The following is a 57,518-nucleotide window of genomic DNA, read 5'->3' as shown; positions in this document are numbered from 1 at the left end:
GAGCGATACGCGCGCGGCGCGAACCGTTGAGCAAGGTCGGATTACGCCGCTCCTTCTTGGTCATCGAGCCGATGATGGCGATCATGCGCGGCACTTCCTTGTTACCGGCCACTTGCTGCTTGAGATGCTCGGGGATCTGCCCCATGCCCGGCAACTTGTCCATCAGCCCCGACAAACCGCCCATGTTCTGCATCTGCTCAAGCTGGTCGCGCATGTCGTTGAGGTCGAACTTCTTGCCCTTGGCGACTTTCTCCGCCAGCTTCTGTGCCTTGTCCTTGTCGACCTGCTGCTCGACCTGCTCGACCAGCGACAGCACGTCGCCCATGTCCAGGATGCGGCTGGCCAGACGGTCGGGATGGAACACATCCAGCCCATCGGGTTTTTCGCCGACGCCGATGAACTTGATCGGCCTGCCGGTGATGTAACGCACGCTCAGTGCGGCACCGCCGCGCGCATCGCCATCGGTTTTGGTCAACACCACACCCGTGAGCGGCAACGCTTCGCTGAATGCCTTGGCGGTGTTGGCTGCGTCCTGGCCGGTCATGGCATCCACCACGAACAGGGTTTCGGCCGGGGTGATCGCGGCATGCAGCGCCTTGATTTCGGCCATCATGGCTTCGTCAATCGCCAGACGGCCGGCGGTATCGACCAGCAGCACGTCAACGAAGGACTTGCGCGCATCGGCGATGGCGGCACGCACGATATCCACCGGCTGCTGCGAGGATTCGGACGGGAAGAACAACACGCCGACCTGCTCGGCCAGGGTCTTGAGCTGTTCGATCGCGGCAGGCCGATACACGTCGGCGCTGACCACCATCACTTTCTTCTTGCGCTTTTCCTTCAAATGCTTGGCCAGCTTGCCGACCGTGGTGGTCTTACCCGCACCCTGCAAGCCCGCCATCAACACGATGGCTGGTGCCGGCACGTTGAGGTTGAGGTCGCTGGCGGCCGACCCCATCACCGCGGTCAACTCGTCACGCACCACTTTGATCAGCGCCTGGCCCGGAGTCAGGCTCTTGAGCACTTCCTGACCGACCGCGCGCACCTTGATGCGCTCGATCAGCGCCTGCACCACCGGCAGCGCAACGTCGGCCTCGAGCAGGGCAATGCGCACTTCGCGCGTGGCTTCGCGGATGTTCTCCTCGGTCAGGCGGCCACGCCCGCGCAGGCGCTGCATGGTGCCGGAGAGACGCTGGGTAAGAGATTCGAACATGCGGGCGGGTCGCGAACGGGAAACGGCTGCCGATTATAGCCCTGTGCACCGGCGACTCCCGTGGCGCGGCGGCCACCGCTATCACCAGGGGCGGCGCGATATGCGAAACTGAGGCGATGCTTCTCCTCTTCGTTGCCACACTCTCCTACCTGACCGCGACCGGCCTGCTCGTCGCTACAGTCGTGCGCGACCGGGTGGAGCGCAGCCGCGCATGGCTGTGGCCGGCATTGCCGGCGGTGGTTCTGCATGCCGCGTACCACGTGCAGGTAGCACTGCATACCGCCGGTGGCCCGGACATGCACTTCTTCGCCGCACTGTCACTGGTGAGCCTGGGCATGGCGTTGATGACCACACTGGTCGGCGCCAGTGGGCGCATGGCGGCGCTCGGCGTGGTGGTCTTTCCTCTATCGGCATCCTTGTTACTGGCCTACCACGGCTATGGGCACGCGCCAGCGCCACTGCTGGATTGGCGACTGCAACTGCACGCCTGGCTGGCGTTGCTGGCCTACGCCACGCTGGGCATCGCCGCACTGCTGGCGGCGATGCTGTGGCTGCAGGAACGCGCGCTGCGGCGTCGCGACTTCCATCCTTGGTTGCGCGCGCTGCCGCCGCTGACCGCACTGGAAACCCTGTTGTTCCGCACGATCGTGGTCGGCTTCATCCTGCTCAGCCTGACCCTGTTGACCGGGGTGCTGTTCGTGCAGGATTTCCTGGCGCAACGGCTCGTGCAAAAGACCGTGCTCAGCGTGTTGTCGTGGATCGTGTTCGGCGCACTGCTGTTCGGTCGCTGGCGCTACGGCTGGCGCGGAGTCAAGGCGGTGCATTGGACCTTGGTGGCGATGCTATTGCTGCTGCTGTCGTTCTTCGGCAGCAAGTTCGTGATCGAAGTGCTGCTGGGCCACGTGCAGTAAGCGTTGCGCGCCGCCGAACAAGCGCGGCAATGCAGGCGTGTTGGTGCGCGCGCGCAAGCCGCGACACCGACACCGTGCAAATCAGCAGGGACGGCATGCACTGCGACGGCAACCGCACTAGATCGTCGTCGCAATGGCTGCTCACCGCGCGGACGCGCGGCCTCACTCGACCAGTGCCGCCTCCACCGCCGCCCAGTCGGCACCAGCACCGACCTCGGCAAAGTGATATCGGATGCGATGCCGATAGGTCTGCCCAGGGCGCAGAATCGTGTCGGGGAACCCAGGCTGGTTCGGTGCATCCGGATAGCCCTGTGGTTCCAGACAAATACCGCGTCCCAGGTGAGGATGCTGCTGGTCCAGCCCCTGTCCTTCGTACAGTTGCAGCGCCGGCATCGGACTGTCCAGACGCATCGCCACGCCACTGTGCGGCGAGTACAGCAGTGCGGTGTAGTCGCGCGCCTGCGCCAGCACCAGGCAATGGTCGTAACCGCCGCTCAGACGCAGTTGCGGATCGGCGGCGATCTCCTTGTCGGCAATGGCATGCGCCGTGCGGAAATCGAACGGCGTGCCGGCAACGCCAGCGATCTCGCCACGCGGCAGCATGCCCGCATCGCACACAGGCAAGTAGCCCTCGGTAGGTACGCGCAGCCACTGCGCCGCTGCGGCCACGGCGGGATCGCCAGCCAGGTTGAAATACGGATGATGGGTGAGGTTGAGCGGCGTGGGCGCATCGGTCTGCGCAACGAACTCCAACTCCAGACAATGCTCGTGCACACGCACCCCCGCTTCCACCCGCACCGTCCCGGGATAACCTTCCTCCCCGGCTGGCGAGTCGTAACGCAGTTGTAGTTCGCTCGTGGACTGCGCCACGACCGTCCACACCCGTCGCCCGAAACCCAGTGCGCCGCCGTGCAAATGGTTCGCCCCCTCGTTGGCAGCAAGCGTGTAACGCTGGCCATCGAGCGTGAACGCCGAACCGGCAATGCGATTGCCGAAACGCCCCACCAGCACGCCCAGATACGCTGGATCGTGCAGATACGCCTGCAAGGTCGGCAGCCCCAGCACCAGTTCGACGGGGCCGCGTGCGGTGTCCAGGCGCAAGCTGCGCAGCAGACCGCCGTAGGTCAGCAGTTCGGCACGCAGGCCTTGCCCACTGTCCAGGACCAGGCGATGAATGGCGGTGCCGTCGGGAAGATGGCCGAAAATCGATGACATGCAGACTCCAGGTTCGCCGGCACACGCGCCAGCGTGGCGTGCAGCATACCCAGGGCGGGCACGTGGCGGCCATCGCCACACAGCATCGCAGCGACGCGCAACAGCACTGACGGCGACACACCGCAGCGCAGCATTGCAATCTAGTTATACGCGAACCGATTTAAAGCATTGGTCGCCGCCTCATACGGTCCTCTATGCTCGATCCGCCGTGGACAGCGGCACCGCCCATCGCACGGTAAGGCGAACGCGAATGCAACGCAGCACGCTGCACCGGTGACGCCAGCGCGTGGCGTGCTTGCAACGCGCGGGGTTCAAACGTGTGCGCTGCGCGATGGGTATGGCGTCGGCAACACGCTGGCGCACGCCGCTGTCCGCTGTCTACGCGCCACCCTTCCCCCGCGCGATACCGCGCTGGCCAGCATAAGGAGATTCCGATGCACTCGATCCGTTCGCTGCACCACCTCGCCACGCATTGGCGGCCCCGCTTGTCACTGGCCGCCCTGGCGGCACTGACGCTGAGCACCGGACTGGCACAGGCCGGCGCGGTCCAAGTGCATGGCACGCTGGCCGCAGACCATCCAGGCGCGACCGTCTCGCGCAACCTGTTCGGCCAGTTCGCCGAACACTTGGGCAACGGCATCTATGGCGGGGTGTGGGTCGGACCGGAATCGAAGATTCCCAATACCCACGGCTATCGCAACGACGTGCTGACCGCGCTGAAGGCACTGGACGTCCCCACCATCCGCTGGCCTGGCGGCTGCTTTGCCGACGAATACCACTGGCGCGACGGCATCGGCCCGCGCAAGCAGCGCCCGACCAGCGTCAACACCCATTGGGGCGGCGTCGAAGAACCCAACAGCTTTGGCACGCACGAATTCATGGACTTCACCGAACTGCTCGGCACCCAGGCCTACGTGGCCGGTAACGTCGGCGATGCGGCGCCGGCCGAAATGGCGCAGTGGGTGGAATACATGACCGCACCGACGCACTCGACCTTGGCCGAATTGCGCCGCCACAATGGCCGCGATACGCCGTGGAAGTTGCCATTCTTCGGCGTCGGCAACGAGCTGTGGGGCTGCGGCGGCAACATGCGCGCCGAGTACGCAGCGGACGTGTTCCGTCGCTACCAGACCTTCGTCAAGTCGCCGGCCGACCAGAAAATCCTCAAGATCGCGCCAGGTCCGAGCGACAACGACTACCACTGGACCGAAGTGATGATGCGCGAGGCCAGCAAATACATGGACGGCCTGAGCATGCACTACTACACCATCCCCGGCGGCTGGCCGCCGCGCGCCTCGTCCACCACCTTCGACGAGACGGCATGGATCGAGACGCTGTCGCGCACGCTGACGATGGACGAACTGATCGCCAAACACAGCGCGATCATGGACAAGTACGACCCGGACAAAAAGATCGCGCTGGTGGTCGACGAATGGGGCACCTGGTACAAGGGCCTGCCAGACGTGAATCCAGGCTTCCTGCGGCAGCAGAACACGCTGCGCGACGCACTGGTGGCCTCGCTCAATCTGGACATCTTCGTCGCCCATGCCGACCGCGTGCGCATGGCCAATATCGCGCAGATGATCAACGTGCTGCAGGCGATGATCCTGACCGATGGCGACAAGATGCTGCTGACGCCCACCTACCATGTGTTTGCGATGTACAAGCCATACCAGGATGCGACCGCATTGCCGCTGCATTTGCAGACGCCCGACTACAAGCACGGCAGCTACACGGTGCCAGCGGTGCATGGTTCAGCGGTGCGCGCCAAGAACGGACACGTCTACGTGGCGCTGACCAATCTGGATCCCAACCACAGTGCCGATGTGGCGATCCGACTTGAAGGCGTGCAGACACACCACGTCGGCGGCCGTATTCTGAGCGCACCGGCGATGACGTCGCTCAACAGTTTCGCGCAACCGCAAGCGGTACAGCCCGCCGCCTTCGCTGGCGCCAACGTGCACGGGGACACGCTGCAGGTGACGCTGCCAGCCAAGGCCATCGTGATGCTGGAATTGCAGTAATCGCCTGTTGCGGCAGCGCCATGCGCTGCCGCAGTCGTGCGACGAGACGATGCGCAAAATAGCGCCGCCTCAGTTGTAGAGTCTGCTCGCGACAATGGCGGCGACACGACGCAAGCACCATGGATGGTCGCGCAAAATCGGCAGACCTGGCAGGCCGCGATCACAGCGGCGCTGGGGAAGCGTGGATTTCCTCACACTGCGCTCCTATCATCCGCGCAGCCATTCAGGACCCACGCCATCGTGACCACCCCGCAGTTGTCGGTGTATTTCTTTCTGCAAGCCGCCGCCATCCTGCTGGCGTGCCGGCTGGTCGGCATGCTCGCCAAACGTCTGGGCCAACCACAGGTGGTCGGCGAGATGATCGCCGGTGTCGCCCTGGGACCGTCGCTGTTCGGCGCGGCGCTGCCGGGGCTGCAGCAGGCGCTGTTCCCCAAGCAGACACTGGATACGCTGTACGTGGCCGCGCAGTTCGGCGTGGGTCTGTATATGTTTCTGGTCGGCACCGATTTTCGCGGCACGCATTTCCGCGCGCGCTACCGCAGCGCGATGCACGTATCGCTGGCCGGCATCGCCGTGCCATTCGCGCTAGGCTTCCTGCTGGTGCCATGGTTGCTGCATATACCAGCCTTGTTCTCGGCCAAGGCCAAAGGACTGGACGCATCGCTGTTCCTAGGCGCGGCGATTGCCATCACCGCATTCCCGATGTTGGCGCGGATCATCCACGAGCGCGGCCTCACCGACAGCTCGCTCGGCACCCTAGCGCTGACCGCCGGCGCGATCGACGATGCGGCGGCTTGGTGCATCCTCGCCATCGTGTTGGCGAGTTTTGGCGGCAGTTGGGGCAGCGCCTATCTGGCGATCGGCGGCGGGGTGGGCTATGCGGTATTCATGATGTTCTTGGGCCGCCATGGCTTGCGGCGGCTGGCCGACCATGTGCATCCCGACCGGCCGTTGAGCGCCAGCGTGCTGGCGGTGGTGCTGATGCTGTTCTGCCTGAGCGCCTGGGCGATGGACGCCATCGGCATCCACGCGGTGTTCGGCGGTTTCCTGCTCGGCGCCTGCCTGCCCAAGGGCGCGCTGACCGAAAAATTACGCGCGCAACTGCAGCCGTTCGTGGTGGTGTTCCTGCTCCCGATGTTCTTCACCTTCTCCGGACTCAAGACGCAACTCAGCGTACTGATGGATCCGCCACTCCTGCTGGCCGGCGTGGCGATCCTGCTGGCGTCGTTCCTGGGCAAGGGCATCGCCTGCTGGGCCGCCGCACGCGCCAGCGGCGAGAACAACCGCGACGCCATGGCCATCGGCGCACTGATGAACGCGCGCGGGCTGATGGAGCTGATCATCATCAACATCGGCCTGCAAGCCGGGGTCATCGAGCAAGGACTGTTCTCGATCCTGGTCCTGATGGCGATTGCTTCCACGCTGATGGCTACGCCGCTGTTCAACTGGGCGATGCGTCGTGGCAGCACGCACACCCCGACATCGACCGTGGCCGGCAACAACATCTAGCAATACACGCTCAACCCTCTGCCGCAGCACCCGGCACATGCCGGGTCAACAAGCGCTGCAACAAGCAGAACAGCAACAGCAGCGCGCCGATCACGATCCGTGTCCACCACGAGCTGAGCGTCCCGTCGAACACGATCAAGGTTTGGATCGCCCCCAGCATCAGCACACCGAACAGCGTACCAATCACGTAGCCGCTGCCACCGGCGAGCAGCGTGCCGCCGATCACCACGGCGGCAATCGCATCCAGTTCCAGTCCAGAGGCATGCAGGCTGTAACCGGACAGCATGTAGAACGTGCACACCACCCCGGCCAACGCAGAACAAAAACCGCTGAAGGCATACACCCGGACCTGAGTGGCGTCCACCGGCAACCCCATCAGCCGCGCCGAGGTCTCGCTGCCGCCCAACGCATACACGCAACGACCGAAGCGCGTGCAATGCGCCAACCACATGCCCAGCGCCACCGTCGCCAGCGCGATCAACGCGCCGACCGACAGCGAGGCACCAGCCGCAACCGGCACGCGCGTTTGGGCGATCGCCCGGTACAGCGTATTGGTGATCGGAATGGAATCGACGCTGACCAGATAGCTGGCGCCACGCGCCAGGAACATGCCCGCCAGCGTGACCACGAACGGCTGCAAACGGTAACGCTGGATCAGCACGCCCATGCCAGCGCCGAAGGCAGTGCCAATCAACAACACCAGTGGGATCACCGCCAACGGCGACCAACCGTGACGTTCGACCAGCGACGCCGACACCACCGTGGTGAACGCCAGCACCGCGCCCACCGACAAATCGATGCCGCCACTGAGGATCACCAGGCTCATGCCGACCGCGACAATGCACAGGAAGGCATTGTCGATCAGCAGATTGGCCAGGACCTGCGGCGACAGAAAGCCATCGTAGAGCACGCCACCGACGCCAAGCATCGCCACGAACAGGACCACGGTGATCGCCAACGGCAGACGCGCGCCATGCAGCCACGCTGCGACGCTGCGCATGCCATCCTGCATGCCTTGCACGGCAGCGCGCGGTGCGGGCGCGCTCATCGCGCCTCCCCCGCAGACGGTCGCCGTACCCAAGCGCGCACGCTGGCGCGGAACCGTGGCGATTGCAGCAGCATCACCGCGAATACCAGCAGCGCCTTGATCAACATAGTGACCTGCGCCGGCACGCCAAGCGCATAGATGGTGGCGGTCAGGGTCTGGATGATCAGCGCGCCGATCACGCTCCCCGCGAGGCTGAAGCGACCACCGTCGAGCAAGGTACCGCCAAGCGTCACCGCGAGAATCGCGTCGAGTTCCATCAATTGCCCAGCATTGTTGGCATCGGCACTCTTGACGTTGGAACTGATCAACACTCCGGCCAGGCCCGCGCTGAACGCGCAGAACACGTACAACAGCACGGCAATCAGCCGCGCCCTGACCCCGGCCACGCGCGCCGCGCGCGGATTGTGGCCGATGGCACGCACGAACAAGCCCAACGCCGTGCGTCCAAGCAACCACTGCAAAATCAGGAAAACCACCGCGACCACGAACAGCGCGAACGGCAACCCGAACAAAAATCCATTACCGAAATAAAAGTAAGGCGCATAGTAGATGGTCAAAATTTGTCCATCGCCGATCAACTGGGCGATGCCGCGTCCGGCCACCATCAGGATCAACGTGGCGATGATCGGCTGCATGCCGATCTTGACCACCAGCAGCCCGTTGCACAGCCCACACAACGCCGCGACCAGCAGCGGTGCCAGCAACACGACCCAGAGCGGAAAACGACTGTGTTCGCCGCCACCGATGGTCCAGGCCGCCACCATCGCGGCAATCGCCACCACCGCACCGACCGAGATATCCAGCCCACGCACCGCGATGACCAAGGTCATGCCCAACGCCACCAGCGCCAACGGCGCGGCACGGTTGCCGATATCGATCAAGGTGCCGTACAGATGTCCATCGCGCCATTGCAACGACAGGAAACCCGGATTCCACACGCCATTGCCGAGCAGCAACAAGGCCAGCGTGGCCAGCGGCCAGAACAACGGATGCGCGCGCAACTGCGCCAGCCATCGCCATAGGTGTGCAACGGATACGCTGTGCGTGTTCATGCCACCGTACTCCCCGCGATCAGATCGAACACCGCGCGCTCGCCGCAGCCACCCGGCAGTTCGCCGACCAGGCGGCGCTCGCGCAGCACCGCGATACGGTCGGCGATGCGCGCAATCTCCGCGACCTCGGCGGAAATGAACACCACCGCCATGCCCTCGCGCGCCAGCGCCAGAATGCGGGTCATGATGTCCTGCTTGGCCGCGATGTCGATCCCACGCGTGGGCTCGTCCAGGATCAACACACGCGGCTGCGTCGCCAGCCAGCGCGCCAGCACCACTTTTTGCTGATTGCCGCCGGACAACAAGCCCACCGGCGTTTCCACGCTGGCGGTCTTGATCGCCAACGCATCGACGAAGCGCTCGGCGATGCGCCGCTGTTCCGCCGGGGCCAGAAAACGACGCAGCCCCCGACGTGCCTGCAGCGCCAACACGATGTTCTCGCGCACCGATAGCTCAGCGACGATGCCATCGGTCTTGCGCTCTTCCGGACACAATGCAAAACCATGAGCAATCGCATCGGGCGGACCGCGCAGCGCCACCGCACGGCCATCGATGAGCACGCGGCCGCACTCGGCGCGATCCAGGCCAAACAGCAGCCGGGCCAGTTCGGTGCGGCCAGCGCCCAGCAGACCGGCCAAGCCCAGTACCTGCCCACGGTGCACGTGCAGATCGGTCGGATGCAGGTGGCCGCGCCGGCCCAGTCCCTGCAACTGCACCAGCGCAGGCCCCTGCTCGGTCAGCGGCGCCGCGACCGCCTCCGCCGCAGCCGCCGCTGGATCGAGCGCGCGCCCGACCATCGCCGCGATCAGTTGCGGCGCGGGCAGCTCCACCGGGGTGTATTCGCCAACCAGACGACCATTGCGCAAAACGCTGATGCGGTCGGACACCGCATAGACCTGATCGAGAAAATGGGTGACGAACAGAATCGCCATACCTTGCGCGCGCAGCCCACGCATCACCCGGAATAAATCGGCGACCTCGCCTTCGTCGAGGCTGGAGGTCGGTTCGTCGAGAATCAACACCCGCGCCGAGACGCTCACCGCGCGCGCGATCGCCACCATCTGCTGCACCGCCACCGGATACGTGGACAACGCCCGGCGCACGTCGATGGCAACACCCAATCGCTGCAGGCAAGCCTGCGCATCGCGCTCGACCCGGCGCCAATCGATCCGCCGCAGCCAGCCCTTCATTGGATAGCGGCCGGCGAACAGATTCTCCGCCACCGACAGGTTCGGGCACAGATTCACTTCCTGGTACACGGTGCTGATGCCCAAGCGCTGCGCCTGCAACGGCGAGGCCGGCACAATCGCCACGCCATCGAGCGCGATACGCCCCGCGTCGGCGGCAACCACCCCGGTCAACAACTTAATCAGAGTCGATTTACCAGCGCCGTTCTGGCCCATCAGCGCATGGATCTCGCCGCCGCGCAGGCGCAACGCCACATCCTCCAGCGCAGCGACGCCGGCATAGGCTTTGCTCAAGCCCTGCGCCTCCAGCACGAGCGGATTCATGCGCGCGTCCGTCAGTATTTGCGCTTGGGCAGTTCGGCCGCGGCCTGCGCCTGGGTGTACACCGCCTCCTGGACCACGATGCGCTTGGGCAGCGGCTTACCAGCCTTGATGTCGCGTATCGCCTGCACCAATTGCGGACCAAGCAGCGGATTGCACTCCACGGTGACGTTGAGCTTGCCGGCCTGCATGGCTTCGAACGCGCCCTTCACCCCATCGATGGAGATCACCAGGATGTCCCTGCCGGGCTTCAATCCCGCCTCTTCGATGGCCTGGATCGCACCGATCGCCATGTCGTCGTTATGTGCGTACACCACGTCGATGTGGCGGCCTTCGGCTTTCAGGAATGCTTCCATCACTTCCTTGCCCTTGGCCCGGGTGAAGTCGCCACTTTGCGAGCGCACCACCTGGAAGCGCGGATTACCGGCGATGATTTCCTTGAAACCGCGCATGCGGTCAATCGCCGGCGCCGACCCCACCGTGCCCTGCAATTCAACGATGCGCACGGGCTGATTGCCATCCTTCAGCGGCGACTGTTGCAGCAACCAGCGTGCGGCCTTGCGCCCTTCCTCGACGAAGTCCGAGCCGATCAGGGTGACGTACAAATTATCGTCGGATACCTTCACCGCACGGTCGGTGAGCACCACCGGAATGTTGGCGGCCTTGGCCTCGCGCAGCACGGTCTCCCAACCCGATTCCACCACCGGCGAAAACGCGATCACGTCCACGTGTTGAGCGATGAACGAGCGCAGCGCCTTGATCTGATTTTCCTGCTTCTGCTGCGCATCGGAGAACTTCAACTTCATTCCGGCATCAGCGATGGCCTGCTTGATCGAGGCAGTGTTGGCGGTGCGCCATTCGCTCTCGGCACCCACCTGACTGAAGCCGACCGTGACCTGACCCGATGCCTTGCCCGCCTCCTTGCCGCCACCGGAGCATCCAGCCAGCGCCAATCCCAGCACTGCCAGCATCCCCAACATCGCCGCACGCATTCCCGAGTTCTGCATAGCCCTTCCTCACTTGGTTGGCGCGCGGATAACGCATGCGGCATTCGCACCGCAGCGGCCGCCTGGCCTTCCAGGTCGGCGCGCGCATGGGATCGATCTCTACAACACGCGCACGCCACCTAGGTCGAATCCAGCGGGCACCCGCTGCAGCGGATTGACCAACGCTGCGCCCAAGGCCGGCAGTTCGATCTCGAAACGATCACCCGGCTGCGCCTGCACACCGTCGGCGAAACTGAGCGTGGCCGTGCCGAAAAAGTGCAGATGCACATCGCCCGGCACACGGTGCGCGGCGTACTTGAAATGGTGGTATTCGAGATTGGCCAGCGAATGGCACATATTGGCTTCGCCGGTGACGAACGGTTTTTCCCAGATCACCGTCTCGCCACGACGGATACGGCTGCTACCGCGCAGGTCGCGCGGCAACTCGCCACTGCGCAGTTCCGGCCCCACCGCGCAGGCGCGCAACTTGGAATGGGCCAGATACAGATAGTTCTGCCGCTCGGTGACGTGATCGGAAAATTCATTGCCCAGCGCAAAGCCCAGCCGATACGGCACCCCATCGGCAGCGATCACGTACAAGCCGACCAATTCCGGCTCCTCACCGCCATCCAGGGCGAAATCCGGCGACGGCAGCGCCGCGCCAGGAGCCACCAGAATGCTGCCATCGCCCTTGTAAAACCACTCCGGCTGCGCGCCGGGGCGGCCATCGCGCGGGATGCCCCCTTCCACGCCAAGCTGGAAGATTTTCATCGAATCGGTGAGCGTGCCGGCATGTGCCTGCTGCTGCAGATTCTGGTGCATGGCATCACGGGTGGCGGCACTGCCCAGATGGGTCAGGCCAGTACCGGTGACGCGGCAGTGCGCCGGGTCTGGATGGGTCAACGGCGACAAGACCCGGCCATTGGCCAGCAACTCGGCGTAATCCAGCACACGCTCGCTACGCAGGCCCATGGCTTGCTCATCCAGACTGCAACCAGCAGCCAGCGCCGCATTGGCCAGGGCGTAGGTCGAGGCGACCTCGCGCAGCACTCGCACCTGGGTGCCTTCGGCTTCAACCACGCCTACAGCGGTCACGCCGGAGGCCTCGCGCAACTGGATCAATCGCATGAATCGGTCGCCTGTGGAAATACGGGGGAAACCTCGCGCGGCGCAGCACGCACACCACGCGAGGTGCGCGGTCATTCTGGCCGGATGACCTATATGCAACAAATATCGGTTTTGGCTTAACTTATACGAACATTCGTATACTTCACTGCATCATGTCTGCCACCACGCCCTGGTTCGTCCGCGCCCGCCTCAAGACCCGGCAACTGATGCTGCTGCTGGCCATCGACGAAGCAGGCAACATCCATCGTGCCGCCGAGACATTGAACATGTCGCAACCGGCCGCCTCCAAGCTGTTGAAGGATCTGGAGGACATGCTGGCCGTCAGCCTGTTCGACCGCCTGCCGCGCGGGATGCGCGCGACCTGGTACGGGGAGACGTTGATCCGCCACGCGCGCATCGCCCTGGCCAGCCTCAACGAGGCCGGCGCCGAGATCGAAGCGCTGAGAGCCGGCTATGCCGGCAACGTCAGCGTCGGTGCGATCGCCGGTCCGGCGATGAGCCTGCTGCCCACGGCACTGGCCCAGGTCGGCGCGCAACATCCGTTACTGCGCGTGGCATTGCGCGTGGACGGCAGCGACGTGCTGCTGGAACAACTGACGCAGAACAAGCTCGACATCGTGGTCGCGCGGCTGTTAGCACGTCACGACAAGCGTCACCTGCACTATCAGGCGCTGGCCGAGGAGCACATCTGCGCCATCGTCCGTCCCGGGCATCCGCTGCTGGCAGGCCCACCACCGTCGCTACGTGAACTGGCCGATGCCGCCTGGATCGTGCCACCGGACGGCAGCGTGTTGCGCCACCGCTTCGAGCTGATGTTCCAGAACGCCGGGCTGGAAGCGCCCAAACGCGTACTGGAAACCTCCGCGCTGGCGGTGCTGCCGCAATTACTGCGGCACAGCGATCATGTCGCAGTCGTGCCGGTGGACATCGCCCGACATTTCGCCGACCACGGCAGCGTGGCACTCGTGCCGGTGGAGCTATCCTGCCGCATGGATGCGTTCGGCATCATCACCCGCAGGGACTGGCTGCTCTCACCCGGCGCGCGGATCATGCTGCAAGCCCTGCAGGAGGCCGCCGCCAGCGTGTATGGCGCGAGCATGCCAGACACCGAGCCGCTCCCCCACGGATGACACCCGCGCCGCTACGCAAGGACGATGCACAGCTCCAGCGCATCCCTGCGCGCTTGCTATCGCAGCGCAGTTCGTCGCCGCAAACGCACACATTCAAGAACCCGCCACGGCACTGAGATTCTGTCGCACTGGCGTCCCTGCGACGACAACCGTGGTCAGTCGAACTCGCACCTGCGCACGCAGGGTGTAAGCATCACGTCCAACCGGCATCCACCACGAACTCCTGCGCGGTGATCGCACGCGCCTCGTCGGAGGCAAGAAACAGCGCCATGCGCGCAATGTCTTCCGGCATCACTTTATCGGGCAAACACTGGTTGCGGGCCAGCTCACGCTCGCCGGCCTCGTCCAGCCACAGCGTGACCTGGCGTTCGGTCATCACCCAACCAGGCGTGAGCACGTTGATGCGGATCCGCGCCGCACCCAGTTCGCGCGCCAGTCCACGGGTGAGCCCATTCACCGACGACTTGGCCGTGGCATAGACGACATAACCACCGGTCTTGGTCTGCCAACCAGTGGAGCCGAGGTTGACGATGGCACCGCCACCGAGCCGACGCATGCCCGGCACCACCGCCTGGATGGCGAAGAACGCGGCACGCTGGTTGATCGCCACACAACGCTCCCAGTAGGCCGGAGTCACCGCGTCCAGGGCGTGGCGGTCGTCACTGCCCACGTTGTTGAGCAGCACATGGAAATCGCCCAGCTCGGCCGCCGCCTCGCCGATTGCCGCTTGCAACGCCACCACGTCGGTGACGTCGCAACGGCGCCACCACGGCTTCACCAAGCCTGCGCCAGCCAGACGTTCGACCAATGCCGCGCTGGCCTCGGCGGCGACATCGACGAACGCCACCTGCGCGCCCTGCACAGCGAAGGCTTCGACCAGCGCCGCGCCAATACCCGAGCCACCGCCGGTGATGAACACCCGACGCCCGCGCAAACTGCCGTACATTGCCTGACCACTGGAAGAAGACGCTGCATTTGCCGAATTGTCCATGCCGTTTTGCTCTGGGTGGAGTGGGATTCCCGCATGCAAAAACAAATATCGCTAAACAGATATTTGTTATTTTTCATGTATCAATATGCCCGCTAGCATCGCTTGCGTAAAGCATCCGGGGGCGGCTTGCGCACAGGCGTGACCCCGGCGACCCGGACACGAGGAACGCCAGCATGAGCTCATCCAGCAAACCACCGCGCCGCAGCCAGGCGTGGTTCGGACGCGAAGGCAAGCAAGGCTTCTACTACCGCAGTTGGCTCAAAAGCGCTGGCCACCCGCACGACATGTTCGATGGCCGCCCGGTGATCGGCATCTGCAATACCTGGTCGGAACTGACGCCGTGCAACGGCCATTTGCGCGAACTAGCCGAACACGTCAAACGCGGCGTCTACGAGGCCGGTGGATTTCCGCTGGAATTCCCGGTGATGTCGCTGGGCGAGACGCAGATGCGGCCGACCGCGATGCTGTTCCGTAACCTGGCCAGCATGGATGTGGAGGAATCGATCCGCGCCAATCCCCTCGATGGCGTGGTGCTGTTGATGGGCTGCGACAAGACCACACCGTCACTGCTGATGGGAGCGGCCAGCGTCGACCTGCCGACTATCGGCGTATCCGGTGGCCCCTCGCTGTCGGGCAACTGGCGCGGACAGCCGCTGGGCTCGGGCACCGGGGTGATCCAGATGTCGGAGATGGTGCGCGCCGGCACCCTGGCGCAGGAGGAGTTCGTCGAAGCCGAAGCCTGCATGCAGCGCTCCAAAGGCAGCTGCATGACCATGGGCACCGCGTCGACCATGGCCAGCATGGTCGAAGCACTGGGCATGTCGCTGCCAGAAAACGCCGCCATCCCGGCCGTGGATGCGCGCCGCGCGCGGCTGGCACGGCTCAGTGGCCGGCGCATCGTGCAGATGGTGGAAGAAGACCTGTGCATGTCGCAGATCCTGACCCGACAGGCATTCGCCAACGCGATCAAGGTCAACGCCGCCATCGGCGGCTCCACCAATGCCGTGCTCCACCTGCTTGCCCTCGCCGGTCGCATCGGCGTGCCGCTGAGCCTGGACGACTGGGACCAATTGGGCTCTCGCCTGCCGTGCCTGGTCAATTTGAAGCCATCGGGCGACTATCTGATGGAAGATTTCTACTACGCAGGCGGATTGCCGGCAGTGATGCGCGAACTCGGCAACGAACTGGACCTGGAGGCGCGCACCGTCAACGGCCGCACCCTGGGCGAGAACGTGGCGCAGGCAACGTGCTGGAACCGCGCGGTGATCCACGCCATCGACACGCCATTCCGCGAGCAGGCCGGCATCGCCGTACTGCGCGGCAATCTGGCCCCGGACGGCGCGGTCATCAAACCCTCCGCCGCTTCATCGCATCTGTTGCGGCACCGTGGCCGCGCGGTGGTGTTCGAAAGCATCGAAGACATGAAGGCGCGCATCGACGACGAAGCGCTGGACATCGACGCCGACAGCATCATGGTGTTGAAAAATTGCGGCCCGCGCGGCTACCCCGGCATGGCCGAGGTCGGCAACATGCCGCTGCCGCCGAAACTGCTGCGCGCCGGCATCACCGACATGGTGCGCATCTCCGACGCACGCATGAGCGGCACCGCCTACGGCACCGTGGTTCTGCATGCCTCACCCGAGGCCGCCACCGGCGGCACGTTGGCGCTGGTGCGCGACGGCGACATCATCGAACTCGACGTCCCCGGCCGCTCGCTGCACCTGGAAGTGAGCGACGAGGAACTGCTGCGCCGACGCAGCGAATGGACCCCGTTGCCCGCCCCGATGCGCGGCTGGAGCAAGCTGTACGTGGAGCACGTGCAACAAGCACATCTGGGTGCGGACCTGGATTTTCTGGTCGGCGGCAGCGGCGCGGAGGTCGCGCGCGATTCGCATTAAGCCGCTGGACTCCCCAATCCAACGAGTGGTTCTGGCTGCGCCTGCAACGTGTCGCTGTGCGCTGCTGACGGCAACATCGAGCGGCGCAGCCCACCACGTACAATCTAATGCAACTGCGCGTCACCGCAGCAGCATCAGTTCAGCGGGCGTCCCTACGCCATTGCCCCACCACAGCCTGCTCGACATCTGCGATTTTCTGCCGCTGGCTTAGCCCGCACTGGCTTGAACAGCGCTGGCTTGAGCCGCGCAAGGCAGCATGTCCTTCAAGAAATTGACCGACGCCGCCGCCACCACACCAGCAAGCTGCGATTTGTACGGCGAGCCGATGGCATGGGCAGCGGCAGCGAACGGCTGTGCGCGTTTGTGCTGCGGGGGCGTGCCCAGTGCATCGAACATGGACAACATCGCAGGCACGGATGCCGTGCGATCTTCCGCTCCAGTCGCATCACGGTAGTAGCCCAGGAACACCGGGCATTTCACCCTGGACCAAGGCGGACAGGCCGCGTTCCCGCTCAGCGTCTCGCGCAGCGCGTTGAAGCCATCGGGATGTATCCACTGCGACCAGTAGGCTTGGACGGCGGGCGAACGCTCTCCGGGCACCTGCCACGGCTCGGTCGCCGCGCACAACTGGTCCAATAACGCAGGGTCGACGGCCTGCACAGCGGGCGACCATGCAACGACGGCACCAACATCCGCAGGCCGCGTGGCGGCAAGCCAGAGCCCCAGCGTGGCACCGAGCGAGGAACCAATGATCGCAACGACATCGCCCATCGCGCAGGCCCGATCCAAAGCCTCCAGCGCCGAGGCCTCCAGGCCTCCACGGCTAAGCCCTTGCATCGCGTTTGGTGTCGCTTCGCCGTGACCCGGCCAGCGGTGGACATACAGATTGGCTACGAGCGCCTGCGCCATCTGCTCCGGCAGATCGCCGGCATCGCCGGGACTGGCCGAAAACCCATGAAGATAGAGCAGCACGAACGGTGTGCGAACGCCGCGCGTCAAGCACCATTGCTCTCTGGCAGCATTACCGGGCTTCATCGTTTGCTCCTTGGCCGCCATGTGCTTGCATGGTGCCTGATGACAAGAAAGTAGCGCGTCAACGTTGATCGACCTTGCTCATCAGTCCACGATGCCACTGAACACTTCACCACTGCGTGCAGCAGCGCATGCCGCTAGTCGCTCGCCGCCTCCAGCGCCTGCGCCAGCCGCTCCACCGCGATCACCTCCATGCCCTTGACCGTGCCGATCTTGGGCGCATTGGCCTTGGACACGATGGCGCGCTTGAATCCGTGCGTGGCCGCCTCGCGCAGCCGATCCTCGCCGTTGGGCACCGGGCGGATCTCGCCGGACAAGCCGACCTCGCCGAAGGCGATGGTCTTCTCGGCCAATGGCCGATCACGCAACGAGGACAACACCGCCAGCAGCACCGGCAGATCGGCGGCCGTCTCCTGCACGCGAATGCCACCGACCACGTTGACGAACACATCCTGGTCGCCGACCACGATGCCGCCGTGTCGATGCAGCACCGCCAGCAGCATCGCCAATCGGTTCTGCTCCAGCCCCACCGCAACCCGACGCGGGTTGGACAACGGCGAGGTATCCACCAACGCCTGCACTTCCACCATCAACGGACGCGTGCCTTCGCGCGTGACCATCACGCAACTGCCAGGCTGGTGCGCGCTGCCGCCGGAGAGAAAGATCGCCGATGGATTGGAGACTTCCTTCAGCCCCTTCTCGCCCATCGCGAACACGCCCAGTTCGTTGACAGCGCCGAAGCGGTTCTTGAAGGCGCGCAAGAGGCGGAAGCGGCTGCCGCTCTCGCCCTCGAAATACAGCACCGCATCGACCATGTGTTCGAGCACGCGTGGACCGGCGATGCCGCCTTCCTTGGTGACGTGACCGACCAAAAACACCGCCGTGCCGGTCTCCTTGGCATAGCGTACCAATCGCGCCGCGCTCTCACGCACTTGACTGACCGACCCCGGCGCAGCGCTCAGTGCCTCGGTCCACAGGGTCTGCACCGAATCGGCCACCATCAACTTCGGCCGCGCGGCGCTGGCATGCTGCAGGATATGTTCGATACCGGTCTCGGCCAGGGCGTTGAGTCCGTCCAGCGGCAGGTCCAGACGCACCGCGCGTCCGGCCACCTGCGCCAGCGATTCCTCGCCGGTCACGTACAACACCGGCAAGGTGCCGGCCATCTTTGCCAGCGCCTGCAACAACAAGGTGGACTTGCCGATGCCCGGATCGCCGCCGATCAGCACCACCGCGCCTTCGACCAAGCCACCGCCGAGCACCCGGTCGAACTCACCAATGCCCGTGGACACGCGAGCCTGGTCGCGTTGTTCCACATCCTTGAGCGCGGTGATTTTCGGCGTTTCGACCTTGCCGGCCCAGCCGTCGCGACGCGCAGCAGCAGGGACGCTCGCGGCGGACGCGCGCTCCAGCACGACTTCGCTCAGCGTATTCCATGCACCGCACTCGGCGCACTGGCCTTGCCATTTGGTGTAGTCGGCACCGCATTCGCCACAGACGTATGCGGTTCTGGCTTTACTGACGACACTCTTGACCATGGCACATCCGGACAACGACGGGATGTGCCACTGTAACCGCAGCGCGTCTCGCCAAGCGAGACCGGCAAGCGCGCTGCGGCGCCGGTCAGGCAGCCTGGCGAAGCCGCGCGTCGCCGCGCGCGTGTTCGTCCCAAACCTGGTCGATACAGTCGGCCAGACACTGCAGATCTTCCGAGGTATGCGTGGACATCACACTAATCCGCAAGCGCTCCTGTCCACGCGGCACTGCGGGGAAATGCACGGGATTGACGAAGATACCCAGCTGATGCAAGCGCATCGCCGCCGCCTTGGCATCCATATCCGCCGGGGTATGCACCATCAAAATCGCAGAGGGTGTGGACACATTCAAACCCCAGGACAAGGCGTTGAGCCGTGCGCACAGCGAAGCGGCATTGGCATGCAACTGGCGCATGCGCTCGGGCTCGCTTTCGATCACGTCCAATGCGCCATGCACCGCAGCGATGGTGGCCGGCGGCAACGCAGCGGAGAACATGTACGAACGCGAGATCCAACGCAGATATTCGATCAACGGACGCGAGCCGCAGACGAAGCCGCCATTGACCGCCAACGTCTTGCTGAAGGTCCCCATCAGTACGTCGATCTCTTTCGCCACGCCGAAGTGCTCACCGCTGCCACCACCATGTGCGCCGAGCACACCGGTGCCGTGCGCATCGTCGACCACCAGCATGGCCGAATGGCGCTTGCACAGCGTCACCAGTTGATCCAATGGCGCCAGGTCGCCATCCATCGAATACACGCCCTCCACGGCGACGAACACGTCGCGGCCGTTGCCATCATGCTGACCCAGCCAGTGCGAAAGCCGCTGTAGATCGTTGTGCGGGAAGCGACGCGCACTGACACCGGCCAACTTCAAACCATCGAACCACGACGCATGCGAATATTCGTCGTAGTACATCCGATCACCTTCGCGCATCAATGCGCCCGGCAACGCCAGGTTGGCAGAAAATCCGCTGGAGAAGATCATCGCGTCTTCCTGGCCTTTGTGCGCGGCCAGACGCTGCTCCAGTTCGCGGGTGATGCCGAGATATCCATTGAGAAACGGCGGCCCACCAATGCCGGTGCCGTATCTTGCGATGGCGCGGGTCACCCGCTCGCGCACATGCGGATGGTTGGCCAAGCCAAGATAGTTATTGGAACCGAACATCAACATGGGCTGCGCATTGCCGGTATCGCGATTGAGCACCATCACTTGACGATCGGCAGGAGAGACGATTTCACGGTGATACGGCATGCGCGCATGCTGGCGATCCTGCTGCACCAGCGTATCGACATAGCGCGCACGCTGGCGCAAGTTCATGTCGAGGTTGCCGAACAGTAACGCGGGATCGAAATTTTCGCCGCTTTGCGGCAAGGGATCGGAAGCCTCCAGAGCATTGGCATCGGAAGCTAGCGAATGAGAAGACGACTGCATGGGGAAGAGCCTGCACAGGGGAACGTGAGTGGATTGAGAGCCCGTGTAAACGGGCCATCTACACTAGAGCGCGCGCCCATAAAGATTCCATCCATCGCCACATCAACTTACGTGGTGGTGGCATAAATTTTGCGCATCTGCACCAAAGAAAATGTGCGGCACAACACTATCGAAAAAATCTTCGCACCCACTGCAACGTTCATACATTGGACGACACGCAGCGTGAGGCATGCGCATATTGCGTCGCACGCAATACACGATTGCACCAAGAGTGGCTAACAGAACGTCGCGCGTCGTGTCGGGCAGGTGTGGACAGCGCACAGCAACCGCAGCGCACAGGCGGCACATGAGCACTCGGAGCACTGCCCGCACCCATGCGGCGGCGACGCAGCCGTTTTGTTGGCGAAGCTAAGCGCTGCCAACCATCCAATTCGGGGAACGACAGCAGCGTCCCCACACGCGTAACGTTCTACAGGTGACACGACCGCGATGTCTCGCATACAGCCGACGATGCCACGCACACACGATGACATCATCCAGCCACCACGACGCAGCCACGAGTGGCGCGCGCCGATGCCGCACCCAGCGCGCGCGGCATCGGCAGACGCGCGTCATCATCAGCGCGTCTTGTACAGCTCGCTCAAACGATCCGGCTTGCCAGCAATGCGTTCAAGATGCGGATACAACAAGCCGCCGTGGTAATCCAGACGCAACGTGTCGTAGCGGTCGCCACGCTTGACCAGCAGCTCCAGCGGCGCGCCAGCGTCCTTGGCCGCAGTGATCGCCTGCTTGAGCACTTCGGCACTGTACTCTTGGCCGCCGACCGCGACGATGCGGTTACCGTCGATGATGCCAGCCGCGAACGCCGGGCTATCCCACAGTACGTCCTCTACCCAGCCCTGATCGTCCAGATACAGGCCCAACGAATAGGTCAGGTTGAGGCCCTTGTCACGCGACTCGGCATTCTTGCTGGACTCGTTCGGCTTGTCGGTGTAGACGAGTTTCCAACCACTGGCCTCGATCCCGCCGACCAGCGAGCCGTGACCGTCAAGATGGCTGCGCAGGAAGCTGGCCCAATCGTATTTGGCGACGCCGTTGAGCGCGACGACGATATCGTCAAAGGTGTAGGTGTTGACGTCCCATGCACCGTCGTGCATCCCAAAGAATGCCTTGGCGAAATCATCCAGCGAGCGCTTGTCGCCACTGAGTTCGCGCAGCTTCGCATCGACCTCCAGCCACATCATTTGCCCACCCGAATAGTAGTCCTCGCTCAACTGATAACTGCGATAGACGCGCGGTCGGCGCAGCGAGATGGCCGGGTCGTTGGTGGTGTCCTGCAACGCGCGCCAGACCAAGCCGGGATGGCCGCGTTGATAGCTCGCGGCAACGTTGGCCAGCGTGTCGCGCGCTTGCGTCTGGGTCCACAACCCCGAGCGCGCCGCGATCACATGCCCCCAGAACTGGGTCTGACCCTCGTACATCCACAACAGGCTGTCGCCCATCGGCACGTTGAAGTTCGGCGTGGCAATGTCCACGCCACGGCGATACTTACCATTCCAGGAATGGTTGAACTCGTGCGCCAGCAGATCACGCATTTGCCAGCTCTGGTTCCAGTCGGTGAAATAATCCAGCGGCCCACTGTTCTCGCTGGAACGGTGGTGTTCCAGGCCGATACCGCCCAGCTTTTCCGTCAATGCCAGCAGGAATTCATAGTGGTCGAAATGGCGTGCGCCGTATAGCTTGTCCATCTGCTGCACCACCATCGCATGCGCCTTGATCTGCTCCGGCTTGATCTCCAGCGCCTTGGGCTTGTCGGCGAACACGTTCAGCGCCACCGGCGCCTTGCTCTTGGCGTCCAGCACGATGCGCTTGTAGTACTTGCCGGCGTACATCGGCGAATCGACCAGATCCTCCAAATTGATCGGCTTGAACGTCACCGTATCGCCCGAATGGGTGGCCGTTTCCAGCGCAGTGGCGTAGCTCCAGCCCGAGGGCAAGGTCACGCTGGCCTGGGTCATGATGTTGCGCGCGTACACGCCAGCCGGATACAGCGCAGTGGTGTTCCACTGCAGGTTGAGCATCTCCGGCGTCATCATCACCCGGCCCTCGCGGCTGCCCTGCGAGGACAGGAACTGATACTCGGCGACGATCTCGGTGACGCCCGCCGGCACCTCGATCTTGAACGCGTACACATCGAACTGGTCGCGGGTCCACGGCAACACCTTGCCGTTGGCCTTGATAACCAATCCGGCCAGTTTGTCGATCGGCCCGGTCGGCGAATGATTCCCGGGAATCCACTGCGGATACAGCAAGGTCATCGGCCCTGGCGTGGCCGGGATAGTGCTGCGCACGCGAAAGATGCGGTGCGGCAGATCGGTGGCATCGACATCGATCTTCAACGTACCGGCGAATGGCACGTCGCGCGGTGGTGCGGTCTGGGCCGCAGCCTGGAACGTGGCGGCGGCAGACAACAGCAAGGGCACCATCCAGGCGATGGACTTGTTCATGGAGACTCCGGGGGAACGATAACGGACGGGAAAACAACGATCCTATGCCTACGCCAGCACCACGTGCCATGCCATAGGTCATGCGAAGCAGCATTCGCGCCAGCGGGCAACGGCAACGCCGCAGGCAGATGGCACATCACCGCGCATACGGCGCACGCCACGCCGGCGCCAGCCACAAAATGCGACAAGCCGCCCGCAGGCGGCCTGTCGTAGCACACAAGTCAGTGAGTGCGATCAGTGCATCATGTTGACGTTGAGGTTGTGCAAGACCCACAGCGAGCCCACGACCACAATGCCGATGATCAGCAAGGAGAACAGGCCCACATGCACGTTGGAGCGCTGTTCGGGCGAGCGATCCATGTGCAGGAAGTAGACCAGATGCACCAGCATCTGCACCGCAGCCATCACCGCGATGACGATGACCGTCGCGCCCTTGGGGAATGCACCGCTCATCACCATGCCGAACGGGATCACGGTGAGAATCACCGCAAGGACGAAACCGATCAGATAAGACTTCAGGCTACTGCCATGCGACTGGTCGGCATGCGCGTCAGAAGAAGGATGGTGGGCCATTACAGCGCTCCCAGCAGGTAAACGATGGTGAACACGCCGATCCAGATCACGTCGAGGAAGTGCCAGAACAAGCTCAGGCACGCCAGACGGGTGCTGTTGCGCGGGGTCAAGCCGTTTCTGGCGATCTGGATCACCAGCACCGTCATCCACAACAAGCCCGAGGCCACGTGTAGACCGTGGGTACCGACCAGGGTGAAGAAGGCCGAGAGAAACGCGCTACGGCTAGGACCGGCACCTTCATGGATGAGGTGGTGGAACTCGTAAAGCTCCATGCCCAGAAAGCCCAGGCCCAGCGCTGCGGTGATCGCCAGCCAGCCATACAGGCCGCCCATGCTGCGCTTGTGCGCGGCAATCATCGCCAGACCGAAGCCCAAGCTGCTGAACAGCAGCAGGAAGGTTTCCACCAACACGAACTTCAGGTCGAACAGTTCCTTGGCGGTCGGGCCATCCACCGTCGCGCCCGCCAGCACCGCGTAGGTGGCGAACAGGCCGGCGAAGATGAGGCAGTCGCTCATCAAGTAGACCCAGAACCCGAAGACGGTGCTAGCGCCCGCGTCGTGATGTGCGTGATCGTGATCGTGATCGTGGCCGCCCGCGTGGTCGGCGTGGTGATCGAGCGTCGTGGAAGCCATGGTTCAGAGCGCCTTTGCGGCATGCGCCGCCTGTTGCTGTTCCAGCAGGGCGAAACGCGCGTTCTCGATGCGCTCCACCTCCTCTGCGGGGACCCAGTAGTCGATATCGTCGTCGAAGGTACGGGCGATGAAGCTACCAACCATGCCGACCAGACCGACGAGGGCCATCCACCAGATATGCCAGGTCAAACCGAAGCCCAGGGCCACGCCGAAGGCACCGATCCAGAATCCGGCCGCCGTATTACGCGGCATGTGGATCGGCTCGTACTTGGCCGGACGCGGCCAGCCCTTGCCCTTGGCCTTGTCTTCCCAGAACTGGTCGCGGTCGTCGATGTGCGGCAGCACGGCGAAGTTGTAGAACGGCGGCGGCGAGGATGTCGCCCACTCCAAGGTACGGCCATTCCATGGATCGCCGGTCAGGTCCAGGTTGTCCTTGCGCTTCCAGATGCTGTAAACGATCTGCAGCAGGTTGAGGACGATACCGGCGCCGATGATCGCCGCCCCCACCGCCGCCACCATCAGCCACGGTGCCCATTCCGGATGGTTGTAGCTGTTCATGCGCCGGGTCATGCCCATGAAACCGAGCACGTACAGCGGCATGAAGGCAATGAAGAAGCCGATAATCCAGCACCAGAACGACGCCTTGCCCAGCGTTTCGTTGAGCTTGAAGCCGAACGCCTTCGGGAACCAATAGGTCAGGCCCGCCAGATAACCGAACACCACGCCGCCGATGATCACGTTGTGGAAGTGCGCGATCAGGAACAGGCTGTTGTGCAACACGAAATCCACTGCCGGGATCGCCAGCATCACGCCGGTCATGCCGCCGATGGTGAAGGTGATCATGAAGCCGATCGTCCACAGCACCGGCGCGGTCATGTGCACGCGACCGCGGAACATGGTGAACAGCCAGTTGAAGATCTTCACCCCGGTCGGGATCGAGATAATCATCGTCGTGATGCCGAAGAAGGCATTGACGTTGGCGCCCGAGCCCATGGTGAAGAAGTGGTGCAACCACACAACGAACGAGAGCACGCCGATGCACGAGGTCGCATACACCATCGAGGCATAACCGAACAGGCGCTTGCGGCTGAACGTGGCGATCAACTCAGAGAAGATGCCGAACGCCGGCAAGATCAGGATGTACACCTCCGGGTGGCCCCAGATCCAGATCAGGTTGACGTACATCATGGCGTTGCCGCCACCGTCGTTGGTGAAGAAGTGCGTGCCCAGGTAGCGGTCGGCACCCAGCAGCGCCAGCGCCACGGTCAGGATCGGGAACGCGGCGATGATCAGGATATTGGTGATCAACGCGGTCCAAGTGAAGATCGGCATCCGCATCAGGGTCATGCCCGGCGCGCGCATGCGCATGATCGTCACGAAGAAATTGACGCCGGTAAGCAAGGTGCCGAGGCCGGAAATCTGCAACGCCCAGATGTAGTAATCCACCCCGACGCCCGAACTGTATTGCAGCTCAGACAATGGCGGATACGCCAGCCAGCCGGTCTGCGCGAACTCACCCACGCCCAACGAGATGTTGACCAGCGCCGCACCGGACACGAACAGCCAGAAGCTCAGCGAGTTCAGGAACGGGAAGGCCACGTCGCGCGCACCGATCTGCAGCGGCACGACCAGATTCAACAAGCCGGTCATGAACGGCATGGCCATGAAGAAAATCATGATCACGCCATGCGCGGTGAAAATCTGATCGTAGTGATGCGGCGGGAAGATGCCCGGATTGCCGTCGTGCGCCATGGCCTGCTGGGTCCGCATCATCGCCGCGTCGGCGAAACCGCGCAGCAGCATGATCAGCGCCACCACGATGTACATGACACCGATGCGCTTGTGGTCGACCGAGGTCAACCACTCGTGCCACAGATAGCCCCACTTTTTGTACTTGGTGACCGCCGCCACGGCCAGCAGGCCGAACAGGCTGGCGCCCCCGAGGGCGGCCATGATGATCGGCTCGTGGTACGGAACCGCCTCGAGCGTAAGTTTGCCTAACATCACTTGTCTCCAGAAGTGCACATGGCGACCGGCTCGACAGCCGATGCCGGATGGGCGTGGTGGCCTTCCATGTTGTGGCCCTTGCCCATCATGTATTTGTCGATCAACGACTTGAACAGGCCGTTCTGCACCGAGGCGTAGTACGTCACCGGATAGGCGTCCTTGTCGTTGCGGTCGGTGGCCAGCGCCTGGAATTGGGCCTGGTCCAGGGTCTTCTGCGACGCCTTGACCTTGGCCACCCAGGCATCGAAGCCGGCGCGGTTGGTGGCGTGCACCGTGAAGCCCATCTTGGAGAAGCCATGGCCGCTGTAGTTCGCCGACAGGCCGAACATCTCGCCCGGTTCATTGGCGATCAGGTGCAACTTGGTCTCCATGCCAGCCATCGCGTAGATCTGCGTGCCCAGATGCGGGATGAAGAACGAGTTCATCACCGTGTCCGAGGTGATCTTGAAGTTGACCGGCGTATCCACCGGCAACGCGATCTCGTTGACCGTGGCGATGCCCTGCTCCGGGTAGATGAACATCCACTTCCAGTCCAGCGCCACCGCCTCGATGGTAATCGGCTTGACCTGCGACTCCAGCGGCTTGTACGGATCCAGCGCATGCGAGGAGCGCCAGGTGAGCACCGCCAGCACCAGGATGATCATGCACGGGATGGACCACACCACCACTTCGATCGCGGTGGAATGCGACCAGTTCGGCTCGTAACGGGCCTTGGTGTTGGAGGCGCGATAGCGCCAGGCGAACGTCAGGGTCATCACGATGACCGGGATCACCACCAGCAGCATCAGCACCACGGAGGTGATCAGCAGCGTCTTCTCGTCTTGGCCGATCTGCCCCCTGGGGTTGAGGATGGCCGAGTCGCAGCCGGCCAACAGCAGCGCGGCCGGTAGTAGCAGACCGGAGCGCAGCGAACGCCGGAGTTGTTTCAACGGAATCATCGAACGATCCAACTTGCGTAAAGGAATGCCAACCACCCGAGCGAAGGGCGGCGTGCCGCGCAAGGTCCGTCCGCATCTACCGCCGCATCCGGACCGGCCTGCGCGATCACATGGGTATTTTATGCTGCTGCGCCACAATTCCGGAAGCCATGGCCCCGCCCAAGGGGGCGCAACACCCTGGTTTGATGTGCGACACATTGCCGCACCGGGCTGCGACATGGGGTCGCAGTGGGTCGACAGACTGCGCTGGGGGCTGGCGTCTCGCCACGTCTTGAGATGAAATGCAGTCCAAGCCACTCTGGGTTGGATGCGCTGCCAAGCAAGATTTCTGAGCCCTGGGCAATGCAACCAGAGTCTGTCTTTGGCTAGACTGCGCCCCATGTGATAGGTGATAGGAAAACCGCATGGGCTCCGGGAATCATCCAACAGTCAGCTCTGCTCGTCTGCACGCGGGCGCACTGCTATCGCATTCGGGGGTCATCAAGACAAACGCGGTATTTCTTGTCTTCGCTCTGGCTGCATGTCAGCAGGCAGTGACAAGCACTATTCCTGCACCCTCTCCGCACAAACTCACCACACGGACCATTTCAGTATCAGCAGTTGCGCCATCTGCATCTGCTCCTGCGACTGAAGATTGGAAACTTTCGGTGTCTCCGGGCGAAGGCGGGACATATCGCATCCACATTGCTGATGCAAACGGCCGAGAAGTTCAAGTCATTGATGGACAGGAAGGCAAGCCCCCTTACGAAGCTGCCGCCCTCCTAAAGCTCGATGATTTCACGGGGGATGGAAAGCCCGACATCCTTGCTCGTGGCCTGTCTGCAGGCGCTAGTGCGCTGACGAGTGAGAGCATCTACGTATACGACGCGACGTCAGGTCGCTTTCTTGACGCCGAGCCTTTCAAGAACGATGGCGAGGTCACAAAAACCGGGCCAGGATGCATAGCGGTGGAACACCGCAATCCAGACAACATGACCTATTCAAAAGACCAGTACTGCTGGGAAGGGAAGTGGGTTTTCAAAGGGAGTAAGGACTGATGCCATTCGACCAGGAACGGTACGAGCGGCTTCGTATGCAGTTGGTGGACCGCAATGAAGCGAATGTAGGCAACATCTATCTCGATGTACTTGGCATCCCTACCGTAGGACTTGGTGTGGCGCTAACAGCCCGTCAGGCCGATCGAACGATGGCGCTGGATGAAAACCACGTCGATGCACTGGGAGACGTGTTGAACCTCAATTCCCAGCAGAGGCAACAGCTAACTGGGCTGCTTCAAGATCAGTTGGCTGTACAGAATCAGCATATCGATGAGCGGCACAACAGCCTTCCCGCGTTCCTCGCGTCGGACTTTGGTCAGGATTCTCAACGCGTCCTAGGCCCAATGGTAAACACGCAGCACACCAGTCCCAGCGGCGCCTCTTGGTCCTGGGATGTCCTCACGAGTGCAGAAAGTCCGATGCAGATTCAACTCACGCACCAACAGTCCCTGCATCTATTCGATAGAGTCGCACCAGAATACGAGGGGCGTTTGAATAACGTTCTGCGTAGGGGAGGCTGCCCTGCGGAAGCGCTTTCGGAAGAACAACGCGCGGCAATCTATTCTATGGTCTATCAGGGTGCGACGGATAAAGCGCAGCGCACTGCGGATGCCCTTGGCGACTACTGGCGGGGAGAACTTACCGAAGACCAACTGCGGACCAGACTTCGCACAGTTGTCAACGACCCCGCATTCCCGGAACGCTCTCGCAACGAGCTCGAATTTCTAGAAAACATTAAGCACAGACCACCGCGCCAAACGGAGGTGCAGGATAGAGAGAACCCGCAAGCATTCACCACTGGCGACCCTGACCTCGACAAGCTGGCCGCCGCAATGTTTGCCAATGACGAAGCCGCGATTTCGTGCGTGTCCGCACAAATCGAGCAGTCCCCTCAGATGCAATCGTTCGAGCAGTGGGGGCGCGATCTGGTTGCGGCCCAACAGCGAGAAGAACTCCAGAAGCAAGAAATGGCCCGGCAGATGCAGGGCCCCGTGATGAGAATGTGATAGCCAACCGACATTGGAACGCCCATGTCTAGCGAGCAAGAACTCCACGCCCTACTGGCATCGCTTCAGAACACACTCAAGCTGCAATCCGCATTGATGGCCAAGTTCGAGCAACGCGAGGTTCGTATGCAAGCCGCATTCGACCAGCGCATGCAGGCGCTGCAAAGCGAGGTCGCGCAGGTGCATCGCAGGGTGAACGGCATCGTGGGTGAAGCCAGTTCCCAAATCGCCAAGGAGGCCAAGGAGGCGTTAGCACCGGTTGCGGCACGGTACGACCGCGACATATCAGCCACGTCTACGCAGTTGAAAAAAGCCAACAAGACCGTGTGGATGTGGTTCGGTGCCGCCGGCGCGATCCTGTTGCTCGTTCTTCTCGTCGGCTGGGCCGTGTTGGGCTACTACCGCCGCGAACTCTCCATCGTCAAGGAAGAGTTCCTGCGCTACGAGAACGCTATTCCTGTCCTCCAAGCCTATTACGCATCCGATGCAGTCATGTGTGGTGGCCGCGTGTGCGCCAATGTCGATCCCAACGGACAGCGAACAGGCGACAAGCGACAGTATCGTCAAGCCAAACCGCGACCCCAGCATTAAGGTCCGACCATCCACCAACACTCGTGATGGTGATTTTAAAGCCACAATTGAGTGTCTCAAAAAGTCGGTGCCCATCCAAAAGGCAACCGGCAATTCTGCACGCCAGGCCATTGCGGAGAGGGAGAGACGAAATCCAACCATCCAAAGCAAAACAGCGCATCACACTGCGACGTGTAATGCGCTGTTTCAATTGGGAAAACTGGTGCCGGAAATAGGAATCGAACCTACGACCTACGCATTACGAATGCGCCGCTCTACCAACTGAGCTATTCCGGCGGGATCGCGAATTCTAGGGGTCTGCCCGCATCCGGTCAATCGACCAGGCGCAGCCGCAACTCCTTGGGCAGGGCGAACACCATCGACTCCGGTTCGCCGGCCAGTTCCGACACGCCCTCGGCGCCGAGTTCGCGCAGGCGTGCGATCACGCCATCGACCAGCACCTGCGGCGCCGAGGCGCCAGCGGTCAGGCCAATGCAGCGCTTGCCGGCCACCCAGGCCGGGTCTATCTCGTCGGCGCCGTCGATCAGGTACGACTCCACGCCGTCGCGGCGCGCCAGTTCGCTGAGCCGGTTGGAATTGGAACTGTTCGGCGAGCCGACCACCAACACCAGGTCGCACTGCCGCGCCAGATCGCGCACGGCATCCTGGCGGTTCTGGGTGGCGTAGCAGATATCGTCGTTCTTCGGCCCCTGCATCGCCGGGTAGCGCGTGCGCAGCGCTTCGATGATGCCGTAGGTATCGTCCACCGACAGCGTGGTCTGGGTGGTGTAGGCCAGGTTCTGCGGCTGTTGCACCTCCAACCTGGCAACCTGTTCCAGATCCTCGACCAGATAGATGCGTCCACTGCCGCGCTCGCGGTCCCACTGCCCCATCGTGCCCTCCACTTCCGGGTGACCCGCATGGCCGATCAGCACCACATCGCGGCCGGCGCGGCAATGCCGGGCCACCTCGAAATGCACCTTGGTCACCAGCGGGCAGGTCGCATCGAACACCTTCAGACCGCGCCGCTCGGCCTCCTGCCGCACCGTCTGGGACACACCGTGGGCGCTGAAGATCACCGTATTGCCATCGGGTACTTCGTCCAGTTCCTCGACGAAGATCGCACCGCGCTGTTTGAGGTCGTCGACGACGAAACGGTTGTGCACCACCTCGTGGCGCACGTAAATCGGCGCCCCCAAGGTCTCGATGGCGCGCTTGACGATCTCGATCGCGCGATCGACGCCGGCGCAGAAGCCGCGGGGGTTGGCAAGCAGGACGTGCATAGATCAGATCCGCCGGCCGTGGATGGCCAAGCGCTTGGACATGGGAGAGCAGATGGGATTATCCCGCTTTTCGCTTCGCCTTGCCGTCCCACAGGCCGAACAATCCGATCCCGATGGCACCGGCGACGATGGCCGAATCGGCAAGGTTGAACGAAGGCCAATAATGCTGGCCCACGTACCACTGGATAAAATCGACCACATGGCCGTGCAACAGCCGGTCGATCACATTGCCGATCGCGCCGCCGATCACCAGTGCGTAGGGCATGGCACTGCGCCATTCGCCGCGCGGGGTGCGTGCCAGCCACCAGGCCAGCAGGCCACTGATGCCCAACGCCAGCACGGTGAAGAACCACAACTGCCAGCCCCCAGCCTGGCTCAAAAAGCTGAAGGCCGCGCCGGTGTTGTAGGTGCGGTACCAGTTCCAGACACCGGGGATCACCGTGACCGCCGTGAACTCGGGCAGGCTGGACAGCACCCAGGCCTTGCTCCACTGGTCCAGACCGATCACCAACGCCGACAGCAACAGCCAGATCAGCGCGGAAGGAGTGGGGCGTGCGGTCATGTGCTCGTTCTGCCTTGGGCGTAATGAAATAAAGAAACAAGGAGGCTGGCGACGCAGACGGTCCCGCCGCCACGCCAGGATCGCTCAGAACCAACGGCGGACTTCGCCCGGCCCGGCAATGTTGCTGACGCAGCGGCCGCACAACTCCGGATGCGCCGGGTCCGCCCCCACGTCGGCACGGTGATGCCAGCAGCGCACGCACTTGGGCTTGCTGGTGGCCTCGGCGCTGACGAAGATCTCCTCGGTACTGGCCTCGCGCACCACCACGTCGCCACTGATGAACAGGAAACGCAGTTCTTCCTGCAGCGGCTGCAACCAGGCCACGGTCGCCGCGTCGGCGGCGATGGTGATTTCCGCCTCCAGCGCGGCGCCAATCACGCCGTTGCTGCGCATCGGCTCCAACAACTTGGCCACCTGCTCGCGCAGCGCCAGCAAGCGCTCGACATCGACCGCGCTCAGCGCCGCGTCCTCCGGTAACGGCGCCAGGCCCTCGTACCAGGTCGCGAACAGCACGTTGCCCAGATGCGCCCCTGGCAGATAGCCCCACAACTCGTCGGCGGTGAAGCTGAGGATCGGCGCGATCCAGCGCACGAACGCCTCGGCCACATGGAACATCGCGGTCTGCGCCGAACGCCGACCATGCGCATCCTCGGCCATCGTGTACAAGCGGTCCTTGGTCACGTCCAGGTACAACGCGCCCAGGTCCACACTGCAGAAATTCAGCAACGCCTGCACGATCGCGGCAAAGTCGTAGCGCGCGTAAGCGGCCTTGATCTGTTCCTGCAACAGGTAGGCGCGATGCACGATCCAGCGATCCAGCGCGACCAGCTCCGGCAACGGCCGCAGGTGCTCGGCCGGGTTGAAGCCATGCAGGTTGCCCAGCAGGAAGCGCGCGGTGTTGCGCAAGCGCCGGTAGGCATCGGCGTTGCGCTTGAGGATCTCCTGCGACAGCGACATCTCGTTGCTGTAGTCGGCCGACGCGATCCACAGGCGCAGGATGTCCGCGCCCAGGGTTTTCATGATGTCCTGCGGCTCGATGCCGTTGCCCAGCGACTTGGACATCTTGCGGCCATGCTCGTCCACGGTGAAGCCGTGCGTCAGGCACTGCCGATACGGCGCGGTCTGATCCAGCGCCACGCCGGTCAGCAACGAGGACTGGAACCAGCCACGGTGCTGGTCCGAACCTTCCAGGTACAGGTCGGCCGGCTTGGGCAGGCCGCGCTCGGTCAGCACCGCCTCGTGGGTGATGCCCGAATCGAACCAGACATCGAGGATGTCGGTGATCTTCTCGTAATCGGCGGCCTCCTCGCCAAGCAGGTCGGCAGCGTCGAGCGTGTACCACACGTCCACCCCGCCCTCCTCGACCCGGTCGGCCACCTGGCGCATCACCTCGGCGCTGCGCGGATGCGGCTCGCCGCTCTCGCGATGCACGAACAGCGCGATCGGCACGCCCCAGGTGCGTTGACGCGAAATGGTCCAGTCCGGGCGTCCGGCGACCATGCCGACGATGCGTGCCTGGCCCCAGGCCGGGTACCAGTGCACGTCCTCGATCGCCTTCAGCGCATCGGCACGCAGGTTGGCCTGCTCCATCGAGATGAACCACTGCGGCGTGGCGCGGAACGCAATCGGCGTCTTATGCCGCCAGCAGTGCGGATAACTGTGGACCATGCTCGCGCGCGCCAGCAGTTGCCCGCGCGCGGCCAGCACGTCGGCGATGAGGTCGTTGGCCTTCCAGATGTGCAGCCCGGCCAGTTCCACGCCATCGGCGGCCGGGGTCGAGGGCAGATACACGCCGCGCGCATCGATCGGATTGATCTGCGCGGCGCTGTAGCGCTCCAGCAGCCCGTATGGCTTGGCCGCGACGTAGTCCTCCTGGCCGTGGCCGGGCGCGGTATGCACCGCGCCGGTGCCGTCGGTATCGGACACGTGTTCGCCAAGGATCAGCGGAATGTCGCGGGTGTCGTAGAACGGATGCGCCAGCAACTGGTGTTCCAGCGCCGCGCCGGCGACGCGACCATGCACCATCGCCTCGCCGACCCCGTAGCGCGGTAACGCACGCTCGACCAGCGCGTCGGCCAGCACCAACCAGCGGCGGCGGCCATCGTGGGCCGGGCCTTCGACCAGCGCATACACCAGCGCCGGTCCCAGCGCGACCGCCAGCGAGGCCGGCAGCGTCCACGGCGTGGTGGTCCAGATCGGCACGGCGACCTCCACCCCCTCCGGCAACACCACGCCGAACGCAGCCGCCAGCGCCGCGCTATCGCGCGCAGGGTAAGCCACCTCGACCGTCGGCGACTGCTTGTCGGCGTATTCGATCTCGGCCTCGGCCAGGGCCGAACCGCAGTCGAAACACCAGTGCACCGGCTTCACGCCACGGGTCAGATGGCCGTTGTCGACGATCTTCGCCAGTGCCCGGATCTCGTTGGCTTCGAAATGGAAGTCCAGCGTGCGGTAGGGATTGTCCCAGTCGCCGATCACACCCAGTCGCTTGAAGTCGCGGCGCTGCAGGTCGATCTGCGCATTGGCGTACTCGCGGCATTTCTGCCGGAACTGCACCGCATCCAGCTTGACCCCGACCTTGCCGAAGCTCTTCTCGATCGCGATTTCGATCGGCAGGCCGTGGCAGTCCCAGCCGGGGATATACGGCGCGTCGAACCCCGAAAGGTACTTGGACTTGACGATGATGTCCTTGAGGATCTTGTTGACCGCATGCCCGAGATGAATCGCCCCGTTGGCATACGGCGGGCCATCGTGCAGCACGAACAATGGCCGGCCCCGTGCGTTGTCGCGCAGTTGCGCGTACAGCCCCTCGCTCTCCCAGCGGGCCAGCGTGTCCGGCTCACGCTTGGGCAAATCGCCGCGCATCGGAAAATCGGTCGCCGGCAGATGGAGGGTGGCTTTGTAGTCCTGGGTCACGGGGTCTTACCGGTCGGTGGTCTTCATGGGGGAATCCGTGCACGCGGCAGCGGACATGGGGGGCAGGCCCGCCGTGGCCAGCAGGTGTCGCGCTTGCTCGGCATCGCGGTGCATCTGTGCGGTCAGCGCCGGCAGGTCGGCAAAGGTTTCCTCGTCGCGCAACTTGGCGACGAACTCCACCTCCAGATGTCGACCATACAGGTCACCCTGGAAATCGAACAAATGCGCCTCCAGCAGCGGCTCCACGCCCTGCACGGTCGGACGGGTACCGAAACTGGAGACCGACGGCCACGGCTGCGCCGCCGCTCCGTGCACCCAGGTGGCATAGATACCGGACAACGCCGGAGTCCGCGCAAACCGCAGGTTGGCAGTGGGATAACCAAGCGTGCGCCCGAGCTGCTTGCCGCGCACCACCCGCCCCCCGATCGCATACGGCCGTCCTAGTCGTTCGGCAGCATGGGCGAATTCCCCGGCCACCAGCAACTCGCGGATACGGGTGCTGGAGATACGCTCATGGCGCAGATGCACCGGCGCGATCTCGTCGGCGGTGAAACCGAGCTGCGCACCCAGCGCACGCAACAGCACGATGTCGCCAGCGCGCTTGTGGCCGAAGCGAAATGCCGGACCGATCCACACCTCGCGCGCGCGCAGACGCTCAACCAGCACGCGCTGCACGAACGCCTCCGCCGTCATCGATGCCATGCGCCGATCAAAACGCAGCAGGCCGACACTGTCGATGCCGAGTTGCTGCAAGCCCTGCACCTTGGAACGCGGCAAGGTCAACCGTGGTGGTGGCGCATCCGGGGCGAAAAACTCGCGCGGCAACGGCTCGAAGCTCAGCGCCACCGTCGGCACGCCCAGCGCGCGGGCACGCGCCGACGCCTGCCGCACCAGCGCGCGATGACCCAGATGCAGGCCATCGAAGGCGCCGATGCAGACTACGCTTCCCTGCGGGAACAGGGTCCCGCCCTCGACGTCTCTAAACAGCCTGCTCATTCCTCGATCCGAAGCGCCAGCACTGATGAGCCGGCCAATAAACTGATGCGTAACAGTCAAGTATAACGGGTGGGACCCAGCGCGCGGGGAAGCAACCCTTAGCGAAACGCGATCACGGTGCCTAGCCCACCATGAACCATGCGACCTTGAGCTAAAGAGGGAGCACGCCACAACGCCCTGGCATCCCCTACCTCTTCGACAGCCGCGAGAAGGGGACGCACGCGCGCAAGACAGCCCCACTCACCCCTCGCGCAGATCCCGTGGCCTGAATCCCAACGCCAACAACGCTAGCAGATAGATGCCACCACCACCGCCGACCAACAACAGCAAGCCGGCGATGCGGTGCCACTTATCCATGCTGGTGAACGCCGGCAGCCAATACAGCCCCAACGCCAGCACCGCCGCCATCGCCGCACAGGCCAGACCCAGCCGCAGCAGATAACCACCCCAACCCGGTCGTGGCCGATACACCTGGTCGCGACGCAACCAGCGCCACAACAGCGACAGATTGAGGTAACTGGCCACCGCACTGGCCAGACCCAACGCCAGATGCAACCCAGGCTGCGCGGCGAGCGCCGCACGCACACCCTGTGTGCGCAGTTCGGCCGGCACCCAAAGTTGATACAGAATCGCCAGCAGCAGCAGGTTCAACGCCATGTTGGCCACCAACGCGGCAACGCCGGCGCGCACCGGAGTGCGCGTATCCTGGCGCGAATAAAACGCCGGCAACAGCACCTTCAGCAACGCGAACGCCGGCAGGCCGAAGCTCAACCCAAACACCGACATCGCCGCCATGCGCGTGTCGAAGGCGGTGAACTTGCCGTACTGGAACAGGGTCGCCACCAGTGGCTGGCTCAGCAACATCAGCCCGAGCATCGCCGGTACCGCGATCAGCAGCGTGATGCGCAGCCCCCAGTCCAGCGCATTGGAGAAGCCCACATGATCGGTCTTGACGTGATGCCGCGACAGCGCCGGCAGGATCACCGTCCCCAGGGCCACCCCGAACACGCCCAGCGGCAACTCCAAGAAGCGGTCGGCCTGCGACAACCAACTCTGCGAGCCCGCGTACAAAAACGACGCGATGACCGTATCCAGCAGCAAGTTGATCTGCGCGATCGAGGAACCAAACAGGGTCGGCACCATCAGGGTCAGCACCCGGCGCACGTCCGGATGACGCCAACCCCAGCGCGGCAGAGTCAACAGATCAATGCCGCGCAGCGCCGGCAATTGGAACAGCAACTGCAGCGCGCCAGCGACCAGCACCGCCCAACCCATCGCCAGGATCGGAACCTGCAACCGTGGCGCCAGCCAGAGCGCACCGACGATCATGGACAGATTGAGGATCACCGGCGTCAACGCGGGCAGGCCAAAGCGGTGGAAGCTGTTCAACGCCCCCCCCGCCAGCGCGGTCAGCGAGACGAACAACAGGAACGGAAACGTCAGCCGCAACAACTCCACGATCAGGCCGAACTTGACCGGGTCGTCGCTGGCGCCGGGATTGAACAACAGCGCCACCTGCGGAGTGAACAGCAGCCCCAACGCAGTCACCAGCAGCAAAATCCCGCCCAGCGTGCCGGACACACGCGCCATCAACATGCGCAGATCGGCATGCGGGCGCGTCTCTTTCACCTCGGTGAACACCGGCACGAAGGCGGTGGCGAACGAGCCCTCGGCAAACAAGCGACGCAGAAAGTTCGGGATGCGAAACGCCACCCAGAACGCGTCGGTGATGGCATTGGCCCCGAAAGCGTAGTTGATGGCCTGATCGCGGACCAGGCCCAACACCCGCGAGACCATGGTCATACTGCTGAACGAGAGCAGCCCTCGGAACATGCGCGGCGCACTCATGCAGACATCCTCTTGACAATTGACTTGACGCAAAAATTCAAACGCTTCATACTCTCCCGCTTGTTTTTATCCACCACACTGCTTTCCAGGAAACCGCCACCGTGGCCAATATCAAGTCCGCCAAGAAGCGCGCCAAGCAGACCGTCGTGCGCAACGCGCGCAACACGGCTCAGCGTTCGATGCTGCGCACCGCCGTCAAGAAGGTCATCAAGGCCCTGGACGCAAACGACGCCGCCGGCGCCGAAGCCGCTTTCGCCATCGCCCAGCCGATCCTCGACCGGTTCAGCTCGCGTGGCCTGATCCACAAGAACAAAGCTGCCCGTCACAAGAGCCGCCTGAGCGCCCGCATCAAGGCGATCAAGACCGCCGCCTAAGCGCGCGCGGCCGATGCTGGAAGCGCCCGCGCTTCCAGCATCGCGAAAAAGAAAAAGCCCGGCTTGCGCCGGGTTTTTTGTCTGCCCGACACACGCGCTACGACGCGGTTGCGCGGGGATACGGTCGCCGCACTCAGTGCGCATTGGCTGCCGCCTCCAGCGCCTCTTCGCGCTGCCGGTCGAAGAACGCCATCACATCCTTCATGATCGGCCAGGTGCCCTCGCGCCCTAGCGCAGAGACCAGATACCACGGCTGGGTCCAGCCAAGTTCGGCGATCACCTGCTCGGCCAGCGCGCGCGCCTCGTCCTCGAACATCAGATCGGCCTTGTTCAACACCAGCCAACGCGGCTTGGAGAGCAGTGCCGGATCGTGCTTCTGTAGTTCGCGCTCGATCGCCCGCACCTGCTCGGCTGGCGATACCCCATCCACACCACCTTCGTCATGCACACCGAATGCAGGCGCCAGATCCACCAGATGCAACAGCAGACGCGTGCGCTGTAGATGGCGCAGAAACTGCGCGCCCAGGCCAGCACCGTCGGCGGCACCCTCGATCAACCCGGGAATATCGGCGATCACAAAGCTGCGATAGGCCTCGACACTGACCACGCCCAGGTTCGGATACAGCGTGGTGAACGGGTAGTCAGCCACCTTCGGCGTGGCCGCCGACACGGCGCGGATAAACGTGCTCTTGCCGGCATTGGGAAAACCGAGCAAACCGACGTCGGCCAGCAGCTTGAGTTCCAGCTTGAGCGTGCGCTGCTCACCCTCCTCGCCCGGCGTGGCCTTGCGCGGGGCGCGCGTCACCGAACTCTTGAAGTGCATATTGCCCAGGCCGCCCTTGCCGCCCTGCGCGACCAGCAAGCGGTCGCCGTGCGCGATCAAATCGCCGATGACCTCGTCTGTCTCGACGTTGATCACCACGGTTCCGACCGGCACGGTGATGGTCAAATCCTCACCGGCCTTGCCGTACATCTGCCGCCCCATGCCATTCTCGCCACGCTGCGCACGGAACGCGCGCTGATGGCGGAAATCCACCAGCGTATTGAGATTCTCATCGGCGATCAGCCAGATACTGCCGCCGTTGCCGCCGTCGCCGCCGTCCGGCCCACCGAGCGGGATGAATTTCTCGCGGCGAAAACCGATGCAGCCATTGCCGCCATTACCGGCGGTGACCTGGATTTCCGCTTCGTCGACGAGTTTCATGGAGGGACAACCTGTAAAAGTGGAAAAGTGTAGCGCGGGGCGCAAGCAACAGCCTCGTCGCGATCAAGCGATCCGATATAAACCCGACCGCCAAGCTGCAGCGCACCGACGCAATTGGCTACGCGAGCTCGCGGCAACTCATCGCGGCAACGGCTTGCACTGCGTGGAATGCAGACAACGCACGCCGCCAACACTGCGGCGGCGCCACGCACAAACAGCGCATGGATTGACCCAGCGCCCTCACCCCTACTCTGCAACGAAAAACCCCGCCGAAGCGGGGCTTTCGTCAACCGACCCGCGCATGGCGCGGGCCTTGGAAACCGCAGCTTACGCCTGCGCAACCACGCTCACGGTGCGACGCTTGTTGGCACCCTTGACCGCGAACTCGACCTTGCCGTCGACCAGCGCGAACAGCGTGTGGTCGCGCCCCAGGCCGACGCCAGCGCCCGGGTGGAACTGGGTGCCGCGCTGACGCACGATGATGTTGCCCGCCTCAATCGCCTGGCCGCCGAACATTTTCACGCCCAGGTATTTCGGGTTGGAGTCGCGACCGTTGCGCGAGGAACCCACGCCTTTTTTGTGTGCCATGCCTGCTGCTCCTTACTTCTTGCCACCGGCGATGCCGGTGATCTCGATTTCGGTGTAGTGCTGCCGATGCCCCTGACGCTTCATATGGTGCTTGCGGCGGCGGAACTTGATGATGCGCACCTTGTCGGCGCGGCCATGGGCCACGACCTTGGCAGTGACGGTGGCGCCCTTCAGCGCATCACCCAGGGTCACGCCATCGCTGCCGCCCAGCATCAGGATGTTGTCGAACGTGATCTCGTTGCCGGCTTCGACTTCGAGTTTTTCCACACGCAGCGTTTCGCCCTGCGCGACGCGGTATTGCTTACCGCCAGTTACCAGTACTGCATACATGACCAGACTTCCTCTGTAGTTATTGTGGTCGCCCCTGCCGTGCCTCTACGGACAGACAGGAGCGGGATTGTAAGCCGCCTGGCAGCGCAGGGTCAAGCCAGGGGGCCGCTGCGGCGCACACCAGACGCGCGCGCCGGACCGACCAAGCCCGGCTGTGGCGACCCAGGCAATTGCCCCTACCTGACAAGCTGGTAGGCTGACCGATTGACGTCCCCTCTACTGCCTTGGCTATCGGCACCGCCGCAGCCGACCCACACCGGATCTTTTCATGGCGATGGATTTCATCCGTATCCGCGGCGCGCGGACGCACAACCTCAAAAACCTCGACCTCGACCTGCCGCGCGACAAACTGATCGTCATCACCGGCCTGTCCGGCTCGGGCAAATCCTCGCTGGCATTCGACACCATCTATGCCGAGGGCCAGCGCCGCTACGTGGAATCGCTGTCGGCCTATGCGCGGCAGTTCCTCAGCGTGATGGAAAAGCCCGACATCGACCACATCGAGGGCCTGTCACCGGCCATCGCGATCGAGCAGAAATCGACCTCGCACAACCCGCGCTCCACGGTCGGCACCATCACCGAGATCTACGACTACCTGCGCCTGCTGTACGCCCGCGTCGGCCAGCCACGCTGCCCCGACCATCACTATCCGCTGGAGGCGCAGACAGTCAGCCAGATGGTCGACCAGGTCCTGACCCTGGACCCGGAGCAGCGCTACATGCTGCTGGCACCGGTGATCCGCGAGCGCAAGGGCGAACACGCGCAAGTGTTCGAGCAACTGCGTGCGCAGGGCTTCGTGCGCGTGCGCGTGGACGGCGAACTGTACGAGATCGATGCAGTGCCGGCGCTGGCGCTACGGCAAAAACACACCATCGAAGCGGTGATCGATCGCTTCCGTCCACGCGAGGACATCAAACAACGCTTGAGCGAGAGCTTCGAAACCGCGCTGAAGCTCGCCGACGGCATGGTCTCGGTCCAGTCGCTGGACGATGCCACCGCCGCACCGCAGTTGTTCTCCTCCAAGTTCAGTTGCCCAGTCTGCGACTACGCGTTGCCGGAACTGGAACCGCGCCTGTTCTCGTTCAATGCGCCAATGGGCGCCTGCCCGACCTGCGACGGCCTGGGCGTGGCCGAGTTCTTCGATCCCGAACGCGTGGTCGTGCACCCGGAACTGTCGCTATCGGCCGGCGCGGTGCGCGGCTGGGACCGACGCAACGCTTACTACTTCCAACTGATCGCCTCGCTCGCCAAACACTACAAATTCAACGTCGACGCGCCCTGGCAATCACTGCCGGACAACGTGCGCCACGCGGTGCTGTACGGTAGCGGCGAAGAGACGATCACCTTCACCTACTTCACCGATGCCGGCGGCCGCACTCAACGCAAGCACCGTTTCGAAGGCATCATCCCCAATCTGGAACGCCGCTACCGCGAGACCGAATCGCCAGCGGTACGCGAGGAACTAGCCAAGTACATCAGCGAACGGCCGTGCCCGGACTGCAACGGCACGCGGCTGAACCGAGCCGCGCGCAACGTCTTCGTCGCCGACCGCCCGCTGCCGGATCTGGTGGTGCTGCCAATCGACGACGCACTGGCATTCTTCCGTCAGCTCAACCTGCCTGGCTGGCGCGGGGAGATCGCCAGCAAGATCGTCAAGGAGATCGCCGAACGGCTCGGCTTCCTGGTCGACGTCGGCCTGGATTACCTCACCCTGGAGCGCAAAGCAGACACCCTCTCCGGTGGCGAAGCGCAGCGTATCCGCCTGGCCAGCCAGATCGGCGCCGGCCTGGTCGGGGTGATGTACGTGCTCGACGAGCCATCGATCGGCCTGCACCAGCGCGACAACGAACGCCTGCTCGGCACCCTCACCCGCCTGCGCGACCTGGGCAACACGGTGATCGTGGTCGAGCACGACGAGGACGCGATCCGCCTGGCCGACTACGTGCTCGACATTGGCCCAGGCGCTGGCGTACACGGCGGCGAAATCGTCGGCCAGGGCAGCGTGCAGGACTTGCTGAAAGCACCGCGCTCGCTCACCGGGCAATACCTGTCGGGCAAGCGCAGCATCGAGATCCCGGCCAAGCGGCACAAACCCAATCCCAAGATGACGCTGCGCTTGCGCGGGGCCACCGGCAACAACCTCAAGAACGTCGACCTGGACATTCCGGCGGGGTTGCTGACCTGCATCACCGGCGTCTCCGGTTCTGGCAAGTCGACACTGATCAACGACACCTTGTTCACCCTGGCGGCGAACGCGATCAATGGTGCCTCGCACACGGTGGCACCGTACCGCGAGATCGAGCACCTGGATCTGTTCGACAAGGTCGTGGACATCGATCAATCGCCCATCGGACGCACCCCACGCTCCAATCCGGCCACCTACACCGGCCTGTTCACGCCGCTGCGCGAACTGTTCGCACAGGTGCCGGAAGCACGCGCGCGCGGCTATTCGCCGGGCCGTTTCAGCTTCAACGTGCGCGGCGGCCGCTGCGAGGCGTGCCAGGGCGACGGCCTGATCAAGGTGGAAATGCACTTCCTGCCCGACGTCTACGTGCCGTGCGACGTGTGCCATGGCAAGCGCTACAACCGCGAGACGCTGGAGATCCTCTACAAGGGCTACAACATCAACGACGTGCTGGAGATGACCGTCGAAGATGCGCTGAGGCTGTTCGAGCCGGTACCGGCAATCGCACGCAAGCTGGAGACCTTGATCGACGTCGGCCTGAGCTATATCAAACTCGGCCAGAGCGCGACCACATTGTCAGGCGGCGAAGCGCAGCGCGTGAAGCTGTCCAAGGAGTTGTCCCGCCGCGACACCGGCCGCACCCTGTACATCCTCGACGAGCCCACCACCGGCTTGCATTTCCACGACATCGAAGCGCTGCTGGGCGTGCTGCACAAACTGCGCGACGAGGGCAATACCGTGGTGGTGATCGAACATAATCTGGACGTGATCAAGACCGCCGACTGGGTGGTGGACCTGGGTCCGGAAGGCGGCCACCGCGGCGGCACCATCCTGGCCACCGGCACACCGGAAGAGATCGCCGCACATCCGCACTCCTACACCGGCCAGTTCCTGGCCAAGCTGCTCCCCGAAGGCAGCGCCACCAAACCGACCAAACCGGCAGCAATGGCGAACAAGCCCGACGCATTGCCGCCACGCAAGACCAAGCCCGAAAAACCCGCCAAGCAAGCAAGCAAAAAAGCCGCCACGACCAAGAAGGCCACACCATGAGTCCCCCTTCCGATTCCGCCCCACACACGTTACTGGCACGCGTGCCGATCAGCGTGCGCTGGCGCGACATGGACAGCATGGGCCACGTCAACAACGCCAAGTACATCTCCTACCTGGAAGAAGCGCGCGTGCGCTGGATGCTGGGCGTGGAAGGGGTGTCGATGCGCAGCCGCATTGCCCCGGTGGTGGCTGCAACCAACGTCAACTATCGCCTGCCGATCGTGTGGCCCAACGACATCGTGGTGGAGTTGTTCGTCCAACGCCTAGGCAGCAGCAGCATCACCATCGGCCACCGCATCGTCGATCAACAGGACGCGGGCGTGCTGTACTCGGACGGTAACGTGGTCGTGGTGTGGATCGACACGCAGACGGGCAAAAGCACACAGCTACCGGAACAAATTCGCGCGGCGTGCAGCTGAAGAAGCTGCATGTTCGACAGCAGCACTAGCACTGTCTTAGCAGAACGAACGTCATCCAGCACCTCGATGAAAACTCAGGTGATCGGCCCGAAGCTGCACTGCGACGCCGCCTTGGCATGGAATCGGCGGTAACCGCCACGCCCGACCACTACAACGTCGCAGCTACGGCGTTGTTTACAAGACAGGTATACGCCGCACCCGCGGCAATCCGCATCCGGCAAACACTACGGCTTGCCCGCACGCACCTGCAATTGGGCCTGTACCTGGCGACCATCTTTCAGGACGAACGTCAGCGGCAACCGCGCACCCTCGCGCAGCGGCTGGGTCGGCTGCATCAACATCAGGTGGAGGCCGCCAGGTTGCAGCACCGCATCGGCACCGGGCGCCAGCGGTAACGCATCGACCTCGCGCATCCTGCTGACCCCATCGCGCAACGTGGTCTCGTGCAAACTGACCTCGGCGAAGGCGGGACTGCGCGCGGACACCACGGCCAGCGTCTGTGCACAGGGGTTGTGCAAACGACCGAAGCCCGCCGCCATCGGCATGGCGGTATTCGGCGGCAAACGCACCCAGCCATCGTGCCACTGCGGCACACAGGCCGCCGACTTATCCGCTGGCGCGGCGACCAGCGTCCCCGGCGCGCTCAGAGACAAACCGACCAGCCCGACCGTCAGCCAACCCAAGTATGCGAATGCTCTGCACTTCATGCGGCCATCATACGCCCACCGCGCTTAGCCACGGCTTAGGCGGTTGGCACGGGCGCGGCAAGCGCTGAACGACGGCCACGCAGGCACATACGAGCCACCCGGTATAATTGCGAACATCTACTTATCCAGGCCCGGCTTCTTGTCCACCAAGCCCACCCCTGTCGTCTCCGAACTGATCGAGCTGTTGTCGCTGGAGCGGCTGGAGGACAACCTGTTCCGCGGCCAAAGCCGCGACATCGGCACCAAGTATGTGTTCGGCGGACAGGTTCTCGGTCAGGCACTGGCGGCAGCGCAGGCCACGGTGGAAAACGGGCGCCGCGCGCACTCGCTGCATGCCTATTTCCTGCGTGCCGGCGATATCGAGCACCCGATCGTCTACGACGTGGACCGCACCCGCGATGGCGGCAGCTTCTCGGTGCGCCGGATCACCGCGATCCAGCACGGCAAGGTGGTCTTCTTCTGCGCGGCCTCGTTCCAGGAACACGAAGACAGCGCCACCCATCAGTTGAAAATGCCGGAAGTACCACAGCCGGAGGACATCGAACCCACCCCTGCCGCGCAGCCCGAAGTGCTGGCGACCCTCCCGATCAAGGTGCAACGCTGGCTCGCGCGCGGTGGTCCGTTCGAGTTTCGCCACGTGTACCCGCGCGACGAATTGAATCCGCCCAAGCGCCCACCGTTCCAACAGATGTGGATGCGCCTGAGCGAACCGGTCGGCGACGCACCGGAACTGCACCAGGCGTTGCTCGCCTACGCTTCCGATTTCCATCTACTCGGCACCGCCACCTTCCCGCACGGCATCAGCTACTACACACCGAACGTGCAAATGGCTTCGCTGGATCACGCGTTGTGGTTCCACCGACCGTTTCGCACCGACGACTGGCTGTTGTATGCGTTGGACAGCCCCAGCGCGCAATCCGCGCGGGGTCTGGCACGCGGGCAATTCTTCACTCGCGATGGCACGCTGGTCGCCAGCACCGTGCAAGAAGGCATGATTCGCGTGGTATCGGACACCAACGCTGCGGCGCAGGCGCCGACGACAAAGCGCTGAGACAACGACAATGCGACAGATCTTCAGCAGCCAACGTGTGGAAACCGCCGAAGGCGTGGCCGCGTTGCTACGCGAAGCGGGCATCGAGGTCCGCTTGAGCAACGGCCGCTCCTACCGCAGTCGCCGCAGCGGTCAGTTCAGCTACCTCGACCCTGTCGCCGCGCAGGCGCAACCCACGGTGTGGGTGGTGCATGCCAACGACCAACCACATGCCCGCGAACTGCTGCGCGCGGCGGGCTTGCTCGATAGCACCCGCCGCGACACCGAGCAAAACCGCCCTTATCTGAGCGAGTTTCAGTCGCAGGCCGCCCCGGACAACCGCAAACGCTGGGCCTGGCGCATCCGTCTGGTGCTGCTGGCCGCGATCGGCGCTGTGGCGCTGGTGACCGCCCTACATCACCGCAATCCCCCGTCGCCAGTCTCCAGCGCCGCGCCTGCGCAACACGCCCCCGACAACGACACCGTTCGCGTGCGCCTGCAGCCAGCGCCACGCGGCAACTGATCGTCCAACGCCGCTGGCATGCGCGGCGTGTGCGCAGCTTGCGGCTACGCACACCCCATCGCCGCACGTGTTGCAACACAAGCGCCCCCGCGCCATACGACACGGGGGCGTTGTCGATGATCAGCTTGTCGCAATGAAGCAGAAATCAGGCCCAACCAGCATCAGCGCGTGACAGTGGCCGGCATCGACGCATCCGCGCGTTGCGCCCCATGTCTGGCGTGCGCCGCATCGAACTCGGCACGGCTAAGCATTCCGTCCCTGTTGGTATCGGCAGCGGTGAACCAGGCATCGCGATGCTGCTCGGCGCGCAGTTCGAAATCGGCACGGTCGACGAAGCCATCCCTGTTGACGTCCATCTTGTCGAAACGCGCGGCAAACGCAGGATCGACCTGCGCTTCGACACGACTGATCCGCCCATCCTGATTGGCATCCAGCTTGGTCAGTAGCGCCTTTAGATGGTCGTGGTGGCCGTGCCGTGGCCACTCCTCGGGGCTGAGCCTGCCATCGTGATTCTTGTCCAGCGCGTCAAAATGCGCGGCCAGGCGCGGATTGGCGGCGGCCTCGTTGTGGTCGATGACGCCGTCGCCGTTCGTATCGAGCCGGGCGAAACCGCCAGTCTCGGCCGACGGCGGGTTGGCGGCATACGCGGCACCGGAGAGCGCGACGAGCACAGCCAGGGCAAGCAACGGATTACGGTAATGCATGGGACACTCCCTGAGGATGATGAGGAATCTGCCGGGGTGGCAGTGGTCGGTGCGCGTGGTCGGCTCGCGATGCGAACCGGCGCAACGACACCGTCCTCGTAGACAACGCCCGGCCCCCATCACGGTTGACCTGAAGCGGTACACATTCATCCGATGGACAGCCATGGCGAAACGCTATGCTCGACGCATGGCCATCCACTCCGACGCCAACGACAATCTGCAACTGTTCCAAACCGGACAGCACGCATGCGGCTACTGGCCCGAGCGACAGGCCCGCGACCTCGTGCTGGATCCTGAGGACCGACGTCTGGATGCGCTGTATCCGCTCGCGCTGAGTTGGGGCTTTCGTCGCTCGGGCGATCTGGTCTACCGCCCACATTGCGAACACTGTCGCGCCTGCGTGGCGGTGCGTGTCTGCATCGAGGATTTCGTTCCCGATCGGAGCCAACGTCGCTGCCTTGCACGCAACGCCGATCTGGACATGCGCCTGGTCGCCACCGAACGCACCGAGGAACACTTGGCGCTGTACCAGCGCTACCTGCGTGCGCGCCACCCCGGCGGAGGCATGGACGACCACAGCGCGCACGAGTTCGACCAATTCCTGATCGGTCGCTGGTCGCAGGGACGCTTCCTGGAACTGCGGCAACGCACGCTGGATGGCGGCCACGGGCCACTGCTAGCGGTGGCGGTCACCGACATCACAACGCAAGCCTTATCGGCGGTGTACACCTTCTACGCGCCCGACGCGGCCGAACGCAGCCTGGGCACGCTGGCGATCCTGCAACAGATCGCCTGGGCCAAACGCGCGGGGCTGCGTTATCTGTATCTGGGCTACTGGATCCGTGGCCATCGAAAAATGGACTACAAACGCCGCTTCCGCCCGCTACAGGCCTACGACGGCCGCCATTGGCGTGACTTCGACGAGTTCGTGCAGCATCTGCGGAATTAGCCGCGCGCCATCGTGCGGACATACAACGCATGCGACACTGCCTGGATGACGCCACGCCTCTTCCTGATTACCCTGATCCTGCTGTGCGGCGCCTGCGCACGCACCACCTCCACTGCGATGACCGACCCTGCCGCGCCCGCCTCCGCGCATCTGCGCCTGGCCACCTACAACACCTCGCTCAATTCCGACGTCTCCGGCGGCCTGATCGCCGCACTGCAAGGCGACAGCGCGCAGGCGCGCAAGATCGCCGCGGTGCTGCAACAGGTGCGCCCGGATCTGGTGCTGCTCAACGAATTCGACTACGACGATGCCCACCGTGCCGCCGACCTGTTCGAGCAACGCTATCTGGCCGTCCCCCAGCCGCACGGCGGCACCGCCTTGCACTACCCCTATCACTACCTCGCGCCAGTGAACACCGGCGTGCCCAGCGGCCTGGACCTGGATAACGACGGCCATGTCGGCGGCGAAGGCCGCGCACGCGGCAACGATGCCTGGGGCTACGGCCTGCATCCGGGCCAATACGGCATGTTGCTGCTGTCCAAGTATCCGATCGATACCGCAGCGGTACGCAGTTTCCGATTCTTGAAGTGGAGCGCGATGCCCGGTGCACTGCGCCCGGTCGATCCAGCCAGCGGCCACTTCTTCCACCGCGACGACGTCTGGGCGCAACTGCGGCTGTCGTCCAAATCGCACTGGGACGTCCCGGTCCGCACGCCGCTGGGGGTGATCCATGCACTGGTGGCGCACCCCACCCCACCGGTGTTCGATGGCGCGGAGAAGCGTAATGCCGCACGCAACCACGACGAATTGCGGGTGTGGCGCGAATATCTCGACGATGCCGGCACCGGCAAGGCGAACTGGCTATGCGACGACGCCGGCCGCTGCGGCGGCCTGGCCGCCGATGCACGCTTCGTGATCCTGGGCGACCTCAACAACGATCCAATCGACGGCGACGGTCGCCACGATGCCATCGCTGCCCTGATCGCGCATCCGCGCGTGCTGCAGTATCCGCCTCCGCGCAGTGCCGGCGGCGAGCAAACCACGCGCGCCTACGCCGCCAACGGCATCGCCCATCGCGGCCCGCCGCAACAGGTCACCGGGGATTTCGGGCCGAAGGCAGGCACCCTGCACCTGGATTACGTGCTGCCATCGCGGAATCTGCGCTACCTGGACAGCGGCGTGTTCTGGCCGACATCCAATCAACCGACTGCGGCAATCGCCGACGGCAGCGACCACCATCTGGTCTGGGTCGATGTGGCTGCGGCACCATAAGCGAGCGCACAACGCGATCCTGCCCGCGTTAACCGGCCGCTCCTCACCCTGCGTCTGATCCAGGCGCCAGGGCCAACGTCACGCCGACGCGCCGCGCGGACGCGACTCAAGCGTGCAAGTGGATGTGCAATGCCGCCGCCGCATCGCGGGCGATCTGCCGCGCCTGCGCGATGTCTGCACCACGTGCCAGGGTCACGCCCACGCGACGATGGCCGTGCACGCTCGGCTTGCCGAACAGGCGCAACGCGGTGTCTGGAGCCTGCAACGCCGCGTCGACATTGCCGAACGAGGGAACGCCTTCGCCGTGCGCCAGCAGCGCGCACGACGCCGACGGCCCATGCTGACGGATCGTCGGAATGGGCAAGCCGAGAATCGCACGCGCATGCAGCGCGAATTCGCTCAGTTCCTGCGAAATCAGCGTGACCAGACCAGTATCGTGCGGACGTGGCGACACCTCGCTGAACCAGACCTGGTCGCCCTTGACGAACAACTCCACGCCGAACAGACCCCAACCGCCAAGCGCATCGGTGACTGCGTGCGCGATCTCCTGCGCGCGCTGCAGGGCCAACGCCGACATCGGCTGCGGCTGCCAGCTCTCGCGGTAATCGCCATCCTGCTGCCAATGCCCGATCGGATCGCAAAACGCGGTGCCACCGACGTGACGCACGGTCAACAGGGTGATTTCATAGTCGAAGTCAATGAATCCCTCCACGATGCAACGACCGGCGCCAGCACGACCGCCGGTCTGCGCGTACTGCCACGCGGCCTCGATGTCGGCCTCGCTGCGCAGCGTGCTCTGGCCCTTGCCCGAGGACGACATCACCGGCTTGACCACACATGGCAAGCCCACCGCGGCAATCGCCGCACGGTACTGTTCGGGCGTATCGACGAAGCGGTACGGCGAGGTCGGCAAATGCAGAGTTTCGGCGGCCAGGCGACGGATGCCTTCGCGGTCCATCGTCAGTCGCGCCGCGCGTGCCGTGGGGATCACCCGCTGGCCGTGGTCGCGCTCCAGCGCGACCAACGTCTCGGTGTGGATCGCCTCGATCTCCGGCACGATCAGGTGCGGACGCTCGCGCGCAATCAGATCTTGCAACGCCATCGGATCGAGCATGTCGATCACATGGCTGCGGTGCGCAACCTGCATCGCCGGCGCATCGGCGTAGCGGTCCACCGCAATCACCTCCACCCCGAAGCGCTGCAATTCGATTGCCACTTCCTTGCCCAGTTCGCCCGAACCGAGCAACAGCACGCGGGTGGCGGACGCGGACAACGGGGTTCCCAGAGTGACCATCACAGCGGCACCTGCACGAAGAAGGGCCGTTATTCTACGTCCCGGCGCGGCGCGCTGTCGGCGGCGGTGCGCGAGCTGCGATGCTCAGTGGCAGAATGCTATCTTCGTGTCGACTCCAGGGATGTCGCCATGACACACCGCACTGCCGGGTATCGCCACGCGCGCAGCATCCGCTTGCCCAGGCTGCGTGCACCAACACATGCCCAGTCGACCCGCAGGAGCCGTGCATGTACTCACTGATGCCGGCGGCGGCCTACATCGACGAAGCCTGGTTCGCCCGCGAACGCGAACGCCTGATGACTCCCCTGTGGCAGTTCGTTGCCCCACGCATGCTGCTGAACAAGCCCAACGCCTTCGTCCGGCGCACGCTGTGCGGGGTGGATGTCGTCGTGCAGAACATCGATGGCGAACTGCGGGCGTTCGACAACGTGTGCCTGCATCGGCAAAACCCCCTGCAGGAACAAGCACAGGGCGTGCGACCGCTGATCTGCGGCTATCACGGCTGGCGCTATGGCGCCGATGGCGGCGTGGAGCACATTCCCTTCCAGGACGAAGCCTATCGGCTACCGCCAGACACACGCGCCTGCCTGCGGCTACGCCGCTTCGCTCTGGCCTGCATCGGCAACCTGGTGTTCGTGAACGTATCGGCCACGCCGCTGCCGCTGGAGGCGCAATTCTCGCTGCAGGCCCTGGACATGCTGCAAGCCGCATCGCAACAGTTCGACGACGAAGTGCTCGTGGCGACCATCCAAGCGCATTGCAACTGGAAACTGGCTTACGAGAACCTACGCGATGCGCTGCATCCTCGCTTCGTACACGCACGCACGCTGGCGCAACAGGTGAAGTTCCAGGTGCAGATGGACGCGACCGACATCGCCCAGGCGCGCCGCTATCATGCCGAAGGCAGCGCCTCGCCGGAACAGCACCTGGCCCGCTTGCGCGGGTTCAGCGGCGGCGGCCTCAACGAACCGCTGCTCGCCCTGCCTCACTACGCCTGGCACGACAACGTCGAACGTTTCGGCAACGACGACTGGTATCTGAACTGGCTGTTGTATCCGAACCTGCATATCGCATCGGGATCCGGTGGTTACTCCTTCATCATCGAGCACCACCAGCCGGTCTCCGCGCAACGCACCGACCTGATCGTTTACTACGTCACCGCACGCAAGAAATGTCGCTACTCCGGTTCCGACGCAGTGCTGCTGGGACATCTGCAAGGCGCCGAGAAAGTATTGCGCGAGGACATCGAGGTGATGGAACAAGTGCAATCGGGACTGCGCGCAGACACGCCACGTGCCGTGTTGGGCGACTACGATCACCTCAACATGCAGGTCGAACGTTGGTACATGGATGTCATGGAGGGACGGCATGTCCTGTGAAAAATACGTGCTCGGCAGCGGTGCGTTGCTGCGCTGGGCACTGGCGGCATGGGCCGAGGCGGCACCGGACACCGTGCTGCACCCGGTGGAGATCGCGCAAGGCAAGGACTACCGCTTCGACCTGGACACCCTGCGCGCCGTGCCTGGCAACGGTGCCACTGCCTTCGTCGCCTGGGACGCGCAGTTCCTCAATCTGCGCCGCCAAGAACTGATGGGCGAACTCAAGGCGCGCAGCTTCAAAATGCCACCGCTGATCTGCCCTGGCGCGTATGTGGCCGCCAGTGCAAGGATCGGCGAAAACGGCATGATCGGCGTCGGCGCGATCGTCGGCCCACACTGTGACATTGGCTTCAATAGCTGGATCGGCACAGCGGCAGTGCTGGAACATGGCGTCAAGGTCGGTAACGGCGTATGGATCGACCCTGGCGCATTCGTCGGTGCCGAGGCCAACATCGGCAGCCAAGCAACCCTGGGACGACAGGTCGCCATCGCCGCAGGCGTGCGTGTGGGCAAGCGTTGCATCGTGCAGACGCCTGGCATGTATCGCAGCGATATCCCTACCGGCACCCATCATCTGGACGGCTTCGCCACGCCGGTGCATATCTTCAACGGCTAATGCGTCCGCGTCAGGCGACATGCGTCAATGAGGCAAGCAAGGGTTGCTACGCGTGCCGCTGAACGCGCCACGACAACCGACAACACCGAACCATCGGCAGCGCCAACTGGCCCTGCACACGGCTTGGCTCTACTCTGTGCCGATGCGCGCGACCCCGACCTTATTGCTCAACACCGACACCATCGAACTGCTGCCGGCCGCGCTGCTGCGTGCGCGCGGCAACGCCGATGCACGCCAGCTCGCACAGGCGATCTGGCTGCTGCGACGCAAGCGCGACGGCCGCTATCTGGCGACGGCAACCGCACATGCGCTCCGGGCGCTGGTACCACGCTTGATGCACGAGCCCGGCATCGAAGCGGCGCTGGATCGTCTCGATGCGCACCCCGTACCGCGCAGGCCGATCACCGCGGAGACAGCGTGGCTGCCGCTGACCGCGCTGCAACAACGTCTGGCCGTGCTTGGTCTAGCGGCCGAGGACTATGCGCAGCGCACCGGGCTGGCACTGCAACCGGAACCGAGTAGCCTGCACACCGCTGGCCGCGACCGCTATGCGCGACCACTCTGGCTGAGCGCGGGTGCGGCACGCGCGTGGCGAGCCATGCGCCATGCCGCCGCACGCGATGGCGTGGTGCTGGAGGCGATTTCCGGCTATCGCAGTCACGACTACCAACTCGGCATCTTCGCGCGCAAGGCCGAGCGCGGACTGAGCCTGACGGAGATTCTCGCGGTCAACGCCGCTCCCGGTTTCAGCGAACACCACAGCGGCCATGCGCTGGACATCGGTACACCGGGCGAACCACCAGCCGAGGAAAGCTTCGAACATACCCAGGCCTTCGCCTGGCTGCGCGCGCATGCCAGCGCCTTCGGCTACCGAATGAGCTATCCGCGCGATAATCCACACGGCATCGTCTACGAACCCTGGCATTGGTGCTGGCAGGACACGGCATCCGCCTAAGCGAGAGCGCAACGCCCCTGCGACGCAACGGACACTAGACGGCAGTGGCATCTCAGGCAAGACAGACGCCATGTTCGAGGTCACAAGACCGAGACGCCTCAGCGGCGCAGCGCATCCATCGCCCACAGCAGCCAGCCCAGCATCAGGGTGACGCCACCGATCGGCGCCAACCGCGTCGACCATTGGGCCAGCGCATTGCCGACCAAGCTCCCCGAGAACAGCACAGTTCCCAGCAGTAACAGGCAGAGCGCGACACGCGCGAGCATCCGCCCACTGCGGCGGCCCAGCGCCGCCAACGCCAACCCGTGACCAAAGGCATACAACGCCGCCGTCTGCAGATGCGATTGCGCCAGCGGCGCGAGGACCGCATGTGCGGCGTAAGCGGACAGGCCGATGGCAACGGCCGCCAACAGCGCGCCGACGCTGGATAGCCAATATGGGCCGCGCGAGCGGTGATCGAAAGTCAGCATGGACATTTGCCTCCAGGCTGGAGCAAGCATTTGCAGCAGCCCATAAACAGAACGCGCCGCAAAATGCGGCGCGTTCCGGGTTCACTCATTGCATCCGTTCGGGACTTACTTGATTGCCCAGTAGATGTCGTAACTGCCATCCGGCGTGAACGCCTTATCCACACCACCCTTCCAGACTTCGTATGGACGGTCGGTTACTTCGTAACCGCTGGTCGCAGCCCAGGCACGAACCGCATTACGTGCCGTATCCAGGCCGGCCATGTGGCCGACATAGCTGGCGAACGCGGAGCGGTGCGCTTGGGTGCGCGTATAGGTCACCGGAGCCCCCTGCGGGATGGTCACCTTCAGCGGGTCGCCGACGGCGGCGACCGGGGTCGCATCGACCGGCGCGGCGGGCGCATCGTCTTTCTTCGCTTCGTCCTTCTTTTTGTCTTCGGACTTCTTGTCTTCGGACTTGTCGGACTTGGACGCGCCGCCAGCACGCTTGCGCACCGGCTGGGCGACGTCGAAAGCGTACTTTTCGGAACCGAAGTCGGTGGTGACGATGCGCAACGGACCCGCCGCTTCCAGGCCATTGGCCTCGATCACGCGCTTGATCCACTCCTGGTTGTCCTTGATGGACTTCTTGATGGAGTCGTTGTCGCGGTCGATGTTGCCCGCGTTGACCACCAGCAGATCCTCGGCGGGAACGTCAACGACCTTCAGATCCGTCAGCGGGGTGTCTTCAGAGCGATAGTCCACGTTCGGCACGCTGGCCAGCACGTTGGTCAGGCGCGACAGACCCAGCTTGATATCGTCGCCAACGTGACGACTCACATACAGACCGGCGTAACGGCCCAGCAGGTCCCAGCCGTACCGCACCGAGTAGTCCTGGGTAATCTTCACGTTACGACCGTTCTTGCCGGTCGATTCCAGCTTGAAGGTCGTGGTCTTGTCCTTGCCCTTGCTCTCGTCATCGATGGCGATGACGACGTCCTTATCCTTCTCGGTCGAGGTGATGGTCCAGCTTCCCTTGCCGATGTATCCCTCCTTGGAGGTGTAATCCAGACGCGCACCGACGCCCGATTCCGGGCCGGACAGCTTCAGATCGACGTGCGGGTCACGCAGCAACAGAGGATTCCAGTCCTTGAACCGACGCAGACTGTTCACGGTGTCATAGACAATGGTCATACGCCGATTGGTCTCGACGCTTTCGGACATGTGACGCTCCGAAGGCAGCATCAAGCCAAGGATAACGAACAGGCCAGCCACGATCCCCAGGGCGATCAAGAATTCGATAATACGGGTCATTCAGCAGGTCTCCGGGGCCGATCCCACGGCCAGGTTGATGCGGGTTGATGAAGCGAAGCTCTTATCCTAGCAGGCTTCGCTCTCCCCGTGGTCAGCCCATCACGGAATGACACGCCATCCACTGCCGCAGCCGCCCCTCGGCGCTGGCACGCAGCGACGCGTATGGCACTGGCACGCGTGACAAGACCAGTGCAACCGACGCGGCGCTGGGCAGTGACGCGCAGCGGCACGTAAAGCCAGGCACTGACAACGTGGCCGCATGCCCCAATGCCGACAAGATCAACGCTCTCACGACAGACCAATCCACTGGACAAGGACTGAAAACGGCAGCGTGAGGACGCCCCGCCGACACACCTGAACCCGACATATCGGCACCCGTTCGCCTTAACAGCGCTCAGACCAACTGCAACTCGAACGCTTTCAGCACGGCCCGGGTGCGATCGCGCACGCCGAGCTTGGAGAGAATGTTAGAGACATGGTTTTTGATCGTGCCTTCGGCCACGCCCAATGAATTGGCGATCTCCTTGTTGGAGAATCCGCTGGCCATCAACCGCAGGATCTCGGTCTCGCGGTCGGTCAGTGGGTCCGGACGATCCAGGCTCACGAAGTCATTGCGCATGTGCTCCAAGCCAGACAGCAGGCGCTGAGTCACCACCGGCTGCACCAACGATCCGCCAGCGGCCACGGTGCGGATCGCGCCGACCAGTTGCTCCAGCGAGACATCTTTGAGCAAATAGCCCTTGGCACCGGCCTTCAGCCCAGCCAGCACCAACTGATCGTCGTCGAAGGTGGTCAAAATAATGGTCGGCGGCAGCGCCCCGGCACGCGACAGCAACTGCAGCGCCTCCAGCCCGGACATCGCCGGCATGCGCATATCCATCAGCACCACATCGGGACTGACCTGCGGAATCAGATCCACCGCCTGACGACCGTCCCCGGCCTCGGCCACAACCTCAATGCCGCCATCGAGCGCGAGCAGCGAGCGGATCCCCTGCCGCACGAGGGTTTGATCATCGACCAGACACACACGAATCATCACAACACTCCTGGCAGAACCACGGGCAACAGCAGCGCGAGCGTGACACCCACCGGAACCACGGCACGCAAGCGGAAACCCGCGCCCGAGGACGTCTCGATATCCAAGTCGCCGCCGTACTGGCTCAAGCGTTCGCGCATGCCGCGCAAGCCATTACCGGGCAACAACGTCTGGCAACCGCGTCCATCGTCATGGGCATGGATGACCACATGCGGGCCATCGCGACGCACCTGAATCCACAGGTTATGGGCCCGCGCGTGGCGCACCGCATTGGTGATGATCTCCTGAGTACAACGCAACAGAACGTGCGCGCGCTCGGGATCCTCCACCGTTAACGGCTCTTGCACCTGCAGGTGAATCTGTAGCGCCGGCAACCGCTCCGCCAACGGCCGCAACGCTGCGGCCAGATCGATCGCACCACTGTCGCGCAGTTGGCTGACCGCCTCGCGCACGTCGGTCAACAGCAGCTTGGCCAGAGTGTGCGCCTGTTGCACATGTTCCTGGGCACGCCCCTCGGTGATGTGACCGGCCACCTCCAGATTCAGGCTCAGCGCGGTCAAGTGGTGACCGAGCAGATCGTGCAGCTCGCGGGAGATGCGGGTGCGCTCGTTGATACGGGCGCTTTCGGCCAGCAGCGCGCGGGTCGCACGCAGTTCGGCGTTGAGCTGACGCTGCTCCTCACGCGCCTGGGTCTGCTGCCGCGCGACCAAGCCAGTGACAAAAATGAACATACAAAAACCGCCGTACAACAGCGACTGCATCAGCGAGTCGAACAGCGGGAACTGCATGATCAAGTGGTACACCGGCAACACCGCCAACTGACTCAACAGCAGCCAGACCACACCGATGCGCGCCGGCAACATCCACGGGATCACCCCGGCGGTGACCATCATCAGGATGCTGCCCAGGCCCGAGCCGTTGAAGTAGCTCACGGCAAGCGCGAAACCGGTCAACAGCAGCAGGATCAACCGGTCATACCAGCGACTGTACCCGCCGCTGCTCAGCCCGCGGGTGAGCCAGAAATAGCTGATCCCGAACCCGAGGTAAGCCGCGAACACCCAGCGCGCCTCGTGAACGGCCGGCTGGACCCCATCTTTGATCGGCACCAGATAGCTGTAGACCAGCGGCATGGCGATGATGGCCCAGGTGAACAGGCCTGCATAGCGCAAGACGCGGGTATGACTGAGGTTTCCCAACATCTACGCATCTTAGGAATGAACGGCACGCATTGCACTCCCACGGAAGTCATGCCCTCGCGGCTCGCCGCATCGGTTCGCGCGTGCGATACTCACGCGCTGGCGACCTGCACGGGCCGCCCGCGTATCCGCAACGGAGTCCCAATGTCGATCGTCATCCGCGACGTGCGCGAGCACGAGCTCGATTCCGTCCTGGCCCTGAACAACAACGCCGGACTGGCGATTCTGCCCCTGGATTCGACCAAGCTGCGTCACTTCTACGACACTGCCGAATACTTCCGCATCGCCGAGCACGACGGCAACCTGGCCGGTTTTCTGGTCGGCTTCGGCAGCGATAGCGACCACGACAGCAGCAATTTCGCCTGGTTCCGCGAACGCCACCAGCGCTTTTTCTATATCGACCGCATCGTGGTGGCCAGCCGCCGCCGCGGCGGCGGCGTCGGCCGGGCGTTCTAT

Annotated in this window: 50 protein-coding genes and 1 tRNA gene (2 of these 51 only partly in view); 19 read left to right on the top strand and 32 right to left on the bottom strand. The window is 63.8% G+C overall.

Annotated features, from left to right (window positions below):
• Positions 1 to 1,213, bottom strand: partial view of a signal recognition particle protein gene (gene ffh / locus XALGPE39_RS04340; RefSeq protein ID WP_045727137.1) — the 5' portion only. 161 nt of this gene lie to the left of the window's left edge; the window shows 1,213 of its 1,374 coding nt (coding positions 1-1,213); it begins with the start codon at positions 1,211 to 1,213; its stop codon lies off the left edge, out of view.
• Positions 1,214 to 1,329: 116 nt separating this feature from the next.
• Between ffh and ccsA the strand changes: the two genes are divergently transcribed.
• On the top strand, positions 1,330 to 2,124 hold the full coding sequence (ccsA, locus tag XALGPE39_RS04335) for a cytochrome c biogenesis protein CcsA (protein ID WP_045727136.1): 795 nt from the start codon (positions 1,330 to 1,332) through the stop codon (positions 2,122 to 2,124).
• A 162-nt stretch (positions 2,125 to 2,286) separates the two neighbouring features.
• Here ccsA and XALGPE39_RS04330 read toward each other — a convergent pair whose 3' ends face one another.
• A complete protein-coding gene (locus XALGPE39_RS04330; RefSeq protein ID WP_045727135.1) occupies positions 2,287 to 3,339 on the bottom strand; it encodes an aldose epimerase family protein in 1,053 nt (350 codons plus the stop codon).
• Between the two features lie 434 nt (positions 3,340 to 3,773).
• Between XALGPE39_RS04330 and XALGPE39_RS04325 the strand changes: the two genes are divergently transcribed.
• Both XALGPE39_RS04325 and XALGPE39_RS04320 read left to right on the top strand, forming a co-directional pair.
• Positions 3,774 to 5,363, top strand: a complete 1,590-nt coding sequence (locus tag XALGPE39_RS04325; RefSeq protein ID WP_082061825.1) for an alpha-L-arabinofuranosidase C-terminal domain-containing protein — start codon at positions 3,774 to 3,776, stop codon at positions 5,361 to 5,363.
• A gap of 240 nt (positions 5,364 to 5,603) precedes the next feature.
• Positions 5,604 to 6,872: a cation:proton antiporter gene (locus XALGPE39_RS04320; protein ID WP_045728955.1), complete on the top strand. Its 1,269-nt coding sequence runs from the start codon at positions 5,604 to 5,606 to the stop codon at positions 6,870 to 6,872.
• Between the two features lie 10 nt (positions 6,873 to 6,882).
• Here XALGPE39_RS04320 and yjfF read toward each other — a convergent pair whose 3' ends face one another.
• From yjfF to araD1, 5 genes are all read right to left on the bottom strand, one after another.
• The gene (gene yjfF / locus XALGPE39_RS04315; RefSeq protein ID WP_045727134.1) at positions 6,883 to 7,920 is read right to left on the bottom strand and encodes a galactofuranose ABC transporter, permease protein YjfF; all 1,038 of its coding nucleotides are present in this window, start codon (positions 7,918 to 7,920) and stop codon (positions 6,883 to 6,885) included.
• Complete coding sequence (locus XALGPE39_RS04310) at positions 7,917 to 8,972, bottom strand: ABC transporter permease (protein ID WP_045727133.1); 1,056 nt, start codon at positions 8,970 to 8,972, stop codon at positions 7,917 to 7,919. Before XALGPE39_RS04310 ends, yjfF begins: the two co-directional genes overlap by 4 nt.
• Entirely contained in the window at positions 8,969 to 10,483 is a 1,515-nt protein-coding gene (locus XALGPE39_RS04305; protein ID WP_200893860.1) for a sugar ABC transporter ATP-binding protein, read from the bottom strand. Before XALGPE39_RS04305 ends, XALGPE39_RS04310 begins: the two co-directional genes overlap by 4 nt.
• An 11-nt stretch (positions 10,484 to 10,494) precedes the next feature.
• Positions 10,495 to 11,487, bottom strand: a complete 993-nt coding sequence (locus XALGPE39_RS04300) for an ABC transporter substrate-binding protein (RefSeq protein ID WP_235429745.1) — start codon at positions 11,485 to 11,487, stop codon at positions 10,495 to 10,497.
• Positions 11,488 to 11,586: 99 nt separating this feature from the next.
• Entirely contained in the window at positions 11,587 to 12,594 is a 1,008-nt protein-coding gene (gene araD1 / locus XALGPE39_RS04295; RefSeq protein ID WP_045727131.1) for an AraD1 family protein, read from the bottom strand.
• Between the two features lie 152 nt (positions 12,595 to 12,746).
• Between araD1 and XALGPE39_RS04290 the strand changes: the two genes are divergently transcribed.
• Positions 12,747 to 13,724, top strand: a complete 978-nt coding sequence (locus XALGPE39_RS04290; RefSeq protein WP_045727130.1) for a LysR substrate-binding domain-containing protein — start codon at positions 12,747 to 12,749, stop codon at positions 13,722 to 13,724.
• Positions 13,725 to 13,917: 193 nt separating this feature from the next.
• Here XALGPE39_RS04290 and XALGPE39_RS04285 read toward each other — a convergent pair whose 3' ends face one another.
• Positions 13,918 to 14,715, bottom strand: a complete 798-nt coding sequence (locus XALGPE39_RS04285) for an SDR family oxidoreductase (RefSeq protein WP_045727129.1) — start codon at positions 14,713 to 14,715, stop codon at positions 13,918 to 13,920.
• Positions 14,716 to 14,888: 173 nt separating this feature from the next.
• Between XALGPE39_RS04285 and XALGPE39_RS04280 the strand changes: the two genes are divergently transcribed.
• A complete protein-coding gene (locus XALGPE39_RS04280; RefSeq protein ID WP_045727128.1) occupies positions 14,889 to 16,613 on the top strand; it encodes an IlvD/Edd family dehydratase in 1,725 nt (574 codons plus the stop codon).
• Between the two features lie 207 nt (positions 16,614 to 16,820).
• Here the strand turns inward: XALGPE39_RS04280 and XALGPE39_RS04275 are convergent, their stop codons facing one another.
• From XALGPE39_RS04275 to cyoA, 8 genes are all read right to left on the bottom strand, one after another.
• Positions 16,821 to 17,669 (bottom strand): alpha/beta hydrolase, encoded by an 849-nt coding sequence (locus tag XALGPE39_RS04275; RefSeq protein ID WP_045727127.1) that lies wholly within the window; start codon positions 17,667 to 17,669, stop codon positions 16,821 to 16,823.
• A gap of 113 nt (positions 17,670 to 17,782) precedes the next feature.
• Positions 17,783 to 19,183 carry a DNA repair protein RadA gene (gene radA / locus XALGPE39_RS04270; RefSeq protein WP_045727126.1) on the bottom strand — a complete coding sequence of 467 codons (1,401 nt, stop codon included), beginning with the start codon at positions 19,181 to 19,183 and terminating at the stop codon, positions 17,783 to 17,785.
• A gap of 85 nt (positions 19,184 to 19,268) precedes the next feature.
• The gene (locus tag XALGPE39_RS04265) at positions 19,269 to 20,615 is read right to left on the bottom strand and encodes a pyridoxal phosphate-dependent aminotransferase family protein (RefSeq protein WP_052689995.1); all 1,347 of its coding nucleotides are present in this window, start codon (positions 20,613 to 20,615) and stop codon (positions 19,269 to 19,271) included.
• Between the two features lie 617 nt (positions 20,616 to 21,232).
• On the bottom strand, positions 21,233 to 23,122 hold the full coding sequence (locus XALGPE39_RS04260) for a tetratricopeptide repeat protein (RefSeq protein ID WP_045727125.1): 1,890 nt from the start codon (positions 23,120 to 23,122) through the stop codon (positions 21,233 to 21,235).
• A gap of 234 nt (positions 23,123 to 23,356) precedes the next feature.
• Positions 23,357 to 23,695: a cytochrome o ubiquinol oxidase subunit IV gene (gene cyoD, locus XALGPE39_RS04255; protein WP_045727124.1), complete on the bottom strand. Its 339-nt coding sequence runs from the start codon at positions 23,693 to 23,695 to the stop codon at positions 23,357 to 23,359.
• Complete coding sequence (gene cyoC, locus XALGPE39_RS04250; protein ID WP_045727123.1) at positions 23,695 to 24,327, bottom strand: cytochrome o ubiquinol oxidase subunit III; 633 nt, start codon at positions 24,325 to 24,327, stop codon at positions 23,695 to 23,697. Before cyoC ends, cyoD begins: the two co-directional genes overlap by 1 nt.
• A gap of 3 nt (positions 24,328 to 24,330) precedes the next feature.
• Positions 24,331 to 26,331 (bottom strand): cytochrome o ubiquinol oxidase subunit I, encoded by a 2,001-nt coding sequence (gene cyoB, locus XALGPE39_RS04245; RefSeq protein ID WP_045727122.1) that lies wholly within the window; start codon positions 26,329 to 26,331, stop codon positions 24,331 to 24,333.
• On the bottom strand, positions 26,331 to 27,272 hold the full coding sequence (gene cyoA, locus XALGPE39_RS04240; RefSeq protein ID WP_045727121.1) for a ubiquinol oxidase subunit II: 942 nt from the start codon (positions 27,270 to 27,272) through the stop codon (positions 26,331 to 26,333). Before cyoA ends, cyoB begins: the two co-directional genes overlap by 1 nt.
• Before the next feature lie 404 nt (positions 27,273 to 27,676).
• Here cyoA and XALGPE39_RS04235 point away from each other — a divergent pair, with 404 nt between their 5' ends.
• From XALGPE39_RS04235 to XALGPE39_RS16370, 3 genes are all read left to right on the top strand, one after another.
• Positions 27,677 to 28,309, top strand: a complete 633-nt coding sequence (locus XALGPE39_RS04235; RefSeq protein ID WP_162836124.1) for a hypothetical protein — start codon at positions 27,677 to 27,679, stop codon at positions 28,307 to 28,309.
• A complete protein-coding gene (locus XALGPE39_RS16375; protein ID WP_235429744.1) occupies positions 28,309 to 29,316 on the top strand; it encodes a hypothetical protein in 1,008 nt (335 codons plus the stop codon). The genes XALGPE39_RS04235 and XALGPE39_RS16375 overlap by 1 nt, the downstream gene beginning before the upstream one ends.
• Positions 29,317 to 29,412: 96 nt before the next feature.
• The gene (locus XALGPE39_RS16370) at positions 29,413 to 29,907 is read left to right on the top strand and encodes a hypothetical protein (RefSeq protein ID WP_235429743.1); all 495 of its coding nucleotides are present in this window, start codon (positions 29,413 to 29,415) and stop codon (positions 29,905 to 29,907) included.
• A gap of 200 nt (positions 29,908 to 30,107) precedes the next feature.
• Here the strand turns inward: XALGPE39_RS16370 and XALGPE39_RS04220 are convergent.
• From XALGPE39_RS04220 to murJ, 6 genes are all read right to left on the bottom strand, one after another.
• Positions 30,108 to 30,183: transfer RNA gene (locus tag XALGPE39_RS04220), tRNA-Thr, on the bottom strand.
• Positions 30,184 to 30,218: 35 nt separating this feature from the next.
• Complete coding sequence (gene ispH, locus XALGPE39_RS04215; RefSeq protein WP_045727120.1) at positions 30,219 to 31,169, bottom strand: 4-hydroxy-3-methylbut-2-enyl diphosphate reductase; 951 nt, start codon at positions 31,167 to 31,169, stop codon at positions 30,219 to 30,221.
• A gap of 58 nt (positions 31,170 to 31,227) precedes the next feature.
• Positions 31,228 to 31,731, bottom strand: coding sequence for a signal peptidase II (gene lspA, locus XALGPE39_RS04210; protein ID WP_045727119.1), 504 nt, complete (start codon positions 31,729 to 31,731; stop codon positions 31,228 to 31,230).
• Between the two features lie 84 nt (positions 31,732 to 31,815).
• Positions 31,816 to 34,647, bottom strand: coding sequence for an isoleucine--tRNA ligase (ileS, locus tag XALGPE39_RS04205; protein WP_045727118.1), 2,832 nt, complete (start codon positions 34,645 to 34,647; stop codon positions 31,816 to 31,818).
• Between the two features lie 6 nt (positions 34,648 to 34,653).
• Entirely contained in the window at positions 34,654 to 35,643 is a 990-nt protein-coding gene (locus tag XALGPE39_RS04200; RefSeq protein WP_045727117.1) for a bifunctional riboflavin kinase/FAD synthetase, read from the bottom strand.
• A 240-nt stretch (positions 35,644 to 35,883) separates the two neighbouring features.
• Positions 35,884 to 37,476 carry a murein biosynthesis integral membrane protein MurJ gene (gene murJ, locus XALGPE39_RS04195; protein WP_152624952.1) on the bottom strand — a complete coding sequence of 531 codons (1,593 nt, stop codon included), beginning with the start codon at positions 37,474 to 37,476 and terminating at the stop codon, positions 35,884 to 35,886.
• Positions 37,477 to 37,592: 116 nt separating this feature from the next.
• On the opposite strand from murJ, the gene rpsT reads away from it, so the two are divergent.
• Positions 37,593 to 37,865 (top strand): 30S ribosomal protein S20, encoded by a 273-nt coding sequence (gene rpsT, locus XALGPE39_RS04190; RefSeq protein WP_010341167.1) that lies wholly within the window; start codon positions 37,593 to 37,595, stop codon positions 37,863 to 37,865.
• Positions 37,866 to 37,998: 133 nt separating this feature from the next.
• On the opposite strand, the gene obgE is transcribed toward rpsT, so the two are convergent.
• The 3 genes from obgE to rplU form a co-directional block, all read right to left on the bottom strand.
• Positions 37,999 to 39,069 carry a GTPase ObgE gene (gene obgE, locus XALGPE39_RS04185; RefSeq protein WP_045727115.1) on the bottom strand — a complete coding sequence of 357 codons (1,071 nt, stop codon included), beginning with the start codon at positions 39,067 to 39,069 and terminating at the stop codon, positions 37,999 to 38,001.
• A 327-nt stretch (positions 39,070 to 39,396) separates the two neighbouring features.
• Positions 39,397 to 39,657, bottom strand: coding sequence for a 50S ribosomal protein L27 (rpmA, locus tag XALGPE39_RS04180; protein ID WP_045727114.1), 261 nt, complete (start codon positions 39,655 to 39,657; stop codon positions 39,397 to 39,399).
• Positions 39,658 to 39,669: 12 nt separating this feature from the next.
• Entirely contained in the window at positions 39,670 to 39,987 is a 318-nt protein-coding gene (gene rplU, locus XALGPE39_RS04175) for a 50S ribosomal protein L21 (protein WP_012915444.1), read from the bottom strand.
• 268 nt (positions 39,988 to 40,255) lie between these two features.
• On the opposite strand from rplU, the gene uvrA reads away from it, so the two are divergent.
• Positions 40,256 to 43,222 (top strand): excinuclease ABC subunit UvrA, encoded by a 2,967-nt coding sequence (uvrA, locus tag XALGPE39_RS04170; RefSeq protein WP_045727113.1) that lies wholly within the window; start codon positions 40,256 to 40,258, stop codon positions 43,220 to 43,222.
• Positions 43,219 to 43,641, top strand: coding sequence for a thioesterase family protein (locus tag XALGPE39_RS04165; RefSeq protein WP_045727112.1), 423 nt, complete (start codon positions 43,219 to 43,221; stop codon positions 43,639 to 43,641). The genes uvrA and XALGPE39_RS04165 overlap by 4 nt, the downstream gene beginning before the upstream one ends.
• Positions 43,642 to 43,865: 224 nt before the next feature.
• On the opposite strand, the gene XALGPE39_RS04160 is transcribed toward XALGPE39_RS04165, so the two are convergent.
• Positions 43,866 to 44,348, bottom strand: coding sequence for a copper chaperone PCu(A)C (locus tag XALGPE39_RS04160; protein WP_045727111.1), 483 nt, complete (start codon positions 44,346 to 44,348; stop codon positions 43,866 to 43,868).
• A gap of 139 nt (positions 44,349 to 44,487) precedes the next feature.
• Between XALGPE39_RS04160 and tesB the strand changes: the two genes are divergently transcribed.
• Positions 44,488 to 45,399, top strand: coding sequence for an acyl-CoA thioesterase II (gene tesB, locus XALGPE39_RS04155; protein ID WP_045727110.1), 912 nt, complete (start codon positions 44,488 to 44,490; stop codon positions 45,397 to 45,399).
• A gap of 10 nt (positions 45,400 to 45,409) precedes the next feature.
• Positions 45,410 to 45,901 (top strand): pathogenicity-like protein, encoded by a 492-nt coding sequence (locus tag XALGPE39_RS04150; RefSeq protein WP_045727109.1) that lies wholly within the window; start codon positions 45,410 to 45,412, stop codon positions 45,899 to 45,901.
• Between the two features lie 161 nt (positions 45,902 to 46,062).
• Here the strand turns inward: XALGPE39_RS04150 and XALGPE39_RS04145 are convergent, their stop codons facing one another.
• On the bottom strand, positions 46,063 to 46,605 hold the full coding sequence (locus XALGPE39_RS04145) for an EF-hand domain-containing protein (protein ID WP_045727108.1): 543 nt from the start codon (positions 46,603 to 46,605) through the stop codon (positions 46,063 to 46,065).
• Positions 46,606 to 46,768: 163 nt separating this feature from the next.
• Between XALGPE39_RS04145 and XALGPE39_RS04140 the strand changes: the two genes are divergently transcribed.
• Both XALGPE39_RS04140 and XALGPE39_RS04135 read left to right on the top strand, forming a co-directional pair.
• The gene (locus tag XALGPE39_RS04140; protein ID WP_343123015.1) at positions 46,769 to 47,554 is read left to right on the top strand and encodes an arginyltransferase; all 786 of its coding nucleotides are present in this window, start codon (positions 46,769 to 46,771) and stop codon (positions 47,552 to 47,554) included.
• Between the two features lie 45 nt (positions 47,555 to 47,599).
• Positions 47,600 to 48,826, top strand: coding sequence for an endonuclease/exonuclease/phosphatase family protein (locus tag XALGPE39_RS04135; protein WP_045727107.1), 1,227 nt, complete (start codon positions 47,600 to 47,602; stop codon positions 48,824 to 48,826).
• A gap of 106 nt (positions 48,827 to 48,932) precedes the next feature.
• On the opposite strand, the gene purT is transcribed toward XALGPE39_RS04135, so the two are convergent.
• Complete coding sequence (gene purT, locus XALGPE39_RS04130) at positions 48,933 to 50,120, bottom strand: formate-dependent phosphoribosylglycinamide formyltransferase (RefSeq protein WP_045727106.1); 1,188 nt, start codon at positions 50,118 to 50,120, stop codon at positions 48,933 to 48,935.
• Between the two features lie 227 nt (positions 50,121 to 50,347).
• On the opposite strand from purT, the gene XALGPE39_RS04125 reads away from it, so the two are divergent.
• The 3 genes from XALGPE39_RS04125 to XALGPE39_RS04115 all read left to right on the top strand — a co-directional run bounded on the left by XALGPE39_RS04125 (position 50,348) and on the right by XALGPE39_RS04115 (position 53,070).
• Complete coding sequence (locus XALGPE39_RS04125) at positions 50,348 to 51,499, top strand: aromatic ring-hydroxylating dioxygenase subunit alpha (protein WP_045727105.1); 1,152 nt, start codon at positions 50,348 to 50,350, stop codon at positions 51,497 to 51,499.
• Positions 51,489 to 52,115: a DapH/DapD/GlmU-related protein gene (locus tag XALGPE39_RS04120; RefSeq protein ID WP_045727104.1), complete on the top strand. Its 627-nt coding sequence runs from the start codon at positions 51,489 to 51,491 to the stop codon at positions 52,113 to 52,115. Before XALGPE39_RS04125 ends, XALGPE39_RS04120 begins: the two co-directional genes overlap by 11 nt.
• Before the next feature lie 142 nt (positions 52,116 to 52,257).
• Positions 52,258 to 53,070, top strand: a complete 813-nt coding sequence (locus tag XALGPE39_RS04115) for a M15 family metallopeptidase (protein ID WP_045727103.1) — start codon at positions 52,258 to 52,260, stop codon at positions 53,068 to 53,070.
• Positions 53,071 to 53,168: 98 nt separating this feature from the next.
• On the opposite strand, the gene XALGPE39_RS04110 is transcribed toward XALGPE39_RS04115, so the two are convergent.
• The 4 genes from XALGPE39_RS04110 to XALGPE39_RS04095 all read right to left on the bottom strand — a co-directional run bounded on the left by XALGPE39_RS04110 (position 53,169) and on the right by XALGPE39_RS04095 (position 57,065).
• A complete protein-coding gene (locus tag XALGPE39_RS04110; protein WP_045728948.1) occupies positions 53,169 to 53,540 on the bottom strand; it encodes a DUF423 domain-containing protein in 372 nt (123 codons plus the stop codon).
• 105 nt (positions 53,541 to 53,645) lie between these two features.
• Positions 53,646 to 54,830, bottom strand: coding sequence for a polyketide cyclase (locus tag XALGPE39_RS04105; protein ID WP_045727102.1), 1,185 nt, complete (start codon positions 54,828 to 54,830; stop codon positions 53,646 to 53,648).
• A 394-nt stretch (positions 54,831 to 55,224) separates the two neighbouring features.
• Entirely contained in the window at positions 55,225 to 55,866 is a 642-nt protein-coding gene (locus XALGPE39_RS04100; RefSeq protein WP_045727101.1) for a response regulator transcription factor, read from the bottom strand.
• The gene (locus XALGPE39_RS04095; protein WP_045727100.1) at positions 55,866 to 57,065 is read right to left on the bottom strand and encodes a sensor histidine kinase; all 1,200 of its coding nucleotides are present in this window, start codon (positions 57,063 to 57,065) and stop codon (positions 55,866 to 55,868) included. The genes XALGPE39_RS04100 and XALGPE39_RS04095 overlap by 1 nt, the downstream gene beginning before the upstream one ends.
• A 141-nt stretch (positions 57,066 to 57,206) precedes the next feature.
• On the opposite strand from XALGPE39_RS04095, the gene XALGPE39_RS04090 reads away from it, so the two are divergent.
• On the top strand, positions 57,207 to 57,518 hold the 5' portion of the coding sequence (locus XALGPE39_RS04090) for a GNAT family N-acetyltransferase (protein ID WP_045727099.1). It continues 282 nt past the right edge of the window; 312 of the gene's 594 nt are visible here — the first part of the coding sequence; the start codon lies at positions 57,207 to 57,209; the stop codon falls past the right edge of the window.

Origin of the sequence: Xanthomonas sp. GPE 39, from assembly GCF_000963005.1 — a bacterium.
In the GTDB taxonomy this organism is placed as follows: domain Bacteria; phylum Pseudomonadota; class Gammaproteobacteria; order Xanthomonadales; family Xanthomonadaceae; genus Xanthomonas_A.
Note: the sequence above shows the minus strand (reverse complement) of the source record. Positions and strands in the feature narration are given on the sequence as shown.

What these genes read in the sequence shown, in the direction of transcription:
- rplU (WP_012915444.1), bottom strand. Translation starts at nt 39,987, where the DNA reads ATGTATGCAGTACTGGTAACTGGCGGTAAGCAATACCGCGTCGCGCAG.
- cyoA (WP_045727121.1), bottom strand. Translation starts at nt 27,272, where the DNA reads ATGATTCCGTTGAAACAACTCCGGCGTTCGCTGCGCTCCGGTCTGCTA.
- lspA (WP_045727119.1), bottom strand. Translation starts at nt 31,731, where the DNA reads ATGACCGCACGCCCCACTCCTTCCGCGCTGATCTGGCTGTTGCTGTCG.
- uvrA (WP_045727113.1), top strand. Translation starts at nt 40,256, where the DNA reads ATGGCGATGGATTTCATCCGTATCCGCGGCGCGCGGACGCACAACCTC.
- XALGPE39_RS04285 (WP_045727129.1), bottom strand. Translation starts at nt 14,715, where the DNA reads ATGGACAATTCGGCAAATGCAGCGTCTTCTTCCAGTGGTCAGGCAATG.
- cyoD (WP_045727124.1), bottom strand. Translation starts at nt 23,695, where the DNA reads ATGGCCCACCATCCTTCTTCTGACGCGCATGCCGACCAGTCGCATGGC.
- XALGPE39_RS04160 (WP_045727111.1), bottom strand. Translation starts at nt 44,348, where the DNA reads ATGAAGTGCAGAGCATTCGCATACTTGGGTTGGCTGACGGTCGGGCTG.
- XALGPE39_RS04095 (WP_045727100.1), bottom strand. Translation starts at nt 57,065, where the DNA reads ATGTTGGGAAACCTCAGTCATACCCGCGTCTTGCGCTATGCAGGCCTG.
- cyoB (WP_045727122.1), bottom strand. Translation starts at nt 26,331, where the DNA reads ATGTTAGGCAAACTTACGCTCGAGGCGGTTCCGTACCACGAGCCGATC.
- rpmA (WP_045727114.1), bottom strand. Translation starts at nt 39,657, where the DNA reads ATGGCACACAAAAAAGGCGTGGGTTCCTCGCGCAACGGTCGCGACTCC.
- XALGPE39_RS04330 (WP_045727135.1), bottom strand. Translation starts at nt 3,339, where the DNA reads ATGTCATCGATTTTCGGCCATCTTCCCGACGGCACCGCCATTCATCGC.
- XALGPE39_RS04325 (WP_082061825.1), top strand. Translation starts at nt 3,774, where the DNA reads ATGCACTCGATCCGTTCGCTGCACCACCTCGCCACGCATTGGCGGCCC.
- XALGPE39_RS16370 (WP_235429743.1), top strand. Translation starts at nt 29,413, where the DNA reads ATGGCCAAGTTCGAGCAACGCGAGGTTCGTATGCAAGCCGCATTCGAC.
- XALGPE39_RS04105 (WP_045727102.1), bottom strand. Translation starts at nt 54,830, where the DNA reads ATGACCCGTATTATCGAATTCTTGATCGCCCTGGGGATCGTGGCTGGC.
- XALGPE39_RS16375 (WP_235429744.1), top strand. Translation starts at nt 28,309, where the DNA reads ATGCCATTCGACCAGGAACGGTACGAGCGGCTTCGTATGCAGTTGGTG.
- cyoC (WP_045727123.1), bottom strand. Translation starts at nt 24,327, where the DNA reads ATGGCTTCCACGACGCTCGATCACCACGCCGACCACGCGGGCGGCCAC.
- XALGPE39_RS04305 (WP_200893860.1), bottom strand. Translation starts at nt 10,483, where the DNA reads ATGAATCCGCTCGTGCTGGAGGCGCAGGGCTTGAGCAAAGCCTATGCC.
- XALGPE39_RS04110 (WP_045728948.1), bottom strand. Translation starts at nt 53,540, where the DNA reads ATGCTGACTTTCGATCACCGCTCGCGCGGCCCATATTGGCTATCCAGC.
- XALGPE39_RS04135 (WP_045727107.1), top strand. Translation starts at nt 47,600, where the DNA reads ATGACGCCACGCCTCTTCCTGATTACCCTGATCCTGCTGTGCGGCGCC.
- XALGPE39_RS04200 (WP_045727117.1), bottom strand. Translation starts at nt 35,643, where the DNA reads ATGAGCAGGCTGTTTAGAGACGTCGAGGGCGGGACCCTGTTCCCGCAG.
- ispH (WP_045727120.1), bottom strand. Translation starts at nt 31,169, where the DNA reads ATGCACGTCCTGCTTGCCAACCCCCGCGGCTTCTGCGCCGGCGTCGAT.
- XALGPE39_RS04265 (WP_052689995.1), bottom strand. Translation starts at nt 20,615, where the DNA reads ATGCAGTCGTCTTCTCATTCGCTAGCTTCCGATGCCAATGCTCTGGAG.
- XALGPE39_RS04120 (WP_045727104.1), top strand. Translation starts at nt 51,489, where the DNA reads ATGTCCTGTGAAAAATACGTGCTCGGCAGCGGTGCGTTGCTGCGCTGG.
- radA (WP_045727126.1), bottom strand. Translation starts at nt 19,183, where the DNA reads ATGGTCAAGAGTGTCGTCAGTAAAGCCAGAACCGCATACGTCTGTGGC.
- XALGPE39_RS04100 (WP_045727101.1), bottom strand. Translation starts at nt 55,866, where the DNA reads ATGATTCGTGTGTGTCTGGTCGATGATCAAACCCTCGTGCGGCAGGGG.
- araD1 (WP_045727131.1), bottom strand. Translation starts at nt 12,594, where the DNA reads ATGCGATTGATCCAGTTGCGCGAGGCCTCCGGCGTGACCGCTGTAGGC.
- XALGPE39_RS04290 (WP_045727130.1), top strand. Translation starts at nt 12,747, where the DNA reads ATGTCTGCCACCACGCCCTGGTTCGTCCGCGCCCGCCTCAAGACCCGG.
- XALGPE39_RS04310 (WP_045727133.1), bottom strand. Translation starts at nt 8,972, where the DNA reads ATGAACACGCACAGCGTATCCGTTGCACACCTATGGCGATGGCTGGCG.
- ccsA (WP_045727136.1), top strand. Translation starts at nt 1,330, where the DNA reads ATGCTTCTCCTCTTCGTTGCCACACTCTCCTACCTGACCGCGACCGGC.
- XALGPE39_RS04280 (WP_045727128.1), top strand. Translation starts at nt 14,889, where the DNA reads ATGAGCTCATCCAGCAAACCACCGCGCCGCAGCCAGGCGTGGTTCGGA.
- XALGPE39_RS04260 (WP_045727125.1), bottom strand. Translation starts at nt 23,122, where the DNA reads ATGAACAAGTCCATCGCCTGGATGGTGCCCTTGCTGTTGTCTGCCGCC.
- XALGPE39_RS04140 (WP_343123015.1), top strand. Translation starts at nt 46,769, where the DNA reads ATGGCGAAACGCTATGCTCGACGCATGGCCATCCACTCCGACGCCAAC.
- XALGPE39_RS04165 (WP_045727112.1), top strand. Translation starts at nt 43,219, where the DNA reads ATGAGTCCCCCTTCCGATTCCGCCCCACACACGTTACTGGCACGCGTG.
- XALGPE39_RS04145 (WP_045727108.1), bottom strand. Translation starts at nt 46,605, where the DNA reads ATGCATTACCGTAATCCGTTGCTTGCCCTGGCTGTGCTCGTCGCGCTC.
- XALGPE39_RS04115 (WP_045727103.1), top strand. Translation starts at nt 52,258, where the DNA reads ATGCGCGCGACCCCGACCTTATTGCTCAACACCGACACCATCGAACTG.
- XALGPE39_RS04300 (WP_235429745.1), bottom strand. Translation starts at nt 11,487, where the DNA reads ATGCAGAACTCGGGAATGCGTGCGGCGATGTTGGGGATGCTGGCAGTG.
- murJ (WP_152624952.1), bottom strand. Translation starts at nt 37,476, where the DNA reads ATGTTCCGAGGGCTGCTCTCGTTCAGCAGTATGACCATGGTCTCGCGG.
- yjfF (WP_045727134.1), bottom strand. Translation starts at nt 7,920, where the DNA reads ATGAGCGCGCCCGCACCGCGCGCTGCCGTGCAAGGCATGCAGGATGGC.
- XALGPE39_RS04275 (WP_045727127.1), bottom strand. Translation starts at nt 17,669, where the DNA reads ATGGCGGCCAAGGAGCAAACGATGAAGCCCGGTAATGCTGCCAGAGAG.
- XALGPE39_RS04125 (WP_045727105.1), top strand. Translation starts at nt 50,348, where the DNA reads ATGTACTCACTGATGCCGGCGGCGGCCTACATCGACGAAGCCTGGTTC.
- XALGPE39_RS04235 (WP_162836124.1), top strand. Translation starts at nt 27,677, where the DNA reads ATGGGCTCCGGGAATCATCCAACAGTCAGCTCTGCTCGTCTGCACGCG.
- XALGPE39_RS04150 (WP_045727109.1), top strand. Translation starts at nt 45,410, where the DNA reads ATGCGACAGATCTTCAGCAGCCAACGTGTGGAAACCGCCGAAGGCGTG.
- purT (WP_045727106.1), bottom strand. Translation starts at nt 50,120, where the DNA reads ATGGTCACTCTGGGAACCCCGTTGTCCGCGTCCGCCACCCGCGTGCTG.
- obgE (WP_045727115.1), bottom strand. Translation starts at nt 39,069, where the DNA reads ATGAAACTCGTCGACGAAGCGGAAATCCAGGTCACCGCCGGTAATGGC.